The 56,233-nt window shown below is 70.1% G+C and carries 54 protein-coding genes and 1 pseudogene (1 of these 55 cut by a window edge); 30 read left to right on the top strand and 25 right to left on the bottom strand.

Translation table 11 applies throughout. The features are described 5' to 3' along the window. Together E1288_RS18110 and E1288_RS18105 are read right to left on the bottom strand one after the other, a co-directional pair. Positions 1-201 carry the start of a macrolide 2'-phosphotransferase gene (locus E1288_RS18110; RefSeq protein ID WP_165968163.1) on the bottom strand. The gene continues 675 nt to the left of window position 1, outside the view, so 201 of the gene's 876 nt are visible here — the first part of the coding sequence; the start codon lies at positions 199-201; its stop codon lies beyond the left edge, outside the window. A gap of 44 nt (positions 202-245) precedes the next feature. Then, positions 246-1,106 carry an alpha/beta hydrolase gene (locus E1288_RS18105; protein ID WP_132486559.1) on the bottom strand — a complete coding sequence of 287 codons (861 nt, stop codon included), beginning with the start codon at positions 1,104-1,106 and terminating at the stop codon, positions 246-248. A 170-nt stretch (positions 1,107-1,276) separates the two neighbouring features. On the opposite strand from E1288_RS18105, the gene E1288_RS18100 reads away from it, so the two are divergent. The 10 genes from E1288_RS18100 to E1288_RS18055 all read left to right on the top strand — a co-directional run bounded on the left by E1288_RS18100 (position 1,277) and on the right by E1288_RS18055 (position 13,983). Then, positions 1,277-2,062 (top strand): AraC family transcriptional regulator, encoded by a 786-nt coding sequence (locus E1288_RS18100; RefSeq protein WP_132486557.1) that lies wholly within the window; start codon positions 1,277-1,279, stop codon positions 2,060-2,062. Between the two features lie 195 nt (positions 2,063-2,257). Next, a complete protein-coding gene (locus E1288_RS18095) occupies positions 2,258-5,398 on the top strand; it encodes a BTAD domain-containing putative transcriptional regulator (RefSeq protein ID WP_132486555.1) in 3,141 nt (1,046 codons plus the stop codon). Positions 5,399-5,466: 68 nt separating this feature from the next. After that, positions 5,467-6,954: an MFS transporter gene (locus E1288_RS18090; protein WP_132486553.1), complete on the top strand. Its 1,488-nt coding sequence runs from the start codon at positions 5,467-5,469 to the stop codon at positions 6,952-6,954. A 30-nt stretch (positions 6,955-6,984) separates the two neighbouring features. Beyond that, positions 6,985-7,185, top strand: a complete 201-nt coding sequence (locus E1288_RS18085) for a ferredoxin (protein WP_132486551.1) — start codon at positions 6,985-6,987, stop codon at positions 7,183-7,185. Beyond that, entirely contained in the window at positions 7,182-8,357 is a 1,176-nt protein-coding gene (locus E1288_RS18080; RefSeq protein ID WP_132486549.1) for an NAD(P)/FAD-dependent oxidoreductase, read from the top strand. The genes E1288_RS18085 and E1288_RS18080 overlap by 4 nt, the downstream gene beginning before the upstream one ends. After that, the gene (locus tag E1288_RS18075; protein ID WP_132486686.1) at positions 8,357-9,556 is read left to right on the top strand and encodes a cytochrome P450; all 1,200 of its coding nucleotides are present in this window, start codon (positions 8,357-8,359) and stop codon (positions 9,554-9,556) included. The genes E1288_RS18080 and E1288_RS18075 overlap by 1 nt, the downstream gene beginning before the upstream one ends. 279 nt (positions 9,557-9,835) lie before the next feature. Next, on the top strand, positions 9,836-10,432 hold the full coding sequence (locus E1288_RS18070) for a TetR/AcrR family transcriptional regulator (protein ID WP_132486547.1): 597 nt from the start codon (positions 9,836-9,838) through the stop codon (positions 10,430-10,432). Next, positions 10,429-12,084, top strand: coding sequence for an MDR family MFS transporter (locus E1288_RS18065; protein WP_235883630.1), 1,656 nt, complete (start codon positions 10,429-10,431; stop codon positions 12,082-12,084). Before E1288_RS18070 ends, E1288_RS18065 begins: the two co-directional genes overlap by 4 nt. 70 nt (positions 12,085-12,154) lie before the next feature. Then, a complete protein-coding gene (locus E1288_RS18060; protein ID WP_132486545.1) occupies positions 12,155-12,730 on the top strand; it encodes a class I SAM-dependent methyltransferase in 576 nt (191 codons plus the stop codon). A 182-nt stretch (positions 12,731-12,912) separates the two neighbouring features. Beyond that, positions 12,913-13,983: a DUF6924 domain-containing protein gene (locus E1288_RS18055; RefSeq protein ID WP_132486543.1), complete on the top strand. Its 1,071-nt coding sequence runs from the start codon at positions 12,913-12,915 to the stop codon at positions 13,981-13,983. A gap of 76 nt (positions 13,984-14,059) precedes the next feature. Here the strand turns inward: E1288_RS18055 and E1288_RS18050 are convergent, their stop codons facing one another. Further along, entirely contained in the window at positions 14,060-14,536 is a 477-nt protein-coding gene (locus tag E1288_RS18050) for a hypothetical protein (RefSeq protein WP_165968162.1), read from the bottom strand. 10 nt (positions 14,537-14,546) lie between these two features. Then, on the bottom strand, positions 14,547-15,803 hold the full coding sequence (locus tag E1288_RS18045; protein WP_132486541.1) for a hypothetical protein: 1,257 nt from the start codon (positions 15,801-15,803) through the stop codon (positions 14,547-14,549). Positions 15,804-16,587: 784 nt separating this feature from the next. Between E1288_RS18045 and E1288_RS18040 the strand changes: the two genes are divergently transcribed. The 5 genes from E1288_RS18040 to E1288_RS18020 all read left to right on the top strand — a co-directional run bounded on the left by E1288_RS18040 (position 16,588) and on the right by E1288_RS18020 (position 22,004). Next, positions 16,588-16,971 (top strand): hypothetical protein, encoded by a 384-nt coding sequence (locus tag E1288_RS18040; RefSeq protein ID WP_132486539.1) that lies wholly within the window; start codon positions 16,588-16,590, stop codon positions 16,969-16,971. Between the two features lie 442 nt (positions 16,972-17,413). Continuing rightward, positions 17,414-18,532, top strand: coding sequence for an adenosylhomocysteinase (locus E1288_RS18035; RefSeq protein WP_132486537.1), 1,119 nt, complete (start codon positions 17,414-17,416; stop codon positions 18,530-18,532). A gap of 4 nt (positions 18,533-18,536) precedes the next feature. Then, positions 18,537-19,076, top strand: coding sequence for an NUDIX hydrolase (locus E1288_RS18030; RefSeq protein WP_132486535.1), 540 nt, complete (start codon positions 18,537-18,539; stop codon positions 19,074-19,076). Positions 19,077-19,364: 288 nt separating this feature from the next. Beyond that, positions 19,365-20,546 (top strand): PucR family transcriptional regulator, encoded by a 1,182-nt coding sequence (locus E1288_RS18025; RefSeq protein ID WP_132486533.1) that lies wholly within the window; start codon positions 19,365-19,367, stop codon positions 20,544-20,546. Positions 20,547-20,729: 183 nt separating this feature from the next. After that, positions 20,730-22,004, top strand: coding sequence for a M20 family metallo-hydrolase (locus tag E1288_RS18020; RefSeq protein ID WP_132486531.1), 1,275 nt, complete (start codon positions 20,730-20,732; stop codon positions 22,002-22,004). 95 nt (positions 22,005-22,099) lie between these two features. Here the strand turns inward: E1288_RS18020 and E1288_RS18015 are convergent. Continuing rightward, positions 22,100-22,300, bottom strand: a pseudogene (locus tag E1288_RS18015) (peroxidase/catalase (catalase-peroxidase)); the annotation flags it as partial. A gap of 110 nt (positions 22,301-22,410) precedes the next feature. Between E1288_RS18015 and E1288_RS18010 the strand changes: the two are divergent. Next, on the top strand, positions 22,411-22,743 hold the full coding sequence (locus tag E1288_RS18010; protein WP_132486529.1) for an alpha/beta fold hydrolase: 333 nt from the start codon (positions 22,411-22,413) through the stop codon (positions 22,741-22,743). A 194-nt stretch (positions 22,744-22,937) separates the two neighbouring features. On the opposite strand, the gene E1288_RS18005 is transcribed toward E1288_RS18010, so the two are convergent. Next, positions 22,938-23,564: a TetR/AcrR family transcriptional regulator gene (locus E1288_RS18005; protein ID WP_132486527.1), complete on the bottom strand. Its 627-nt coding sequence runs from the start codon at positions 23,562-23,564 to the stop codon at positions 22,938-22,940. A gap of 38 nt (positions 23,565-23,602) precedes the next feature. Between E1288_RS18005 and E1288_RS18000 the strand changes: the two genes are divergently transcribed. Further along, positions 23,603-24,286 carry a hypothetical protein gene (locus E1288_RS18000; RefSeq protein WP_207954413.1) on the top strand — a complete coding sequence of 228 codons (684 nt, stop codon included), beginning with the start codon at positions 23,603-23,605 and terminating at the stop codon, positions 24,284-24,286. Between the two features lie 217 nt (positions 24,287-24,503). Here the strand turns inward: E1288_RS18000 and E1288_RS17995 are convergent, their stop codons facing one another. From E1288_RS17995 to E1288_RS17990, 3 genes are all read right to left on the bottom strand, one after another. After that, on the bottom strand, positions 24,504-25,919 hold the full coding sequence (locus E1288_RS17995) for a phytoene desaturase family protein (RefSeq protein ID WP_132486525.1): 1,416 nt from the start codon (positions 25,917-25,919) through the stop codon (positions 24,504-24,506). A 115-nt stretch (positions 25,920-26,034) separates the two neighbouring features. Then, the gene (locus E1288_RS48820) at positions 26,035-26,127 is read right to left on the bottom strand and encodes a DUF3556 domain-containing protein (protein WP_235883629.1); all 93 of its coding nucleotides are present in this window, start codon (positions 26,125-26,127) and stop codon (positions 26,035-26,037) included. A gap of 389 nt (positions 26,128-26,516) precedes the next feature. After that, positions 26,517-27,083, bottom strand: coding sequence for a TetR/AcrR family transcriptional regulator (locus E1288_RS17990; RefSeq protein WP_132486523.1), 567 nt, complete (start codon positions 27,081-27,083; stop codon positions 26,517-26,519). 97 nt (positions 27,084-27,180) lie between these two features. Here E1288_RS17990 and E1288_RS17985 point away from each other — a divergent pair, with 97 nt between their 5' ends. The 3 genes from E1288_RS17985 to E1288_RS17975 all read left to right on the top strand — a co-directional run bounded on the left by E1288_RS17985 (position 27,181) and on the right by E1288_RS17975 (position 29,854). Beyond that, complete coding sequence (locus E1288_RS17985) at positions 27,181-28,104, top strand: NmrA family NAD(P)-binding protein (RefSeq protein ID WP_132486521.1); 924 nt, start codon at positions 27,181-27,183, stop codon at positions 28,102-28,104. Positions 28,105-28,243: 139 nt separating this feature from the next. Further along, on the top strand, positions 28,244-28,510 hold the full coding sequence (locus tag E1288_RS17980; protein WP_132486519.1) for a hypothetical protein: 267 nt from the start codon (positions 28,244-28,246) through the stop codon (positions 28,508-28,510). A 324-nt stretch (positions 28,511-28,834) separates the two neighbouring features. Further along, entirely contained in the window at positions 28,835-29,854 is a 1,020-nt protein-coding gene (locus E1288_RS17975) for a TerC family protein (protein ID WP_132486517.1), read from the top strand. Positions 29,855-29,992: 138 nt separating this feature from the next. Here E1288_RS17975 and E1288_RS17970 read toward each other — a convergent pair whose 3' ends face one another. Further along, positions 29,993-30,754 carry an SDR family oxidoreductase gene (locus E1288_RS17970; protein ID WP_207954412.1) on the bottom strand — a complete coding sequence of 254 codons (762 nt, stop codon included), beginning with the start codon at positions 30,752-30,754 and terminating at the stop codon, positions 29,993-29,995. Between the two features lie 82 nt (positions 30,755-30,836). On the opposite strand from E1288_RS17970, the gene E1288_RS17965 reads away from it, so the two are divergent. From E1288_RS17965 to E1288_RS17950, 4 genes are read left to right on the top strand one after another with little or no spacing between them, the layout of a single operon-like run. Beyond that, a complete protein-coding gene (locus tag E1288_RS17965; protein ID WP_132486515.1) occupies positions 30,837-31,595 on the top strand; it encodes an enoyl-CoA hydratase family protein in 759 nt (252 codons plus the stop codon). After that, positions 31,592-32,482 carry a CoA transferase subunit A gene (locus E1288_RS17960; protein ID WP_132486513.1) on the top strand — a complete coding sequence of 297 codons (891 nt, stop codon included), beginning with the start codon at positions 31,592-31,594 and terminating at the stop codon, positions 32,480-32,482. The genes E1288_RS17965 and E1288_RS17960 overlap by 4 nt, the downstream gene beginning before the upstream one ends. A gap of 2 nt (positions 32,483-32,484) precedes the next feature. After that, the gene (locus E1288_RS17955; protein WP_132486511.1) at positions 32,485-33,252 is read left to right on the top strand and encodes a CoA-transferase subunit beta; all 768 of its coding nucleotides are present in this window, start codon (positions 32,485-32,487) and stop codon (positions 33,250-33,252) included. After that, positions 33,249-34,319, top strand: a complete 1,071-nt coding sequence (locus E1288_RS17950) for an NAD(P)H-dependent flavin oxidoreductase (protein WP_132486509.1) — start codon at positions 33,249-33,251, stop codon at positions 34,317-34,319. The genes E1288_RS17955 and E1288_RS17950 overlap by 4 nt, the downstream gene beginning before the upstream one ends. A gap of 85 nt (positions 34,320-34,404) precedes the next feature. Here the strand turns inward: E1288_RS17950 and E1288_RS17945 are convergent, their stop codons facing one another. From E1288_RS17945 to E1288_RS17930, 4 genes are all read right to left on the bottom strand, one after another. After that, on the bottom strand, positions 34,405-35,043 hold the full coding sequence (locus tag E1288_RS17945) for a LysE family translocator (RefSeq protein ID WP_132486507.1): 639 nt from the start codon (positions 35,041-35,043) through the stop codon (positions 34,405-34,407). 150 nt (positions 35,044-35,193) lie between these two features. Next, positions 35,194-35,922 (bottom strand): SDR family NAD(P)-dependent oxidoreductase, encoded by a 729-nt coding sequence (locus E1288_RS17940; protein WP_207954411.1) that lies wholly within the window; start codon positions 35,920-35,922, stop codon positions 35,194-35,196. 76 nt (positions 35,923-35,998) lie between these two features. Beyond that, entirely contained in the window at positions 35,999-36,685 is a 687-nt protein-coding gene (locus E1288_RS17935; RefSeq protein ID WP_132486503.1) for a TetR/AcrR family transcriptional regulator, read from the bottom strand. A 9-nt stretch (positions 36,686-36,694) separates the two neighbouring features. After that, on the bottom strand, positions 36,695-38,404 hold the full coding sequence (locus tag E1288_RS17930; protein ID WP_132486678.1) for a class I adenylate-forming enzyme family protein: 1,710 nt from the start codon (positions 38,402-38,404) through the stop codon (positions 36,695-36,697). A gap of 151 nt (positions 38,405-38,555) precedes the next feature. Here E1288_RS17930 and E1288_RS17925 point away from each other — a divergent pair, with 151 nt between their 5' ends. From E1288_RS17925 to E1288_RS17915, 3 genes are read left to right on the top strand one after another with little or no spacing between them, the layout of a single operon-like run. Continuing rightward, positions 38,556-39,857, top strand: coding sequence for an acyl-CoA dehydrogenase family protein (locus tag E1288_RS17925; protein WP_132486501.1), 1,302 nt, complete (start codon positions 38,556-38,558; stop codon positions 39,855-39,857). Further along, entirely contained in the window at positions 39,854-40,906 is a 1,053-nt protein-coding gene (locus E1288_RS17920) for a phosphotransferase family protein (RefSeq protein WP_235883628.1), read from the top strand. Before E1288_RS17925 ends, E1288_RS17920 begins: the two co-directional genes overlap by 4 nt. Before the next feature lie 22 nt (positions 40,907-40,928). Continuing rightward, positions 40,929-41,687: an SDR family NAD(P)-dependent oxidoreductase gene (locus E1288_RS17915; protein WP_132486499.1), complete on the top strand. Its 759-nt coding sequence runs from the start codon at positions 40,929-40,931 to the stop codon at positions 41,685-41,687. Positions 41,688-41,988: 301 nt separating this feature from the next. Here the strand turns inward: E1288_RS17915 and E1288_RS17905 are convergent, their stop codons facing one another. Then, a complete protein-coding gene (locus E1288_RS17905) occupies positions 41,989-42,357 on the bottom strand; it encodes a winged helix-turn-helix transcriptional regulator (RefSeq protein WP_132486497.1) in 369 nt (122 codons plus the stop codon). Positions 42,358-42,411: 54 nt separating this feature from the next. Between E1288_RS17905 and E1288_RS17900 the strand changes: the two genes are divergently transcribed. Further along, entirely contained in the window at positions 42,412-43,056 is a 645-nt protein-coding gene (locus E1288_RS17900) for an NAD(P)-dependent oxidoreductase (RefSeq protein ID WP_207954410.1), read from the top strand. 144 nt (positions 43,057-43,200) lie between these two features. On the opposite strand, the gene E1288_RS17895 is transcribed toward E1288_RS17900, so the two are convergent. Continuing rightward, on the bottom strand, positions 43,201-43,695 hold the full coding sequence (locus E1288_RS17895; protein WP_132486495.1) for a MarR family winged helix-turn-helix transcriptional regulator: 495 nt from the start codon (positions 43,693-43,695) through the stop codon (positions 43,201-43,203). Positions 43,696-43,786: 91 nt separating this feature from the next. On the opposite strand from E1288_RS17895, the gene E1288_RS17890 reads away from it, so the two are divergent. Then, complete coding sequence (locus tag E1288_RS17890; RefSeq protein WP_132486493.1) at positions 43,787-44,200, top strand: RidA family protein; 414 nt, start codon at positions 43,787-43,789, stop codon at positions 44,198-44,200. A gap of 59 nt (positions 44,201-44,259) precedes the next feature. Here E1288_RS17890 and E1288_RS17885 read toward each other — a convergent pair whose 3' ends face one another. The 9 genes from E1288_RS17885 to E1288_RS17845 form a co-directional block, all read right to left on the bottom strand. Beyond that, complete coding sequence (locus E1288_RS17885; protein ID WP_132486491.1) at positions 44,260-45,075, bottom strand: MaoC/PaaZ C-terminal domain-containing protein; 816 nt, start codon at positions 45,073-45,075, stop codon at positions 44,260-44,262. After that, entirely contained in the window at positions 45,072-46,262 is a 1,191-nt protein-coding gene (locus E1288_RS17880) for a lipid-transfer protein (protein WP_132486489.1), read from the bottom strand. The genes E1288_RS17885 and E1288_RS17880 overlap by 4 nt, the downstream gene beginning before the upstream one ends. After that, on the bottom strand, positions 46,259-46,699 hold the full coding sequence (locus tag E1288_RS17875) for a MaoC family dehydratase (RefSeq protein WP_132486487.1): 441 nt from the start codon (positions 46,697-46,699) through the stop codon (positions 46,259-46,261). The genes E1288_RS17880 and E1288_RS17875 overlap by 4 nt, the downstream gene beginning before the upstream one ends. Then, entirely contained in the window at positions 46,696-47,808 is a 1,113-nt protein-coding gene (locus E1288_RS17870; protein WP_132486485.1) for an acyl-CoA dehydrogenase family protein, read from the bottom strand. The genes E1288_RS17875 and E1288_RS17870 overlap by 4 nt, the downstream gene beginning before the upstream one ends. Before the next feature lie 24 nt (positions 47,809-47,832). After that, positions 47,833-48,786: a bifunctional MaoC family dehydratase N-terminal/OB-fold nucleic acid binding domain-containing protein gene (locus tag E1288_RS17865; RefSeq protein ID WP_132486483.1), complete on the bottom strand. Its 954-nt coding sequence runs from the start codon at positions 48,784-48,786 to the stop codon at positions 47,833-47,835. Then, positions 48,783-49,949, bottom strand: a complete 1,167-nt coding sequence (locus E1288_RS17860; protein WP_132486481.1) for an acyl-CoA dehydrogenase family protein — start codon at positions 49,947-49,949, stop codon at positions 48,783-48,785. Before E1288_RS17860 ends, E1288_RS17865 begins: the two co-directional genes overlap by 4 nt. Before the next feature lie 60 nt (positions 49,950-50,009). Continuing rightward, complete coding sequence (locus E1288_RS17855; RefSeq protein WP_132486479.1) at positions 50,010-51,671, bottom strand: AMP-binding protein; 1,662 nt, start codon at positions 51,669-51,671, stop codon at positions 50,010-50,012. Positions 51,672-51,685: 14 nt separating this feature from the next. Beyond that, entirely contained in the window at positions 51,686-52,918 is a 1,233-nt protein-coding gene (locus E1288_RS17850; protein WP_132486477.1) for an NADH:flavin oxidoreductase, read from the bottom strand. 86 nt (positions 52,919-53,004) lie between these two features. Beyond that, positions 53,005-53,766 (bottom strand): SDR family NAD(P)-dependent oxidoreductase, encoded by a 762-nt coding sequence (locus E1288_RS17845; RefSeq protein WP_132486475.1) that lies wholly within the window; start codon positions 53,764-53,766, stop codon positions 53,005-53,007. A 206-nt stretch (positions 53,767-53,972) separates the two neighbouring features. Here E1288_RS17845 and E1288_RS17840 point away from each other — a divergent pair, with 206 nt between their 5' ends. After that, positions 53,973-55,607, top strand: a complete 1,635-nt coding sequence (locus E1288_RS17840; RefSeq protein ID WP_132486473.1) for a class I adenylate-forming enzyme family protein — start codon at positions 53,973-53,975, stop codon at positions 55,605-55,607. The last annotated feature ends 626 nt before the right edge of the window (positions 55,608-56,233 follow it).

Raw genomic sequence — 56,233 nt, 5'->3', positions numbered from 1 at the left:
GTCCAACCGCGGACGCAGAAACTCCAGCAGCCGGCGCTCCCCCGCGATCAGCTCGCTGACCTCGGGACGCCGCGGCATGCGGAGCACCCACCGCGCGCCGTCGGCATCCACGGCGTGCCCGACCTGGAAATCCCAGCCCGTCTCATCAACTTCGAGCACGCGAACGTGCAGCCCGTGCTTGCGGGCAAGATCGACGAACACGCCACGAACCGTAGCTGCCGGAGGCCGCTCGGCGCGATTCAATTTCAGGCGCCGCGGACCATGGCCAGCACCGCCTCCCACAGCGGGCCGTCGGTGGCGAGCCGCTCCACGGCATCGAAGTGGTGACCGTCGGCCTGGTCCACCACCTCGCACGGCACCCCGTGCGCCGACCACGCGCGCACGAGGTCCGCCTGCTGGCGCGCGAACTCCGACGACTCGGCGCCCCCGAAGGTCAGGATCAGCGGGGATGCGTGGGCGGGCTGCTGCCGGACCGGGCTGTTGCGCCGCGCGGTCTCGCGCGTCATGCCCAGCTTCTCGTTGAGGTAGGAGGCCTGGATCGGTTCGAGGTCGTAGAGGCCGCTGATCGCGCACGCCCCGGTCACCAGGTCGGCGGGCAGGCCGAAGTCCTCCCAGGGCGTGGCCATGGCCGTGGCCGCGAGGTGGCCGCCGGCGGAGTGCCCGGCGACGAAGATCCGCCCCGGGTCGGCACCGAACTGCGTGGCGCGCCTGGCGATCTCCGCGATACCGGCGCGCACGTCGGCGACGATCTCGTCCATGCCCGCCTCGGGCGCGAGGCGGTAGTCCAGCGAGGCGAAGCAAATGCCGCGGGCCATGTACGGCGCGGCGAGGAAGCCGAACATCTCCTTGTCCAGCGACTGCCAGTACCCGCCGTGCACGAACACCAGCAACGGGTCCGCCCCGGTCGGGTCCGCCGGCAGGTAGACGTCGAACGCCTGATTCGGATGGTCGCCGTAGCCGACCGACCGCACGTCCGCTGTGGAGCGCAGCTGCTCGCTCTCCGCAGTCCACCGGGCGAAGATCTCCTCGTGGTCCGGAATGCCGGCGCGCACGTTGTACTCGGCGTCCAGCCACTCCCGGCTACGCTCGATCCCATCGACGATCATCGGTCAACATCCTCCGCGTAGTCCCTGCACAACGGTCCGGCCCGAGCGCTCCTGCCTCCGACGCCTCGCAGGCACTCGATCACGCCCGTCGTTCGGCCGGACTACAGTCTCCGGCGGACAACCACTGGCTGTCTCGCGCGAACCGGTCATACATCGTCGAAGGGCTGCCAATGTTCGGCAAGAGCGAGGACCGCGAGGACTACCAGCGCACCGCCCGGCCGCTCGCCGCGATGGCCCGCGACCTGCCGGACGGCCACACCATCCCGGAGCACTCGCACCGCCGGGCCCAGCTGATCTACGGGACGTCCGGAGCGATCACCGTCACCACCCCGGATGGCACCTGGGTGGCACCGCCGCAGCGGGCGGTCTGGATCCCCGGTGGGGTTGTGCACGCGATGCGCACCTCCGGCGCGGTCCCGATGCGCACCGTCTACGTCGAGCCCGGTGCACGCCCGCACCTACCGACGTCGTGCACCGTGGTGGCGGTCACGCCGTTGCTGCGCGAACTGCTGCTCGCGGCGACCAAGATCCCGATCGACTACGACCCGCGCGGCCGTGACGGGCTGGTCATGGAGCTGCTGCTGGACGAGTTCGCGCCGCTGACCGTGGTACCCCTGCAACTGCCCCTCCCCCGCCATCCCGCCCTGCTGCAGGTGTGCCGACGCCTCATCGACGAGCCGGAGCTCGCGTGGACCACCGCCGACGCGGCGCACCACGCGCACATGAGCGAGCGGACGCTGGCCCGCCGATTCGTCGCCGAGGTCGGCTGCACGTTCGGCCGCTGGCGCCAGCAGGCGCGGCTGCTGGCGGCCGTCGAGATGCTCGCCAAGGGCGAGTCGGTCACGCGGGTGTCGGCGCAGCTGTCCTACGAGAGCCCAAGCGCGTTCAGCGCGATGTTCCGCCGCTGCCTCGGCAAGCCCCCATCCCAGTACTTCAGCAGCCTCCCAACGGAATGACCGCGCACCCTATTGATCCACTGTGGACCATGCCTGCGCAGGCGCTCCCGCCCACCCCGCTCCCCGGCCAGCCGGACCAGGCCGACTTCCCACACCCGCAAAAGGGACCCGCGGCCGGTCCTACGATGATCTCGTTCGCCCGCGGTGTGGCTCGCCACCCTCGGGGACGACGGGCGATGCGAAGGACTGGGGACCATGCGGGTGACAGTGCTCGGGCCGGTCGGGGCCTGCGCGGAGGACGGGACTCCGATCCGCGTCCCGGGTTCCGGGCCGCGCATGCTGCTGGCGAGGCTCGCGCTGAGCGCGGGCGAGATCGTGCCGACCGGTTCGCTCATCGACGACCTCTGGTACGACGATCCGCCGGCGGACGCGGTCAACGCATTGCACGCAGTGGTGTACCGGCTGCGAAAGGCGTTGGGGGACGCCGGGACGCTGGAGTCGACGCGGACGGGCTACCGACTCGCGGTGCCCGCGGAGAACGTCGACGCGCACCGGTTCGAGGAGATGGCCGCGCGGGGCAGGCGGGAACTAGCAGCGGACGTGCCGCGCGAAGCGGCCGCATCGCTCGGCGCCGCGCTCGCCCTGTGGCAGGGCACCGCCTTCTCCGACGTGCTCGACGCCCCGTTCGCCACCAGGGCCGGCGTGCGCCTGGAGGAACTCCGGATCGGCGCCGTCGAAGACCGTTTCGATGCGGAGCTGCGACTCGGCCACCACGCCGAGATCCTGGCCGACCTGGAGACGCTCTCCGCGGAGCACCCGCTCCGGGAACGGCTGGCCGCGCTGCGCATGCGCGCGCTGCACGCGGCCGGCCGCCAGGCCGACGCCCTGGCCGTGCACGAGGAACTCCGCGGCACGCTCGCCGACGAGCTCGGCGTCGATCCTTCCGCCGAGGTGCGGGAAGCACACCTGGCCGTGCTGCGCGGCGGGACGAACCGCCCGGCGGCACGGCCCGAATCGGCACCGGGCCGCCTGCCCGCGCCGCTGACCACGTTCGTCGGCCGAGACGACGAGTTGGCGCTGCTCGCCGAGTTGATGCAGACCTCCCGGCTGGTCACGGTCCTCGGGCCCGGCGGCGTGGGCAAGACCCGGCTGGCGGTGGAGGCGGCGTCCAGGCATCGGGCCCACCGGCGCGGCCGGTTGTGGCTGGTCCCGCTCGCCGGGGTGAGCGGACCGGGCAGCGTGGCCGACGCGGTGCTCGGCGTGCTCAGCTCCCCGGACGGCAGGATCTCCGGCGGCGGCCCGGGCGACCCGCTGGACCGGGTGGTCGAGCTGCTCGGCGGCGGAGAGGCCGTGCTCGTCCTGGACAACTGCGAGCACGTCGTCGGGGCCGCCGCGGAGTTCGCCCGGCAGCTGCTGGAACGCCAGCCGCAGCTGGCCATCCTCGCCACCAGCCGGGAGTCGCTGGAGGTCATGGGCGAGGCGCTGTGCCGCCTCGGGCCGCTCGACCTGCCGCGGCACCGCGCGGACCCGGCGGATGCGTCCGGGTCCGCCGCGGTGCGGCTTTTCGTCGACCGCGCGGCGGCCGTGCGGCCGGGCTTCGAGCTGAACATGTCCACTGTGGATGCGGTGGTGAACGTGGTGCGCAGGCTGGACGGCCTGCCGCTCGCCCTGGAACTGGCCGCCGCACGGCTGCGGGCGATGAGCCCCGAGCAGATCGAGCGGCGACTCGACGACCGGTTCCGGTTGCTGTCCACGGGAAACCGGGGGGCGCAGCCGCGCCAGCGCACCCTGCACGCGGTGATCGAGTGGAGCTGGGACCTGCTGACCGAGCAGGAAAGGCTGCTGGCACGGCGGATGTCGGTGTTCCCCGCCGCGACCGGTGGCGACGCGGCGGTGGCGGTGTGCTCGGACGCGGCGGACCTGCCTGCCGACGACGTCGGCTACGTGCTCGACGCGCTGGTCGAGAAGTCCATCGTGGAGCAGACCGGGAACGGGTACCGGATGCTGGAGAGCATTCGGGCCCACGCCGCGCACAAACTCCGGCAGGCCGGGGAAGAAGAGCCGGTCCGGGGCAGATTCACGCGCTACTTCGCCGAGTTGGCCGAGGAGCACGAACCGCTGCTGCGCTCCGCCCGGCAGCCGGAGTCCCTGCTGATCTTCGACGCCGAGTACGACAACCTGATGTTCGCACTGCGATCGGCCATCGACGACGAGGATCCGGGCACCGCGGTCCAGATCCTCGGCCCGCTGTACTGGTACTGGAACTCCCTGCGCTACGACGCGCGGTCCGACAACTACGTGGCCAGGGTGGTCGAGTTCGGCGACGCGCTGCCCGAGGACGCCCGCGCCGCGTTCACCGCGATCCACCTGCTGGCCGGAGACAGCGGGCCGAAGGCCGACGCCGAGCGGACTCACGCGCTGATCGAGGACTGCGCGCGCACCGGAGCGCTCCAGCGCTACCCGATGCTGCTGATGGCGACCCTGCCGATGGGGCACTTCCTCGGCCTGGACGAGCTGGTCGCACGCCAGATGCGGGAGGTCCGCGCCCGCTCCGACCGGTGGGCCACCGCCTGCACGTTCATGGTGGAAGCGTTCATCCACCGCGATCAAGGCGACTGGGGCGGCTGCTCGACGGCGCTGGCGCACGCGTTGCGCGGCTTCGAGGAGACCGGTGACCGCCTGTGGACGGCGATGGTGCTGTCCGGCCAGGCGCAGGTGCGCTCCGTCGACGGCGACCACGACGAGGCGATCGCCGCCTTCGAACGGAGCCTCGCGCTGACCCCGCAGGACGCGTTCTCGTACCGGATCGGGCTCGCCACCGAACGGATGCGCAGCGGAGATCTCGACGGCGCCCGGCGTGACATCGACGCCGCCGAGCAGGAGGCCCGGGACCGCGGCCAGCGGTTTCTGGAAGCCGAAACCCTGGTCGCCATCGCCGAGTTCCACCGCCGCTCGGGACATCCGGACCGCGCGGACCGGGTGCTCGACCGGATGGCGCTGCTGGCCCGCGAGACGCCGCTGCCCGCCGAGTCGATCGAGGCCCGGATCGCCTCGGCGAGGATGGCGAACCGGCTCGCAGCGGGCGACGCCGCGGGGGCGCGCGTGCTGCTCCCCAGCGCCGTCACGGCGGCATTCGCCCACCGGGACATCGCGCCGGCCGCCCAGCAGCTCGCGATGCTGCTGCGCCTGGAGGGCGATCCGGTCGGTGCTGCCACCGCGCTGGGTATGAGCCAGACCATCCGCGGTGCGTTCGACCACGGCGACCCGGAACTGCGCGAGCTCGTCACCGAACTCGCGCGGCGCCTCGGCCAGGCCGAATACGACGAGGCGTACCGCCGGGGCGCCGAAATGCCGCGCCATGAAGCGCTCGACCGGCTGACCGCTTACACGACCTGACAGCGGCGCGGCCGGGCTGTCAGGTCGCTGTCAGACGGCTGTCATCGCCGGTCGGCACTGTTGCCGGCGTGTCGAAAACGCAACCCAACCCACGACGCTGGCTCGTCCTGGTCGTGCTGTGCCTGAGCACCCTGGTCCTGACGATCGACAACCAGGTGCTCACGGTCGCGATCCCGGTGCTGGTCCAGGACCTGGGGGCGGACTCCCAGGACATCCAGTGGATCGGCGACGCCTACATCCTGACCACCGCGGGCCTGCTGCTCACCGCGGGCAGCCTGTCGGACCGGTACGGGCGACGGCGGGTGATGATCATCGGCCTGGCCCTGTTCGGGCTGGCCTCGCTGCTGGCCGCCGGCGCGGCGAGCTCGGGCGAGCTGATCGCCTACCGCGCCCTGATGGGCGTGGGCTGCGCGCTGGTGCTGCCGAGCACGCTGTCGATCCTGATCACGGTGTTCGACGACGAGGAGCGGCGCAAGGCCACCTCGGTCTGGTCGTCGGTGCTGATGGTCGGCATGATCGGCGGGCCCATCCTCGGCGGGGTGCTGGTCACCGGCTTCGGCTGGGGATCGGTCTTCCTCATCAACGTCCCGATCGCGGTCCTGGCGATCATCGCCGCGCTCGCCCTGATGCCCGAATCCCGGGCGCCCGCCCGCCGGGCCGACCCGCTCGGCGCGGTCCTGTCGATGGTCGGGCTGACCGTGCTGGTGTGGGCGATCATCGAACTCCCGGTCACCGGCCTGACCCACCCGGCCACCCTGACCCGGCTCGCGGTGGCCGTGGTCGTCCTGATCGCGTTCGCGGTCTGGGAGACCAGGACGGCGTCCCCGATGGTCCCGCTCGCGCTGTACCGGGACCGCGATTTCTCCGGCGGTAGCTTCGCGCTGGTCCTGACTCAGGTCGGATTCGGCGGGCTGGTCCTGGTGTTCACCCAGTACCTGCAGTTCGTCCTCGGCTACACCCCGACGCAGGCGGGCGCGATGATGGTGCCCATCGCGTTGGCCACGATCCTGACCAACGCCCTCGGCGCCACCCTCGGCGACAAGATCGGCAACCGGACCATGACCGCGGTAGGGCTGACCGTGGTGGCCGTCGGATTCGCCTTGCTGGGAAGCCTTTCCCCGGACAGCGGCGTCGTCGCGGTGGCATCGGCGCTGACGGTGTTCGGCGTCGGGGCCGGTCTCGCGCAGCCAGCCGCCGTCGCGGCGCTCATGAACGCCGTTCCGCCGGAGCACGCGGGCGTCGGATCCGCGGTGAACGACACGATGCAGCAGGCCGGCGGAGCCCTCGGGATCGCCATCCTCGGCAGCGTCCTGGCCGCGAACTACACCTCCGCGATGCCCGCGACCGCACCAGAACCGGCCCGCACCTCGATCGGCGATGCGCTCGCGCTGGGCGATGCCGGGCTCGCGCACGCCGCTCGCGAGGCGTTCAGCTCGGGCATGGCGATCACCTGCTGGGCCACCGCCGCGCTCGTGCTCGCCGCCGCCGTGCTCGCCCGCCTCGTCATGAAGGGCCGCACCACTCCCACCCCTCAGCGGGTCACCGCAGAAGTCTGACGTACGAACCCGAACCCATTGGAGCTCAACATGAAGATCACCGTGGACGAAGTGAAGTGCACCGGCGGCGGCCAGTGCGTGCTCGCCGCCGAGGAGGTGTTCGACCAGCGCGACGAGGACGGTGTCGTGGTGCTGCTCGACCCGGCACCGCGGGCCGACCTGCACGATGCGGTGCGGGAAGCCGCGATGCTGTGCCCCGCCGCTGCGATCCGCATCGAGGAAACGCCGTGACCATCCCCGACGACGTGCTGATCGTCGGCGCGTCCGTGGGCGGCCTGACCGTGGCGGAGGCCTTGCGCCGCAAGGGATTCACCGGCCGGATCAGGATCGTCGGCGAAGAACCTCGCCCGCCCTACGACCGGCCGCCGCTGTCCAAGGAGGTCCTCATCGGACGGTGGTCCGCGGAGGCGGTCCACCTGCGTCCCGCCGGCGGGCTGGACGAACTGCAGGTGGACTGGCTGCTCGGCCACCGCGCCGAGCGGCTCCGGCTCGACACCCGCACGGTCGTGCTGGACCGGGGCAAGGCCCTGTCGTACGGGGCGCTGGTGATCGCGACCGGCCTGGTGCCGTGCCGACCGGCCGGCTTCGCCGACGCGCGCACCCTCCGGACGCTGGACGACGCGCTCCGCCTCAAGCAGGACCTCCAGGCCGCACGGCGAGTCGCAGTGATCGGCGCGGGAGTCCTCGGCTGCGAGGTAGCGGCCGCCTGCTGCGCTCTCGGCAAGCAGGTGACGCTCATCGATCCGGGACCGGTGCCGATGGCGTTGCAGCTCGGGGCCGAGCTCGGCGGTCACGTCGCCGCACTGCACGAATCGCGCGGCGTGCGGCTGCGCACCGGCGTCGGCGCCGCCCGGCTCATCGGTGCCGACGGCAAGACCTCCGGGGTGGAACTGACCTCGGGCGAGGTCGTCGAGGCCGATCTCGCGGTGCTGGCCGCCGGGTCCGCGCCCGCCACCGGATGGCTGGCGGACAGCGGCCTGCACCTGGACGACGGGGTGGGCTGCGACGCCTCGCTGCGAGCCGCCGACGACGTGTACGCGGTCGGCGACGTCGCTCGCTGGCACGACCCCGGCACCGGCACCACCGCGCGGCTGGAAACCCGCACCAACGCCACGGAACAGGCCCTGGTCGTCGCCGAAAACATCCTCGGCGGCGACCGCCGGTACAGCCCGATCCCGTACTTCTGGTCGGACCAGTACGACACCAAGATCCAGGTGCACGGCGTCATCGCGCCGCAAGCGCGGATCCGGATCGCCGAAGGAAATCCCCGCGAGGGCCGCTTCCTCGCGCTGGCCGAAGGCGACGACGGGGTCACCGCCGCCATCGGCTGGAACCACCCCCGCGGCGTCCGAACCGCACGCCGCATGCTGCGAAATCCCTTACCAGTAGGAGGAATTCGATGATGGCAGAACCTTTCACCAAGCTGGAGCTGCTGTTCCAGCGGTCTCCCGAGCACCCGTTCCACCTGCCACCGGAGCTCGCTCGCCTGCGCGAGGAACAGCCGCTCGTGCAGATGACCTACCCGGACGGGCACGAGGGCTGGCTGGCGACCGGCTACGACCAGGCCCGCGCCGTGCTCGCGCATCCCGGGTTCAGCAACCGGTACGAGCTGCTGCACATGCCGATGCCCGGTATCACCGAGCCGGCGCCTCCCGCATCGCCGGGGGACTTCCTCGGGTTGGACGCGCCGGAGCACACCCGCTACCGCAGGCTGCTGGCCGGGAAGTTCACCCCGCGCCGCATCCGCCTGCTGGCGGATCGGGTGGCGGAGTTCACCACCGAGCGCCTGGACGCGATGCAGCGGCAGGGGTCTCCGGCCGACCTCATGGAGTTGTACGCGCGACCGATTCCGGCGCTGGTGATCTGCGAGCTGCTGGGCGTCCCCTACACCGATCGCGAGAAGTTCCAGCACCTCGCGGACGGCGTGGTGCTGCGGGACGGGACCACCCCGGAGGACCAGATCGCCGCGCTGAAGGGGCTGCAGGACTACATCAGCGAGCTCGTCCTGGCCAAGCGCGCCAACCCCACCGACGACGTCCTCAGCGAACTGACCACCAGTGACCTGACCGACGAGGAGCTGTTCGGACTCGGCGCCTTCCTCCTGTTCGCGGGCCTGCACACCACGGCGAGCGTGATCGGGATGGCCACCTTCGCCCTCCTGATAAACCCCGACCAGCTCGCCGCTCTGCGCAACGACCCGGACCTCGCCGACGGAGCGGTCGAGGAATTGCTGCGCTACACCGGAATCGGCCCCTGCACGGTTCGGGCCGCACTGGAAGACGCCGAAATCGACGGCCGCCTGATCAAGGCGGGAGAAAGCGTCACCGTCTCCATGGACGCGGCCAACCGGGACCCGGGCAAGTTCCCCAACCCGGACGCCCTGGACCTGCGCCGCAACGCGACCGGACACCTCACCTTCGTCCACGGCGTCCACCAGTGCCTCGGCCAGCACCTCGCACGAATAGAGCTGCGAACGGCACTCCCGGCACTCGTCACCCGGTTCCCGGACCTGAGCCTGGCGATACCCGCGGAAGAAGTGCCGATGCACACCAACTCGAACATCTACGAAGTGGAGAAGCTCCCCCTGACCTGGAACGCCTGACACCCACCGGCCCAGCGACCCCCCTCGCTGGGCCGAGTCACGCATGCCGTCGCCGCCACTCATCGCCGCAGAGAAGGCGTGATTCCATGCGCACCTCGAAGCCCGTCACGAACTCCGCGTCGCGGAAGTGCTCCCGACCAGGGCGCTGGAACGCGGACGTGTCAGCCGCCGCCCGGTTGGGTGCGGCCGGGAGCACAGTGGGTATTGATGCACTGTGCAACCGAGGGTGCAATACTGCACTATGAGATGAATCGTGCAACTAACATTCGCGAGCGGCGCATGGCCGCGACCGCTGCTCAGGTGACCTCCGTCGCTCTCCGGTTGACCGCCGAACGCGGGCTGTCCGGGTTCACCGTCGAGGAAGTCTGCGAGCAGGTCGACATCTCCCGCCGCACCTTCTTCAACTACTTCGCTTCCAAGGACGACGCTGTCCTGGGAATCACCGCACGCAAGGATGACGACGCGCTCACGGACCAGTTCCTGGCGCGCGGCTCCGCGAGCCCCGGCCTCTCGCCGACCCTGCTCGACGAGCTCGCCGAGTTGGCGGTGCAGCGCTGGGAACGCGCGGACATCACGGCCGAGAGCATCCGCGACGTCCTCGCCGTGTTCGAGCGCGAGCCCCGGCTGCTCACCCGGTTCGTCGAGAAGATGCAGCGCGACGAGCAGTCCGACGTGGAGCTCGTCGAACAGCGCGAGGGCCTCGCTCCCGGTGATCTGCGCGCCGCCGCCGCCGTGCAGGTCATCCGCGCCCTGATCTCGGCCGCCGTGCGGGAATTCCTCACCCTGTCGAACTCCGACTCCTTCGCGGAGATCCTCGCCCGCCGGCTGGCCGCCGCCCGCGAGCTCTTCGCGCCGAACCTCGAACGGAAGTCATGACCACCACCGCGCCCGCCCCGCTGCTGCTGACGCAGCGACGGATCTGGATCATCTTCAGCGCGCTCATCGCGGGCATGCTGCTGTCCAGCCTCGACCAGACGATCGTAGCGACCGCCATGCCGACCATCGTCGGCGATCTCGGCGGCGTCGAGCACCAGGTGTGGATCACCACCGCCTACCTCCTCGCGACCACGATCGTCATGCCGATCTACGGCAAGTTCGGCGACGTCCTCGGCCGGCGCCGGCTGTTCCTCATCGCGATCGCGCTGTTCACGCTCGCCTCGGTGGGCTGCGCGTTCGCCACGGACTTCTGGGCGTTCGTGGTGTTCCGGGCCATGCAGGGCCTCGGCGGCGGCGGGCTCATGATCCTGTCGCAGGCGATCATCGCCGACATCGTGCCCGCCAACGAGCGCGGCAAGTACCTCGGCCCGCTCGGCGGCATCTTCGGCCTGTCGGCCGTCGGCGGCCCCCTGCTCGGCGGGTTCTTCGTGGACCACCTGACCTGGCAGTGGGCGTTCTACATCAACATCCCGGTCGGCATCGCCGCCTTCATCATCGCGCTCGTCGCGCTGACCCTGCCGGACAAGAAGGCGACCCAGCCGATCGACGTCCTCGGCGTCGTGTTCCTCTCCACCGCCACGACGTGCCTCATCTTCTTCACCGACTTCGGCGGCGACAAGGCGCACGGCTGGACCGCGGTCGAGACGTGGGCCTGGGGCCTCGGCCTGCTCGCCGCGACGGTCGCGTTCGTCATCACCGAGGCGCGCGCCGCGGACCCGATCATCCCGCTGAGCCTGTTCCGCAACCCGATCTTCGTGAACGCCACCGCGATCGGCCTCGCGCTGGGCCTCGGCATGTTCGCCGCCATCGGCTTCGTGCCGACGTTCCTGCAGATGTCGTCGGGGACCTCGGCGGCCGCCTCCGGGCTGCTGCTCCTGCCGATGATGGTGGGTCTGCTCGGCACGTCGATCGCCTCGGGCACCGCGATCACCAAGACCGGCCGCTACCGGATCTTCCCGATCGTCGGCACCATCATCACCGCCGTCGCCATGGTCCTGATGACGACGCTCGCCGCCGACACCCCGATCTGGCTGATCTGCGTCTACCTGTTCATCTTCGGCGCCGGCCTCGGGCTCATCATGCAGGTGGTCGTGCTGGTCGTGCAGAACGCGGTCCCGCCCGCCATGATCGGCACCGCGACGAGCACCAACAACTACTTCCGCGAGGTCGGTGCCGCGCTCGGCACCGCGGTGTTCGGCACGATCTTCACCACCCGCCTCACCGAGAACCTCAACGGGGTCTTCACCGCCTCCGGCGCCTCGGCGTCGGACGCCTCGACCGCGACCGCGACGCTCGACCCCAAGACGCTGAGCCAGCTCCCCGAGCAGCTCCGCGACGGCGTGGTCACGGCCTACGCCGACGCCCTCGCGCCCGTGTTCTGGTACCTGCTGCCGTTCATCGGCATCGCCTTCCTGCTCGCCCTGGTCCTCAAGCAGATCCCGCTCTCGGACGTCGCCGGGCTCGTCGCCCGCGGCGAAGCGATCGGCGGCGAGGAGGCGGAGCGGCTGGAAGCCGAGCAGCGCACGCAGAACGGGCCGGAGGCCGCGAGCACCGGCGCACGCCGGGAAGGATCCGAAGATCCGGTTTCCTGACCACCACCTGCGAGTACTGCCGGCCTGCCGGTAGTACTCGCAGGTCTCCGGGGAATGCGAAGATCGAGCCATGCCTGAAGGACGCGACACCGCCACCACCGCACCCGCCGGGTGGGACGGCGAGGACTACCAGCGGCGGTTCGACGCATTGGCGGCTTCCGGGGCGGATGTCCACGGCGAAGCGGGCTTCGTCCGCTCCTTCTCCCCCGCGAGCGTCCTCGACGCCGGTTGCGGGACGGGCCGCGTGGCGATCGAACTGGCCCGGCACGACATCGAGGTCGTCGGGGCCGATGTCGACGGCTCGATGCTGACCACCGCCCGCCGCCTGGCCCCGGAGATCACCTGGGTCCGAGCCGACCTGGCCGGGCTCGACCTCGGGCGGACCTTCGACGTGGTCGTCATGGCCGGCAACGTCCCGCTGTTCACGCCGCCCGGCACGCAAGCGGCGCTCGTGGCCGGCGTGGCCCGCCACGTGCGCCCCGCGGGACTGCTCATCGCCGGTTTCAGCCTCCACCGCGGTTACCGGATCGCCGACTACGACGCGCACGCGGCGGCGGCCGGGCTCACGCTGACCGACCGGTTCGCCACCTGGGACCGGGCTCCCTTCACCGACGGCGACTACGCGGTTTCGGTCCACACCCGCTGAGCACCGGAGTCCACAAGAGACAGTCGAGCATTCCGCTGCCCTTTCAGGCTTCGCAACATGCCCGCAGGGACAGTCCTCGCTGGATGTGGCGCTGCCTGTCATGGGGCGTGGCTACGTTGGGTCTCGCTCGTGAGGTGCCGCCGGGCCGGGTGTCCCGGCGCCGTGGTTTCGAGGAGACTTCTGTGCAGTCGGCTTCGGGCGACGCTTCGGTGTTCGTCTTTCGCATGTGGCGGCGTGATCTGGCGGCCGTGGAGTGGGAGCCAGGCCCTCGGCTGCTGGTGCACCTCGCCGAAGACGGGAGCGCGGTGCCGGAGCAGCTGTCCTGGGTCACGCGGGACGGCGCGGAGTCCGCGCTCGCATTCGCGCCGGACATGAGCAGTTGTTTCGGCCACCGGCGAGCAGCCAGCGCCCATCTGGTCCAGGTTCGCGGCGAGCTCGAAGGCCACGAGGTCTTCGAGGACGCCGATGGTGTCCACGGGTTCGAGTTCACCACCGAAACCCTGGGCAAGGGGTGGCACCCGGCGGGACGGCTGCGGTTCCTCATCGATGACGGCGAGGAGTCGCCGCTGCAGTGGGCGGCGTGGCGCGACCGGTCGGGCAACGCGTACTCGGTCGGGCTGTGGAAGCCCGGCTGGTCCGGCGAGTCCGAGGAGTTCGTGGTCAGCGGCCTGACCCTCAAGCGATCCAGCGCCAACTTCATCGGCTACCGCCAACCGGCGGGCCAAGCCCCGGTCGCCTACCGGGGCACGCTCGTGGAACCCCCGGAAGCGCCGCTGTTCGAGGAGGCGCGCGAACCGGTGGCGCCAGCGGAGGTTCCGGCCGGCACGCCGCAGTTGCCGCTGATCGGGTCGGTGCCCCTGGTGCGCACCGATTTCTCCGACGACGAGGCGTGGGCCGCTGCGAGCAGCCAGGTGACCGCACCGCGCCAGGTGTTCGACGACGACGTCTTCACCGCGGACGTGGAACCCGTCGACGACATCAGGTTCGAAGGCCTGACCGCCGCACAACTCGTCCAGCTGGTGCCGCCGGACGCCGACTGGGCGTTGCTGGTCGTCGCCGACAAGGCGACCATGGAATCCCCCGAACGCCACGTGCTGGTCGTCGATCTCGACGAGGAAAACCTCGGCCAGACCTTCCGCGCCACTCCACCGGCGATCCAGGAGATCGAGAACAACCTCTCGATAGCGAACATGGACTGGGAGGAATTCGCCGGCAACGTGGACGAGAACGGCATCGTGCAGCCGATGCTCTAGCAGCGCGGACCGGAACCCAGACTCATTCGGTGCTCGCCTGCGGGGAATTGCAACTGGCCACCAACATGCAGCGAGGCTAGTCGCGCTCGGCTCCATCCGGCCAGATGACGGTGACCGGGAGATCACGCTCACGAGCGGCATCCACAACATCAGCCGTGCCCCCGTAGCCCCGAGCAGGCTTGCCATCCCACACCGCAACGAGGCGATCTGCCAGCTCGATCATCTTGACGCTGGCCGTCATGTGGGACTCGGAGGTCGAATCGGGGAAGTCGAGCCGGATGATCTCCGAGGCCCGGCTGAACAGTTCGTCGTAGTCGGCGTGGTGCTCTTCCGGAAGTTTCTCGCGGTAGTTGGCTGCCGGAACGATGACGATCAGCGACCCGCCTTGATCGAGGACCGCTCGTGCGAAGAGCGTATCCGCGCCGTCCGCGATGCAGCTCAGCCCGATCAGGGAGTCGCCATACTTCCCCAACTCGACACGGAGCGCATGCTGCACCAGTTCTGTGGTCTGCTGTGGCAGCCCTCGGTGTCCCGTCACAGCAAGTCGCGTCACAGTCGCTCCTTCAGTCGTAGAGGTCGATCAACATACGATCAAGCAACTTGGCGTCGCGGCACATCGTGCCCATCCGGGAACGCAGATCACGCACGCGCTCGACGATCTTTTCCGAGCCGTACTGCTTACCGACCTGAAGCGCCTCCACTGCGAGACGACACGCTTCATCCTCCTGGCGCATGGACACCATGAGATCCGCGAACTCGACCTTTGCAAGCGCCAGTGGCTTTGGCGCGGTGATCGTGGGGATCGCGGCTGTATAGGCAGCACGGGAGCCCGAGTAGTCGCCCAGCGCGGCAAGCGCGGTTGACTGGTATCGAGCCGCCTTGGCGGAAGTAAACGCGAACACCCACGGCCATTGAGCGTCGCTGGTCTGGCGATCGGTGTTGCGCTGAGCTGTTCGGAGCGCGTCCAACGTTTGCGCTCGATCTCCCATCGCGCCGAACGCGACGGCACGCAGGGAAGCCAGCCAGGCGCGTGCAGCAGCAGGAGTGTGACCGTCCTGGTACTGCGCAGCGCGATCGAGCAGATGCAATCCTTGGCGGGGATCACCCATCTCAACGGCGTAGTGCCCCAAGCTGGCCGTCATGTAGGAGACCAGCAGCGAATTTCGAGACGATTCCGCGTAGCGGATGCTCTCCTTGTAGCGAGCGCGAGCCGTCGCGGAGTCACCTCGATCTGCCGCAAGCCACGCTGCGAGGCCCGCGATCTCGCTCAACGTTGAAAAGCCCTTGCTGCTGCGAACTTTCTCATGCACTACCTGCTTGGCCAGTCGCAGGTGCCCTTCTGCGGCTGGAGCGAGGTACTGAGACGAGACGCTGGATTCCATGCGCCGGTAATCCTGGGTCGGGCCTGCGACTGCTGACACGAGATCGTCTTGCCCGCCTGCCAGTGCGGCGACGGCTGGTGTGGCGCGTGCCAGCGCAGCACCCGCTCCGAGACCGAGGGTGCTTCGTAAGAATGTTTTGCGGTCCACGTCCTCAGTGGTACACCCGCTGCCGCCTCTTCTAAACCCAAGGTCGGCGTCGGTTGCAACGTCAAGGACCGCTCGGATTGCTGCGCGATAGTGCGCAGCCGGCCACCTGATTACGCCTCGCTCCCACTTCCCAATGTGGTTGGCATCGATAGCCGTGACCTTCCCGGTCGAGCGGAAGACCTGCGCATTCACCGCCTCAGCCAGCTCCTCGCGGGTTAAGGGCTGCCCTGGTGACGACGGCGATTCGACGCTTTCGCGAGCGGCGCGCAGCGCGTCGTTCGGCTCAGACAAGTCGACTCCTTGGGACCAGGGTGTCGCTCAGTGTAATGGACTGATCGCGCAGCGGGGGGTGCAACTCTCCCCGAAGTCTCCCCTTGCGCTCCCTGTAATTCTCCCTCTTGCGACCCCCTCCCAGCGAGCACGCTCGTAATCAGGTGCTCGATCAACGGGGAGTGATGTCATCGTGTCGATGACCAAGCGCGCCACTTTCGGCGAGCTGACAGCTGGTACGAACGAGGAACTCGTGCGCTGGGTACTCCCAGTCGGCTCGGTGGTCATCCATGGCACAACGCGATGCCTGGCCGAGAGCTCCCAGGGCGGGCTCCTGGGCGGACTATGCGGGGAGCAGATGCAACTGCCACCAGAACCGCCCGCGCAACTGGACGCAAGCAGACACGATTTCTGCGGGGAATGCGTGCGTCAATTCATTGCGAATCTATTTGCCCATTGGGAATCAGTGGGATCGAGGTACCCAGATTGGATTCTGAACACTGGCGCAGTGCTGAATGCAATGTTGCCAGACAGCGCAGGCGAATGCTCCTCGAAAAAACAGAAGGAGGAAGAGGAATAAAGATCCTCTCCCCGGCCCCCGCACAAGTCACGACATGGACCGTCGATCAGGCAGTGTCATTTCGCGATCTTCTTAGCTGCCTCATTGAGGAATGCAGACACGATTCGGCCGGGTCAAAACCAGGAGGCACGTCTTGATGGTTCCGTTCACCGTTGTCTTGGCGATCATCGTGTTGGCGCTGAGCTGGCTCGCCTGGCGAGCTGGCGACGACACGGGGTGGCGACCGTGAGTCAGCGCGCTTGGGTCGCGAGCGCCCGCGAAGCTCGTTGGCACGTCTGCGATGTCACCGACTCCGGCGGATCGTTCGTTGTTGCCTGCGGCCACCGGCTCTATGGGCCTGTGCACCGCAGGATCAGAGAGGGCCCTCCCGTCGATCGCCGGTCGGTGTGCCAGGTCTGCGCGAACATCGTCAACTGGTTGCCAGCGCTGCCCTCCAAGGGCGACGAAATCATGTGGCCGTTCGACGACCCCGACGACCCACCGCAGACCGATCGGGCGCGGATCTTGGCCGAAGCGCTAGAGGTAGATCGTTCAGAAGTGGTTCCTGCCAGTCCTTACCTGGCAGGAACCACTTCCGCGAAGGCTACCGAGGTTTCTCGCATCGCCTGACTACAGATTCCCTGCCGGTGCTCGCAGCTCTCACACCGGACACCGAGCAGGGCCACCAATCCGACGAGTTGAGAAGGGAGGCAGTCCCAGCGTGGAGTGTATCGCCTGCGGCAACCCGAACCATCCGCCGCACGAACCAGGAAAACCCCGCCAGAGGTAACCCGATGCCCTCGTGCTGGCGCTGATCAGCACGAGGCAGCATCGGGTGATGCTGCCCAGTTGTGCACGCCCCCTGACACGACGGCGCAGCATTTTTCTCTTCCGGGATGAAGTGCCCAGCGCTGGAGCCGCCTACCTGATCGGAGAAATCGCGGCACAAGGCTGCCGAGCGACCCGCCGTCGCAACCGGCTTCATCCAGCGCTGGGCGCTTCCCTCTCCAGCTACCGAACCACGCACGACCGCTGAGAAGTAGTACCGACACGAAAGGGACAGGTTTCGCAGATGGAAGCTTTCGAGCGAGCGAACCTCGATGCCTACTTCGGCCGGATCGTTGCTCAAGTTCCCGCAGACGAGCGGCCAAGCTCATTCTTGATCACCCACGTGCTGCCCGAGCGCCCTGCGTTCGTTCGGGCCGTGGGCCACCTGACCGATCTGCGCGCTGTGCTGCCCAAGCCGAAGTCGATCGACAACGTCGCGGCACGTCAGGTCGAGGCGGACGGCTACGTGTGCGATCGACTCTCGCGTGATCTCTTCAGTGACGCAGACCGTGCCGTCGACTACCTGGAAGCGCGAGCCGCTGGGAGGCCGGTGGTCTTACTGGACGTCGGCGGGTACTTCGCGCCGGTCCTCACCGAGTTGTGTGACCGCTTCTCGGGGGAAGTTCTCGGCGTGGTGGAGGACACCGAGAACGGACACCAGCGATACCAAGATCTGAAGCTGCCGTGCCCGGTGGTCTCGGTGGCGCGGTCACCGCTCAAGGACCCTGAAGACTACCTGGTCGGACAGTCAGTCGTATTCAGCGCCGAAGCCCTCATGCGCAGCCGGGGCGACATCCTGCACGGGCGAAACGCGCTGGTGATCGGCTTTGGCAAGCTGGGGAGCTCCATCGCCCGGCTGCTCCACGTAAAGGGGGTCCGCGTCACCGTGTACGACATCGACCCCGTACGCCGAACGCAGGGCCTCTCGCAGGGGTTCACGGTGGCCCGAGATTGCCGGTCCGCACTCGTGGACGCGGGGCTCGTGCTCTGCGCCACCGGCCGCTTGTCATTGCACGGCGAAGACTTCCCGCAGCTCAGGAACGGCGCATACGTAGCCACCGTCACGAGCAGCGAGGACGAACTGGAAATGGACGGACTCACGGAGGTGTACGACCGGACTCCGATCACCGATGACATCACCCGATACATGACGACCGGCCACTACTTCTATCTCCTGAACAAGGGCAACGCAGTGAACTTTCTCCACGGCGCGAGCGTGGGGCCGTTCATCTTCCTGGTTCAGGCCGAGATCCTTGCCGCCGTTGCCAGGCTTTCCCAACGCAACCTGGAGCCCGGCATGCACGAAGTGGCCGACTGCCGACCCATGATCGCCGCAACATGGCTGAACTACTTCAACAGGTGAACAGATGCCGATCACACATGAAAACCTCTCCCAGACGGTCAAGACCTATCTGACGGTCCGGCCCGAGTACGTTGACGAACTCAAGATGATCACGGATCTACTCGACGCGGGCGTGGACATCACGCCTCGCACCGAGTTCCGTGGACACGCAACGGCTGGCGCTGTCCTCGTCAACGACGAGGGACTAGTTCTGCACATCCGTCACAAGGGGCTCGGCCGCTGGCTCCTGCCTGGTGGTCACCTCGAACCCGATGACGAGTCGCTGCTCGGCGCTGCGCTGCGAGAACTGCGCGAGGAGACCGGCTTCGACCTGGAGCTGGTATCGGTGGATGGGGAAGATCCGATCCACGTCGACGTTCACCCGATCCCCGCCAACCCAGCGAAGGGCGAACCCGACCACCACCACTTCGACTTCCGGTTCCTGTTCCGCACCAGCGGCGACGTTGGTGCGTTGCAGACCGAAGAAGTGACCGGAGCCGACTGGCTCAGCGTCGATGCCCTGCCGAACCCGCTCCGCGACCACGTGCGTGCGGCCATCGCCTAGGGCCAGACACAAAGAGAGCCCCGCATCGACCGGGATGTACCCGTATCGGTGCGTGGGCTCTCGCATGTCCAAGTGGGAACCCGGTGATCCTGTGCGGACAGCGTGCTCGCACCGACACCCGGGCACAATGACGAAATGCCGCTACTTCCCCGGAGCGGCTCGGGCAAATGCACACGAGCAGCGGCCGGTGATCGCCCCGAATCGTCACGCAGGCGCCGATGCGCACTCCCCCGCCCCGCACAATGAGGCGGACGACCTGGAAGATCGCGACGGAATGGGCGCATACACATGGCGGACGTCGATATCGCGCCGGGCGGCCCGCTGCGCGGCCTGGTGCATGCGTGCTTGGACGACCTGGACGAGCTGGTCGACGACTTCATCGCGGAGCTGAGCGCGATCGAGCCCTACGCCAGCGGCGCGGTGCCGAACGAGGAGCTGCGCGAGGACGCCGAAGCCAGCATCGAACTGCTCCTGCGCACCGCCGCGGGCCTGCCCGTGCCGCAGCGGCTCGGCGACACCTGCGAACGGATCGGGCGCAGGCGCGCGCACCTCGGCGTCCCGCTGGAAGTCCTGCTCCGCGCGGTGCGACTGGACTTCCGGGTGATGTGGTCGGCTTTTCTGCGCCGGGTGGACCGGTCCGAACTCCCGCTCCTCGTGCACAACACCGTTCGCGTCTGGGACGTGGTCGAGGAGTACAGCGCCCGGGTGCACCTGGCCTACGAGAACGAGGCCGCCGTGCTGGCCAGGGAACGCGACGACGAACGAAACCGCCTGGTGGATTCGCTGCTGGCCACCGGGGGACGTGATCCGCAGGTCGTCGAGCAGGTCGCGCAGGCGCTCGGCATGAACACGAAGGGCGACTTCCTGGTCGCGGCCGCCCCCGTCGACGCGCCGCGCCCGCTGCGCCAGGCGGCCGACCGGTTGCGGGCCACGCCCGTTCCGGCCCATCTGCAGGACGTCGACCGGCGCCAGGTGCTCATCGCCGAGTTGCCGAACCGGGCGCCGGGGACACCGGGGCCGTGGCTCGACTCCGTGCCGTGCGGCGTCGGGCCGATCGCGAACGGGCTCGCCGACGTGCCCCGGGCGCTGCGGATCAGCGTGGAAGTGGCCGCGACGATCAGCGGCGAGGACGGCCGGCCGCACCACCTCGTCGAACGGTGGCCGCATGTCGTCGGCGCCCGCCTGGGCGAGGTCGCGGCAGCCCTGCGGGACGAGGTGCTCCCCGCACCGGCCGCCGGCACGCCGCATGAGCGGGCTCGCATGCTGGAGACCGTGCGGGCATATCTCCGGTCCGGTTCGATCAACGCGGTCGCGAACGAGGTCTTCTGCCATCGCAACACCGTGCTCAACCGGCTGCACCGGTTCGCCGAGCTCACCGGGCACGACGTGACCCGGCCGGAGCACGCCGCCGCGGTCCTGGTCGCCCTGGCCTGCCGAGAACGCGCGGACGGCGCGGTCGCCCCCGGTTGATCGGCTGCACCGCGACTTGTGCATACGCCCAAGGAAATCGCCGATTCCGGCGGCGGGCAGCAATTCCCCACGGACCCGGGTTCGGGTCGAATGGACGGCACGACGATCACGACAACAGCGACGACTGGGATCCGGCCGACCGGAGGATCCGAGGAGCCGCGAACCCGCCAGAAGGACCTGATCATGAGAAGCGCCTCCGCCTCGCCGGCCCCGGACGAGCAGAACACCGCACTGCTGAAGGACTTCGCGACGCTCTCCGCATTCGGAGCGACACCCGGCGGCGGAGTCGATCGCCAGGCCGCCACCGCTGCCGACGGCGAACAGCGCGCCTGGCTGCACCGGTGGCTGACCGGCCACGGCTTCGAAGTGCACTACGACGGCGTGGGCAACCAGTTCGGCCTGTTCACCTTCACGCCGGGCGCGCCGTACGTCCTCAGCGGTTCGCACCTGGACAGCCAGCCGCTCGGGGGCCGCTACGACGGTGCCTACGGTGTTCTGGCGGCAGCCCACGCCGCGCACCGAGCCGTCGAGCGCTGGAGGGCCTCCGGCGCTTCCCCGCGCTACAACGTCGCCGTCGTCAACTGGTTCAACGAGGAAGGTTCCCGGTTCAAGCCGAGCATGATGGGCAGCGCGGTCTTCGCCGGGAAGCTGCCCGCCGAGACCGCGCTCGCCACGACCGACCCGGCGGGGACCTCGGTGCGGGCCGCGCTCCGCGAGATCGGGACGATCGGCGACTACGCCGGGCCGGATTTGGCCGCATACGCGGAAATCCACATCGAACAGGGGCGAGAACTCGAGAACGCGGGCACCACGATCGGCCTCGTCGGCTCGACCTGGGCGGCACGCAAGTACCAGGTGATCGTCCGCGGCGAGCAGTCGCACACCGGATCGACGATCATGACGGACCGGCGCGACGCGCTGTTCGGCGCTTCCCTCCTGGTCGTGGCCGTGCGCGAACTGGCGGAGAGGTCCGCGGCCGTCCCGCTGCACACCTCGGTGAGCGAGATGTACATCGAGCCCAACTCGCCGGTGGTGGTGGCGCGCGAGGTGCGGATGCACGTCGACCTGCGGTCCCCCGACGAGGCATTCCTCGAAGACGCGGCCAAAGAGCTCGCCGAGTCCATCCCCGGCATCGAGGAGCGCGCGGCGGTCGACATCGAGGTGGTGCAGACGCATGGATGGGGCGTAGCACCCTTCCCACGTGCGGGGGTGGACCTCGCCGCCGAGGTGGCCGACGAGCTGGGGCTCCGGCACCGGACCATGATGACCATCGCCGGTCATGATTCGGTGAACATGAAGGACGTCACGCCCGCGGTCATGCTCTTCGTCCCCAGCGCCGACGGCATTTCCCACAACGAAGGCGAATTCACCCCCGATCACGACATCTGCGCGGGCACCGACCTGCTGACCGAGGTGATCCACCGCCTCATGTCGGGCGCCCTGGAATCCCAGCGGTAGCGCCGGAAACGGCGAGACCCCGTCCTGGTGGACGGGGTCTCGCTGTCCTCTTCGGACCGGTTCAGCTCGCCGGAGACGGGCTGAACCGGTCAGGATCAGGCGAGGTCGAACCGGTCGAGGTTCATCGCCTTGTCCCACGCGGCGACGAAGTCGCGCACGAACTTCTCCTTCGCGTCATCACTCGCGTAGACCTCCGCGAGCGCGCGCAGCTCGGAGTTCGAGCCGAAGACGAGGTCGGCGCGGCTGCCGGTCCACTTGACCTCGCCGGAGTCGTCGCGAGCCTCGAAGGACTGGGCGCGGACGCTCCGGTTCTTCTTCCGCCGCGACACCGGCGCCGGCACCACCCTCTCGCGCACCGGCCGGCACGACGCGGAGTCGATGGGCTACAGCCACCTGGCCCGGCGAGGTGCTGGTCGGCGACGAGGAGCCCGACCACTACGCCGACGCCTTCGCGCGCACGGGGTTCGGCGGACCGCTGGGCTGGTACCGCAGCATCCCGGGGAACTGGCGGGTGCAGTCCGAGGTGTTCCCGGACGGCGCCATCGCGAAGCTGACCGTGCCGGCGCTGATGATCGCCGCTCGCCGGGACGCGATCTGCCACCCGGACCTGAGCGACAACCTGCTCCAGCACGTCGAGACCCTCGAGCGCCGCATGCTCGACACCGGCCACTGGACGCAGCAGGAGGATCCGGAGGGCACCAACGAGATCCTCCTGGAGTGGCTCACCCGCCACTTCTGAACCGGCACCCCAGGGGTGAGCGCGCGGCGCCGGACGGCGCCGTGTGCCAGGTCTCCCGTGAGCTCGAGCGGCGCTGCAGCAGCGCGTCACGCCCCGCACACCACGCCACGACGAAAAGTGGTGCGCTACAACAGAACGACGACCCGCACCGTCACCGAGAACGCCCGCGTCACCAACGTCGCGACCCCATGCGGCTAGGCCAGGAGCTCCCTGGCCAGCACTCCACCCCACCACTGCTCGACTTGATCGGGCGACCAGCCGCGTTCCGCGGTGAGCGTGATGTAGACGTCGACGTTGCACAGGGCCCCGTACACGTCCACGGCGGACTGCACGTCCAGGCCCTGCCGAAGGGTGCCGTCCGGCCAGGCGGAGAACGCCTGGATGCGGGTCTCGTCTCCGCGCCGGCGCCCCTCTCCGTAGGCCTCCGCCAGCTCGGGTTCGGTGCGTCCCGCCTCGCGCAGCAGCACGATGACGTCGCCCGCGCGCTCGAACAGCCGCCTGTCGTACGCCGCCATCGCCGCGAGCTGCCGTGCGGAATCCTCCCCGGCGGCTTCGAGCTCGGCGACCATCTGCCCCACGTCGGCCGACATGTCCGCCGCATCCGCCAGGGCCCGGGTCAGCCCGGACTTGTTCCCGTACGCCGAATAGACCGTCGGCGCTGAGACTCCCGCCTCGCGCGCCACGTCCCGCACGGTGGTCGCCGCCCAGCCGCGGGCGACGAACAGCCTGCGTGCGGCGCGCGCGATCTCGGCCCGCGTCTCGTGCGCTTGCGCGGTGCGGCGCAACGAGTCGTACCGGCGCCGGCCTGGTTCTGCATCCATGGTGGCCCTCGTCGTTTGTCGCTGTCTATATTGATTATATGTTGCGTAAAACCAATTCGTTCGCACGGGTCGGCGGCGTCGCAGGCATCGGCTTCGCTGCCACCATCGTTGGCAGCAATGCGATCGCCGCGCCCGCCGGCCTGCCGCTGACCGGCGCCGACATCGGCGAGGTCAACGCGTTCTTCGGCACGAAGACCGGCATCGTCGGGATCTCGTCCGCGCTCACGCCCACCGCTTGGGTCTTGGCCACGTTGTTCGGCGCGAGCGTGGTCGCTGCACTGCGTCGGTCCGAGCACGACCGGGGCGAAGCCTGGTCACTGGTCGGACTGGCCGGCCTGATCCTGCAGAACGCCACGTTCGCCGGCGTTATAGCGATACGCCTCGCGCTCGGAGCGACAACCGCGCAGGACAGCACGGCCAACTCGGGGCTTTGGGCGTTGCACGACGCGTTGTTCACCCTCAACGGCACCTTCCTGGCGCTTGGGCTGGTCGGCCTGTCCATCGCCGGGCTGCGCGCCGGCCTCGTCCGGCCTTGGCACGGGGCGCTGGGCCTGTTGTCCGCCGCACTGCTGTTCAGCTCCGCGAGCCTCACGCCGGTGATCATGACCCAAGGCGGCCCGCTCGCCCTGCTCGGCCTGGCCGGGTGGCTGATGTGGGTCGGCTGGATCGTCCTCTACGGCGTCACGCTCATCCGCCTCGCGCCGGCGCGCGTGCCCGCCTGACTTTCCCTGCGGACGACTTCTCCAGACAAGGCGAGACGACCCTCGCACTGTGCTCGGAGCATGACGTGCTCCCGAGGTCGCCCCCGCTCACTGCGGCGGGCCCGCACCAACACCCACCGCATCCCCTGAGCCCCCCAGGGTGCGGTCCTCCCGCAATTTCCATTGAAATTGGACCTTCAATTTCAATGGAAATTGCGGGAGAAGTGCGGGCGGAGGGTCAGCGGCGGAGGTGGCGCAGTGCGCGGGCGGCCGCGTGCGCGCCGCACATGCCGTGGGCGCCCGGACCCGGCGGGGTCGCCGCCGAGCACTGGAAGTGGCCCGGCAGCCCGACGTCGTAGGGCTGCAGGGTGGTGCGGGGACCGAAGGTCAGCTGCCGGACGTCCATCGCGCCCGTCAGGATGTTGCCGCCGACGAAATTGGCGTTCTCCCGGGCTAATCCGGCCGGGGTGCGGACCGCGGTGCCGACGATCCGGTCGCGGAACCCGGGGGCGAACCGCTCGATCTGCGCGATGATCGCTTCGGTCGCGTCGCCGGTGTACCCGTGCGGGACGTGCGCATACGTCCACAGTGGATGCACATCGCCCACCGAGCGCGTCGGGTCGGCGAGGTACTGCTGGCCGGTCAGCACGAACGGCCGGTCGGGCAGCCGCCCGGCGTGCACCGCCCGCTCGGCCGCGGCCACCTCGGCCGCGGTGCCGCAGACGTGCACCGAACCGGCCCGCCGGGCCTGCTCGGCGGTCCAGGGCACGCCGCCCGCGACCGCGAAGTCGACCTTGAAAGCGGCGGGCCCGTACCGGAACCGGCGGTAGGCGTGGGAGATCCTCGCGGGCAGCCGGTCGCCCAGCGCGTCGGCCACCGTGGTCGGCGCGACGTCCCACACCACGACGTCCGACGGCGGGAGCTGCGCCGCAGAGCGGACCGCGACCCCGGTCTCGATCTTCCCGCCGTGGTCGCGCAGCAGTGCGGCCAGCGCGTCCGAGATGGCGCGCGAACCGCCCTCGGCGACCGCCCAGCCGTTGCGGTGACCGGCGGTCAGGATGCCGAGCCCGATCGCCGAGGACAGCGGCAGCTCCAGCGGCCGGAACGCGTGCGCGGCCAAGCCGAGCCACAAGGCCCGTGCCTTCTCGGTGCGGAACAGCCTCGCCAGCGCCGTGGCCGGCAAGAACGTCGAGATGCCGAACCGGGCGAGCCGCAGCGGATGTCGCGGCAGGCGCAGGAGCGGACGCAGGATGTCCTCGCTCAGCGCGTCGTAGCCGCGGGCGGGTCGCTCGAACAGCGCGCGCCAGCGGCGGCCGTCGGGCCCCAGTCCGCGGGCCGTCTCGGCCACCGAGCGGTGCAGGACGCCGGCGGTGCCGTCGTCGAGCGGGTGCACGCAGTCGATCTCCGGCAGGCGCCAGCGCAGGCCGTAGCGGTCGAGTCCCAGATCGCGCAGGACGTGCGAGCCGACGGCCATCGGGTGGATCGCCGAGCAGTGGTCGTGCAGCAGGCCGGGCACGATCGCCTCGGCTGTGCGGGTGCCGCCGCCGATCTCGTCGGCCGCCTCCAGCACGGTGACCTCAACGCCCGCCCGGGCCAGGACTGCGGCTGCGGTGAGCCCGTTGGGGCCGCTGCCGATCACGATCGCGGTGCTCATCGGGGTTCCCTCCCGGGGTCGGTGTCGTGCGCTTCCTGGGCGGGGCGGAGGGCGGGCCGGTTTCGCCCTCCGCCCCGGAGTCTTCCAGCCGGAAGACCGATCGGCCCGGCTGCGGTCAGGCGGTCGTGCGGACCGCCGGGCCGGGCTCGCGGGTCCACGTGACGTCCAGCGGGATCGGCCCGTCCGGCAGCCACGGCTGGGCGGCCACCGCGCCGGAGACCTTCCAGGCGGCACGCGCCCTCGGCGCGAGCCGGTCGACGCTCTACGACCGGATGCGGGCGCTGCACATCCGCCGACCCGGGTCGCGGCGACCGGAAAACCCTTCCCCACAACGCCTTCGCCCGGAGTGTTCAACTTCTTGGACACGCCGATTCCGGAGATCCCCCTGCTGTCGCCGGGGACGCGGCAGAAACGACCGACGGGGGATGAACGGCTCACCCTTCCCGGCCCTTGCCAACACGATGCCCGCTGGAGACCGCAGTCCAGTGATCGCGAGCGATCCCCGACGCTCGCGACGTGCCGTGGTGGGTCGTCCGACGGCCACCGCCTGACGACGACCCCGGGCTCTTTCCCGAATCCCTTTGAGCAGCAACCAGTTCACGCCTGTGGGATCAGTCCCGCCATGGCGAGGCGGAACAGCCGGTCCGCTTGGGCCGCAGGATCCGGATAGTGCTCGGTGGCCAGGGCGATGCCGACGATCAGCGTGATCAGGTCTGCGACGGTGACGTCGGTCGCCACCGCGCCGTCCTGCACGGCGCGGCTCAGCAGCGGACCTGCCGCCTCTTCCAGCGCCGCCGAGCAGCTGTTCTCGTGCGCCGGGTCGGCCCCGGCACCGTCGTAGGCCAGCGCGGCCGCCAGCCCCCGGGCGGAGACGCAGTAGGCGACGACCTCACCCAGCCATTCCAGCAGCGCGTCACGGCTGTCGCCCTCGCCGGTCAGTTCCTGGGCGCGGACGCGCAGGGCCTCGATCCGTTCCCGGGAGACCGCCTCCAGCAGTGCGCGGCGGGTCGGGAAGTGCCGGCGCACGGTCGCCGAGCCGACCCCCGCGGTGCGGGCGATCTGTTCCAGGGAGGCGCCGGCACCCTGGGCGGCGACCTCTTCCCCGGCCACGGCGAGGATGCGCGCGTAGTTGCGCCGAGCGTCCGCGCGCTGGCGCTCGGACATGGCGTCACCTCCATGTTTGCTAAGTGGCGGGCCCCGCCGTATCGTACCCGAGCGAAAACGGCGGACCCCGCCGTTTAAGTTCCGAACGAGGAGCACCATGTCCGCAGCTTCCGCACCCGTCCTGGTCACCGGCGCCACCGGCAGGCAGGGCGGCGCCACCACCCGCACCCTGCTGGCGGCAGGCGTTCCCGTCCGCGCCCTGGTGCGCGACCCGGCAACCGACCGGGCCAAGGCCGTCGAAGCGCTCGGCGCCGAACTGGCCACCGGCGATCTCCACGACCGCGATTCCGTGGCCCGGGCAGCCGAGGGCGCCCGCGCCGTCTTCTCCGTCCAGATGCCCGGCATCACCGCGGAAGGCTTCGACTACGACGGGGAGATAGCCCAAGGCGTCAACCTCATCGAAGGCGCGAAGGCCGCCGGAGTGCCGCAGTTCGTGCACACGTCCGTCACCGGCGCAGGCCAGCACACCGGAACTCCCGGCTGGGCCGAAGGCCGCTGGGCGTCGATGGAACCCGTCCTGGGCGCCAAGAGCGCGATCCAGGACCATCTCCGCGCGGCCGGTTTCCCCCGCTGGACACTGCTCAAGCCGGGCTTCTTCATGGAGAACTTCCTCCCGTCCGCGGCATTCCTGTTCCCGCGCGGCATCGAGGGCGGCCTGGTGAGCGTCCTCAACCCCGACACCCGGCTGTCCCTGGTCGCGGTGGACGACATCGGCGCGGCGGCCGCCGCAGCCATCGCAGCACCGGAGCGGTTCCACGAGGTCGAGCTGGAACTGGCCGGCGACCACCTGTCGATGGCGGAGATCGCCGAGGCCCTCTCCCGCGCGCTGGGCAAGCCGCTGTCCGCGCCGGACATGACCGAACAGGAGGCACTCGCCGCCGGAATGCCGGCGATGGGCGCCTCGCACGAGTGGCTCAACGTGGCCGGTCAGCCGGGCCGACCCGAGTACGCGAGGGACCTCGGCATCCCGCTCACCGGCTTCGAACGGTGGGCGCACGAGCACATGCGAGCCGATGCCTGACGCGGTCGAGTGTCCAACTTCTTGGACAGTCGGGAATCCCGATCTCCCCTAGCGTCCACGACATGCCGCAGACGACCAACGAGGAACTCGCCCAGGGCTGGATCCGCGCGCTGTCGAACGCCGACGACTTCTACGAGCTGTGCGCGGCAGGCTCCCCGAGTCCGACAACTCCCCCTACACGTCGACGGAGAAGGGCTTCTTCGTGCAGACCTCGGCGACTCTGGAAGCCGCGGGCGTGTGGGTGCACGTCGTCCAGGTGGTGGCGACGAAGGACGGAAAAGCGATCTCCGGCACTCGTCGCGGCAACCGCCTGGGCCTGCCGCGCCCACCGCCTGCACGACGCCTCGGGGGCATGAGCGGGCGGCGGATCGCCCCGCGGCCGGTCCGGAGGCCAATGTCGCGATAGGACTTCTCGGCACCGTGCCGATCTTCTGGTCCACAAGAGACGGTGATCGCGGTCCATGCGCATCGGATTCCGCGCTGCACAGTGGACGGTCGGATCGGTGCGAGTCCGGCGCGTGTCGAGCGGGCGATGCGCGGGGAGTCCGATTACCCTGACCGGCGACCGATCAACAACACGCACCTGGCACGAGGCCGTTGCGATCCCGCCCGTCCGGGATCGGGTGTGCGGCGGCGCCGCGTTCCGAAGGTGACGGATCCACCGTCCGCCGCGACCGCCCGCACAGCACCAGCACGCCGGCGCCGCACGACGATTCCAAGCGGAGGGAACGTGCTCGAGATATCCACGCTGACCTGGGTGCTCACCATCGCGGTGATCGTCGGGCTGCTGGCGATCGACCTGATCATGGCGGCCGCGCGCCCGCACCGGGTCGGCTTCGCCGAGGCGAGCGCGTGGTCGGTTGCCTACGTCCTGGCGGCGGTCGTCTTCGGCGTCTGGTTCGCGATGCAGTACGGCGGCCAGGCCGGCACCGAGTACTTCGCCGGCTACATCGTCGAGAAGAGCCTCTCGGTCGACAACCTGTTCGTCTTCGTGATCATCATGACGACGTTCGCGGTCCCCGAGGAGCACCAGCACAAGGTGCTGACCTTCGGCATCGTGCTGGCGTTGATCATGCGCGGCATCTTCATCGCGGTCGGCGCGGCGCTGCTGTCGCTGTTCTCCTTCATGTTCCTGGTCTTCGGGCTGCTGCTGATCTACACCGCGGTGCAGCTGTTCCGGCACCGCGACGAGGATCCCGACGTCGAGGACAACGCCGTGGTCAAGGCGGCCCGCCGGGTGCTGCCGGTCTCGGACGAGTACGTGGGCGGCAAGCTCGTGGCGCGCGTCGGCGGGCGCTGGGTGGTCACGCCGATGATCATCGTGCTGATCGCGATCGGCAGCGTCGACCTGCTGTTCGCCCTCGACTCCATCCCGGCGGTCTTCGGCATCACCGCGGAGCCCTACATCGTCTTCACCGCCAACGCCTTCGCCCTCCTCGGCCTGCGCGCGCTGTTCTTCCTGGTGAAGGGCTTGCTGGAGCGCCTGGTCTACCTCTCGGCGGGGCTGTCGCTGATCCTCGCGTTCATCGGCGTCAAGCTGATCCTGCACTGGTTGCACGTGGACATCGACGAGCGCGTCCCCGAGATCCCGACGCCCCTCAGCCTCGGCGTGATCATCGCGGTGCTGCTGGTCGTGACCGTGGCGAGCCTGATCAAGACCCGGCGGGACCCGTCGGCGAAGGCCCACCCCGGTTCCCTCCGGGCACACCGCACCAAGGCATCAGACCCGGACACCCCGACCGACCAGTGAACCGTCGCATCGGTGCCTTGCGCCGCTGCGCTTTCGGCTCCTCCGACGCGGGCCGGGCCGCCGCGACCTCCTTCGCCGAGTACGGCCCCTCCTTGCCAGGAATCCGGCGCGACCGCTGCGGGTTGCGCGCCCCGCTCGTCAGAGGGTCTGGGTGGCGAAGAGGAAGGCGGGCGGCTCTCCCCCGCCGTGGCATTCGACCGAGGCGCCGCTGACGTACGAGGCGAGGTCCGAGGCCAGGAATAGCGCGACGTTGGCTACCTCCTCCGGCCGCGCCATCCGCCCCAGCGGGATGGTGCGCTCGATGGCCTCGACGCTCCCGTCGTCGCCGTAGTGACCGCCGGTCAGCTCGGTGCGGCACAGGCCGACGTTGATGGAGTTCAGCCGCACCTTCGGCGCCCACTCCACGGCCAGCGAGCGGGTCAGCGAGTCCAGTCCGGCCTTCGCCGCGCCGTAGGCCGCCGTGCCGGGCGAAGGCCGGAGGGCACTGACCGAGGAGATGTTCACGATCGAACCGCCGGCGTCCTGCTGCTGCATGGCGGCGTTCGCGACCTGGGCGACCAGCAGCGGCCCGAAGAAGTTGAGGTCCATGATCTTGCCGTGGAAGCGCGGCGACGCGTCCGCCGCCAGGGCGTACGGCGCGCCGCCGGCGTTGTTCACCGCCACGTCGATCCGGCCGTGCCGCGCGAGCAAGTCGGCCATCATCGCCCGGACCGACTCCTCGTCCCGCACATCGCACCGCAGGTGCGTCGTGCCCGCGGCCGGCTCGTCCGCTTCGGACCGCGCGCACGTCACCACCTGCGCGCCGGCCGCGACGAAGGCCGCCGCGATGGCCCGGCCGATGCCCTTGGTGCCCCCGGTCACCAGGACCACCTGTCCCGTCATGTCCAGCTGAACCGCCACGCGTCTCTCCGATGGGTCGAGAACCAAGCAGATGTTAGGGTACCAAGCAAATGATAGGTCAAGTAGCCCCGGAAGGTGGCACATGGGCATCACCTCGGACTTGCGTGACGACGGCATCCGCGTCGTCACCGTCGACTACCCGCCTGTCAACGCGCTCCCCGTTCGGGGCTGGTTCGACCTCGCCGCGGCGCTCGACGAAGCGGGCGCGGACCTGAACACCCACGTCGTCGTGCTGCGCGCGGAGGGCAAGGGCTTCAACGCGGGCGTCGACATCAAGGAAATGCAGCACACCGAAGGATTCGACGCCCTGATCGGCGCGAACCGGGGCTGCCACGCCGCGTTCAAGGCGGTCTACGAGTGCGCCGTGCCGGTCATCGCCGCCGTCAACGGGTTCTGCCTCGGTGGCGGCGTCGGCCTGGTCGGCAACGCCGACACGATCGTCGCCGCCGAAGACGCCTACTTCGGGGTGCCGGAGGTGGACCGCGGTGCCCTCGGCGCCGCGACCCACCTCGCCCGCCTCGTCCCGCCGCACCTGCAGCGCACCCTCTACTTCACCGGCCGCAACATCCCCGCCACCGACCTCGTCGGGCACGGCTCCGTCCTCGAAGTCGTCCCGCGCGACCGCCTCGACGAGGCGGCCCTCGCCGTCGCGGCCGAGATCGCCGCGAAGGACACCCGGGTCATCCGGATGGCCAAGGAGGCCATCAACGGCATCGACCCCGTCGACGTCAACCGCAGCTACCGGTTCGAGCAGGGCTTCACCATGGAGCTCAACCTCGCCGGGGTGGCGGACGAGCACCGGGACCGGTTCGCCGGCACCGAGAAGGCGAGGAGCGAATGAGCAAGCCCCGCGACAAGCGCATGACCGCGGACGACGTGGTCGCCCGGCTCGAGGACGGCATGACCATCGGCATCGGCGGCTGGGGCCCGCGGCGCAAGCCGATGGCGCTGGTCCGCGCGATCCTGCGCTCGAACCTGACCGACCTCACCCTGGTCTCCTGGGGCGGCGCCGACGTCGGGCTCCTCGCCCGCGCGGGCCGGATCCGCAAGCTGGTGTACGCGTTCGTCTCGCTCGACTCCGTGCCGCTCGAACCGAACTTCCAGCAGGCGCGGCAGAACCGGACGATCCCCGAGGTCGTCGAGCTCGACGAGGGCATGTTCCAGGCCGGACTGCGCGCCGCCGCCCAGCGCCTGCCGTTCCTGCCCATGCGCGCCGGGCTCGGCTCCGACGTCATGGTGAACAACCCCGGCCTGCGCACCGTGACCAGCCCGTACCCCGCCGCGGACGGCGTCTTCGAGGAACTCGTCGCCGTTCCGGCGCTGCACCTCGACGCCGCGCTGGTGCACATGAACCGCGCGGACCCGCACGGCAACGCCACCTACCTCGGCCCGGATCCCTACTTCGACGACCTGTTCTGCATGGCGGCCGACAAGGCGTTCGTGACCTGCGAGCGCATCGTCGACACCGCGGAGCTCACCCGCGAAGCCGCCGTCCAGCGCCTGCTGATCAGCCGGATGATGGTCGACGGCGTCGTCGAAACGCCCAACGGGGCCCACTTCACCACGTGCACCCCGGACTACGAGCGGGACGAGAAGTTCCAGTGCGCCTACGCCGCCGCGGCCGCCGACCCGTCGGCCTGGGAAGCCTTCGAACGGCGCTTCCTGCGCGGCACCGAGGACGACTACCAGGCCGCCGTGAAGGCGTTCCACGAAGAACAGGAGGCGTGAGGATGTCCGACGTGACGCGTGCCGAGATCTGCGCGGCGGCCATCGCCGACGCGTTCGCCGACGACGGCGAGATCTTCGGCAGCCCGATGGGACTGCTGCCCACCCTGGGCGTGCGGCTGGCCAAGCTGACGAGCAATCCCGATCTGGTGATCTCCGACGGCGAATCCCGCTTCCTCGCCGAGGTTCCCGCGCTCGGGGCCGGATCCGATGCGGTGGAGGGCTGGATCCCGTTCCGGAAGGTCTTCGACGTGGTCGCCTACGGCAAGCGGCACGTCATGATGGGCGCCACCCAGATCGACCGGTACGGCAACCAGAACATCTCCGCGATCGGCGACTTCGCGCAGCCGAAGCGCCAGCTGCTCGGTTCCCGCGGCGCCCCCGGCAACACCGCGAACAACCGCACCTCGTACTGGGTTCCGAAGCACGCCACCCGGGTCTTCGTGGAACGGGTGGACATCGTCTCCGGCATCGGCCCGAAGCTGGCCGAGCAGGCCGGACCGGCCGCGGCCCGGTACAACGACATCCACCGCATCGTCTCGAACCTCGCGGTCCTCGACCTGGGCGGCCCCGACCGCACGTTGCGGCTGCGCTCGGTGCACCCGGGCGTGACCGTCGACGACGTGCGGGCGGCCAGCGGGTGCGAGATCCACGCCGACGACGACGTTCCGGAGACCCGCACGCCCACCGACGCGGAGCTGACCCTCATCCGCGAGGTGATCGACCCGAAGAACCTGCGCGACCGCGAGGTCAAGCCGGAGGCCGCCCGATGAGCACCGAGCAGCTCCTGCGCACCCCGCTCAACGACCTGGTCGGCATCCGGCATCCGATCGTGCAGACCGGCATGGGCTGGGTGGCCGGGCCGAGCCTGGTCGGCGGCACGGCGAACGCCGGTGGCCTGGGCATCCTGGCCAGCGCGACGATGAGCCTGGCAGAGCTGGAGCGGGCGATCATCGCGGTCAAGCGCCGCACCGACCAGCCCTTCGGCGTCAACCTCCGGGCCGACGCCGGCGACGCGCCGCAGCGCGTCGACCTGCTGATCCAGCACGGGGTGAAGGTCGCATCGTTCGCGCTGGCGCCGAAGAAAGAGCTGATCGCCAAGCTCAAGGACCACGGCATCGTCGTGATGCCCTCGGTCGGCGCGCCCCGCCACGCCGAGAAGGTGGCGGCGTGGGGCGCCGACGCGGTCATGGTCCAGGGCGGCGAGGGTGGCGGTCACACCGGCTCGGTGCCCACCACGCTGCTCCTGCCGAGCGTGCTCGACGCCGTCGACATCCCCGTCGTCGCGGCGGGCGGCTTCTTCGACGGCCGCGGCCTCGCGGCGGCTTTGTCCTACGGCGCGGCGGGAATCGGCATGGGCACCCGCTTCCTGCTCACCAAGGACAGCGCCGTTCCCGATGCCGTGAAGCGGCTGTACCTCTCCCACGACGTCAACGGGACCGTCGTCACCGACAAGGTCGACGGCATGCCGCACCGCATGCTGCGCACCCGGTTCGTGGAGGAACTGCAGGAGACGAGCGTCCTGAAGCGGCTGGGGCCGACCATCCGGCGGACCCTGAAGTTCAAGAAGCTGAGCGGGATGACCTGGCGCGGGCTCGCCGCCGACGGCCGGTCGATGAAGCACGGCAGCGGCCGCTCCTGGTCGCAGATGGTGCTCGCGGCCAACACTCCGATGATGCTCAAGGCCGGCCTGGTCGACGGCGACACGAACGCCGGCGTGCTCGCCGCCGGTCAGGTGGTCGGCGTCCTGGACGACCTGCCGACCTGCGAGGAGTTGATCGACCGGGTGGTCACCGAGGCGGCCGAATGCCTGCGGAGGACCCAGAAATACGCGCTCTGAAAACCGGAGGCGGTGCCCACTGCGCAGTGGGCACCGCCTCTTTCAGCAGCTCCGGGATTCCGACCTGCTGACATGACAGGGCAGTTCAGTTGGGCCGGCTGGTGGCCATCTTGACGGCGAAGAAGCCCAGCAGGGTGCCGGATGCGAAACGCTGTGCCCGGAGCACGCGGGGGTGGCGGGCCAGATACCCGGCGAGCGCAGCGGCGGTGAGAACGATGAGGCCATTGATGGTCACGCCGACCACGATCTGCGCGGTTCCGAGCTGGAGGAACTGCCACCACGTCGCACCCAGCGCGGGATCGACGAACTGAGGGATCAGCGCGGCGTACAGGAGCGCGATCTTGGGATTCAAGAGGTTCGTCAGCAGCCCCATGCCGAACAGGCGGGCCGCCGAGTGCGGGACCAGTTCGCGCGGTTCGAACGGCGACCCGCCACCGGGGCGCAGGATCTGCCAAGCCATCCACGCGAGGTACGCCGCACCAAGGAGTTTCACCACGTGGTAGGCCTCGGGTACGGCCACGAAGAGGGCGGACAGACCGGCGGCTGCCGCGACGAGGTAGACGACGAATCCGAGGGCAACCCCGGCGAGCGACACGAGTCCGGCACGCCGCCCCTGCGAGATGGCTCGCGATGCCAGGTAGACCATGTTGGGCCCGGGGGTCAGCACCATGCCCAACTCCACCACCACGACGCCGAGCAACGAGGCGAGCGGTACGAGTTCCATGCAGCGAACGTATCGGGCGGTCAGTCGCCTTCCCCAGCCGGGCGTCTCGCCGCTCTTCGAGCGCCCAGCTCGCAGTTTCAATTGAAACTGCGACCTTGACCGCGCGGAATTCGCCGGTCCAGGCGGAAGATCCTCCGCAATCCGCCTGGATCAGGCGTTGCGGACGGTCAGGCCGCCGTCGACCGCGAGCACCGCGCCGGTGACAAACGAGGCGGCGGGCAGTAGCAGGGATACCGTGACGTGGGCGACCTCCTCCGGCTCTCCGTACCGCCGCAGCGCTGTGCGCCGCCGCGCGAAGACGGCCTTGTCCTCGTCCTGGATTCGCGCGGTCATGCCGGTGTTGATCGGGCCGGGGCAGACGCAGTTCACCGTGACTCCACTGGGCCCCAGCTCCACGGCGAGCGAGCGCGTCAGGCCGATCACGCCGTGCTTGGAAGCGGTGTAGGCCGTGATCCCGGCCGTCGCGCCGAGCCCCTCGGTGGAGGCGATGTTCACGACCCGGCCCGCACTGTTGCGGCGCAGGTCCGGAAGGGCCGCCCGGACGAACCCGGGATATGCGGTCAGGTTGATCGCGAGCGTGGTCGCCCACGCATCGTCGAAGCCCTCATCCGCCAAGCCGGCGTGGATGCTGACTCCGGCGTTGTTGACCAGGGCGTCGATCGGGCCGAGCGCCTCGCGGACCTCCGACACCGCGGCCGCAGGCGCGCTGGGATCTGCGACGTCCGCGACCACGGCGTGCACCTCGGCGCCCGCGCCGCGGATCTCTTCAGCAACCGCCGCCAGCCCGTCGGCGTCGCGGTCGACGATGCCGACGGCGGCGCCCTCGTCGGCGAGCAGGTGGGCCGTCGCCCGCCCCATCCCGCTCGCCGCTCCGGTCACGAGGGCAACGCTGCCGGCGACGGAACGGCTCAATCTGGTCAGTCGGGACATCGATGTCCTTCCGGTCGGGCGGGCGTCAGGATCGCTGCCGCGTGGCGAGCACCCGCTTCGTCTCGTCGGAGACCGGTGCGGCGAGCACCGCGGCCACCAGGTCGGTGAGGTAGTGGGTGAACAGGGTTTGTTCGCTGCGCGGGTCGTCCTTGGCGCGGCGGCTCAGTTCGAGGTGCGCGAAGTGGATGGCCGCGAATCGGCGGTGCAGCGGCGGGCCGACCGCCTCGGGCGGCAGCATCGGTGCCACCAGTCCGAGCCAGCGGGCCAGGCTGCCCCCGGGGTCGTCGAGCACGATCGCGGCAGGTTCCCCCGGCTCCACCATCCGGTTGGTCCGGCCGAGCAGTTCCGCGGTGATCTGCAGGTACTCGCGGCCGCCTGCGGGATCCGACAGCTTCGCGATCAGGGGCAGGACCAGTGCGGACGCCAGCGTGCGCAGGTCGTCGCGGCCGGTCAGCTCGTACTGGTCGAGCAGCGTGTTGCGGCGTGCCCCGACGTCCCGCCCGTGCTCGATCAGCACCTCCCGGAGCAGGCCTTCCCGGTTGGTGAAGTGGTACTGCAGCGCGGTGGTGTTGCGCTGCCCGGCGGCGCGGGTGATCTCCCGCAGCGACACCGCGTAGATCCCGCGTTCGGCGAAGAGCCGGGTGGCCGCTCGGATCAGCGCCGAACGCGCGTCCGTCGCGGGTTCGGCATCGCGCGTCGAGGTGTGGGTCATGGCGAGAACCTATCCGTGCCGCGATTCGCCGGCCGTGACCGCGCGGATCAGCTCGGTGCGGATCTGCCGCTTGAGGATCTTCCCGGAGGCGTTGCGGGGCAGCTCGTCCTCCTGCAGCCAGACGTGCGCGGGGATCTTGAACCGCGCTATCCGACCGTCCAGGAACGCGCGCAGTGCCTCGGCGGTCAGGGTGGTGCCGGCGAGGGCCTGGACCAGCACCCCCACCTCTTCGCCAAGGATGTCGTGCGGGATGCCGATCACGGCGCAGTCGGCCACTGCGGGATGCTCGTGGATCGCGGCCTCGACCTCGGCGCAGTAGACGTTCTCCCCGCCGCGGATCAGCATGTCCTTGGCCCGGTCGACGATGTAGACGAACCCCTCTTCGTCGATCCGGGCGAGGTCGCCGGAGCGCAGCCAGCCGTCGGTGATCGCGTCGGCCGTGGCGTCCGGCCGGTTCCAGTAGCCCTTGACCACGTTCGCGCCCTTGATCCGCAGCTCGCCGATCTCGTCCGCGGGCAACCGCTGCTCGGTGACCGGGTCCACCACCTCGACGTCGCAGATCGCGACCGCGAGCCCGATGCTGTCGGGCTTGGTCAGGTAGTCGAGTCCGCGGTTGGCCGTGGTCATCGAGGACGTCTCGGTGAGGCCGTAGCCGTTGGCCGGCGCCGCGCCGGGCAGGAGCGCGGCGGAGCGCTGCACGAGCGCCGGTGGCGCAGCCGCTCCTCCGGTTCCGACCGCGGTCAGGCTGGTCAGGTCGCGCCGCGCGAACTCGGGGTGCGCATAGAGTTGCGCGAGCATCGCCGGCACGCCGGTGAATTGCGTGACGCGCTCCCGTTCGATGAGTTCGAGCGCGGTGGCGGCGTCCCACTTGTGCATGAGGACCAAAGTGGCACCTCGGTGGAAGGCACCGAGCAGCACCGAGTGGCAGCCGGTGCCGTGGAAGAACGGAACCGCCACCAGGGCCGTCCCCGGCACCGCCTGCGCCGCGGCCAGATCGGCGAGCGACCCGCCCTGCCGGAGCAGAGCCCGGGCCGCCGCGTATCCCACGCTGGTCACGTTGCCGCAGATGTTGCGGTGCGTGCCGAACGCGCCTTTGGGAGTGCCGGTGGTCCCGGACGTGTAGAAGATCGTGGCGTCGTCCTCGGGGCCGAGGTCGACATCGGGAAGCTCCGCGGCGGCGGCCACATCGCGGATGTCGCGGCTGCCGGCGGGCAGCGGCCCGGTCGGCCGCGCCACGATCGCGGCGATCCCGAGGCCCGGTAGCACGTCCCGCAGCCGGTCCATCCGCTCCTGGTCCGCGATCAGCACCTTCGCCCCGGAGTCGCGCAGTCCGAACTCCAGCTCGCTCGCCGACCACCAAGCGTTCAACGGCACCACGACAGCACCTGCGCACGCGGCGGCGAAGAAGGCGACCGGCCATTCGGGGAAGTTGCGCATGGCGATGGCGACCCGGTCGCCCTTCCGGATGCCGTGCTCGTCGACGAGCTGCCCCGCCAACCCGGCCACCTGCTGGAAGTGCTCGCGGTAGGTGACCCGCTCATCGCCGTGGACGAGGAAATCCCGCTCGCCGAAGGCCCGCGAGCTCTCGACCATGGCCCGCAAGCTGGCAGGCGCGTTCCGCCAGGCACGCACTCGCACACCGCGGATGTCGACCTCGACGGTCTCGAAAGGCGCGCCCGGAGCGGTCAGCTCTGCACGGATGTCCTCGTGGTTCCTCATCGTTTCCACGTCCCCACCCTCGCCGGCTCGAACATTCCGTGAGACGGCTCGAATCTGCCTCGCCCGCAACGGAAAATCAAGTGCTTGTGCATCTAAGGCAGTCGCATTACGTTGACGCCCGGCACCGAAACCCGCACCGGAGGAGACCGCCGTGGCCTGGGAATTCGAGACCGACCCCGAGTTCCAGCGGGAACTCGACTGGATCGAGGAGTTCGTCCGCGAGGAGATCGAACCGCTCGACCACATCATCGACCACCCCTACGACCTCGACGACCCGATCCGCGCGGAGCTGATCCCGCCGTTGCAGGAAACGGTCCGCGAACGCGGCCTGTGGTCCTGCCACCTCGGCCCGGACCTGGGCGGACCCGGGTACGGGCAGGTCAAGCTCGCCCTGATGAACGAGATCCTCGGCCGGGCGCGCTGCGCCCCGATCGTCTTCGGCGCCCAAGCCCCCGACAGCGGCAACAGCGAGATCCTCGCCCACTTCGGCACGCCGGCGCAGAAGGAGCGCTGGCTGCAGCCGCTGCTCGCCAACGAGATCGTCTCGGCGTTCTCGATGACCGAGCCGCAAGGTGGCGCCGACCCGAAGGTGTTCACCACCAGCGCGGTTCGCGATGGCGACGAATGGGTGATCAACGGGGAGAAGTGGTTCTCCTCCAACGCCCGCTACGCGGCGTTCCTCATCGTCATGGCGGTCACCGACCCGGGCAACCCGCCCTACCGGCAGCAGTCGATGCTGATCGTTCCGGCCGACGCACCGGGCGTGGAGATCATCCGCAACGTCGGGCTCGGTGGTGACCCCGAAGGCGCGGGCTCGCACGCCTACATCCGCTACAGCAACGTCCGCGTTCCGGCCGACGCGCTGCTCGGCCCGCGCGGCGAGGCGTTCATGGTGGCGCAGACCCGCCTCGGCGGTGGGCGCATCCACCACGCCATGCGCACCGTCGGGCTGATCAGGCGGAGCCTCGACATGATGGCCGAGCGAGCGCTCTCCCGCACCACCCAGGGCGAGCAGCTCGCGCGCAAGCAGATGGTGCAGGAGATGATCGCGGATTCCTGGCTGGACCTGGAGACCTACCGGCTCCTGGTGCTGCGCACCGCGTGGCGCATCGACAAGTACCAGGACTACCGCAAGGTGCGCGCCGACATCTCCGCGGTCAAGGCGATGATGCCGCGCGTCTTGCGCGATGTGGCGTCCCGCGCGCTGCAGGTCCACGGCTCGCTCGGCGTCTCCAACGAGATGCCGTTCGCCGGGTACGTCACCCAGTCCTTTCACATGGGGCTCGCCGACGGCCCGACCGAGGTCCACAAGGCCACCCTGGCCCGGCAGGTGCTGCACGACTACGAGCCGTCCGACGACCTGTTCCCCACCCGCCACGAGCCGAAGTTGCGCGAGCAAGCCCGCCAGAAGTACGCCGACGTGCTCAAGCGACACGGGCGGCTCCCGGCGTGAGCACATCCCGACAATCCACAGTGGATCCCGCGCTGGTCGATTTCACCGCGCTAGCACGGTGGATGGACGACCAGGGCCTGCCGCCGGGCGACTTCACCGAAGTCACCGAACTGACCGGCGGCACGCAGAACGTCATGCTGCGGCTGCGCAGAGGCGACCAGGTCTACGTGTTGCGCCGCCCGCCACGACATCTGCGCAAGCGCAGCAACGACGCGCTGATCCGCGAGATGAGGGTGCTCGCGGCGCTCGCACCGACACCGGTCCGCGCCCCTGCGATCGTCGCCGGCTGCCCCGACCCGGAAGTCCTCGGCGGAGCGGTGTTCTACCTGATGGAGCACGTGGACGGGTTCAACGCAACGGTATCGCTGCCGTCCCGCCACGCCGCTGATGCGGCCATCCGGCACGAGATGGGACTGGGTGCCGCCAGGGCCATCGCCGCGCTCGGCGAAGTCGACCACGTCGCGGTCGGCCTGGGCGACGTCGGGAACCCCACCGGGTTCCTCGACCGCCAGGTCGGCCGCTGGCTGGGCGAGCTCGACTCCTACGCGGCGTTCGACGGCTACCCCGGCCCGGACCTCCCGGGCGTCGCCGAAGTCGCCGACTGGCTGGACCGCAACCGCCCGTCGACCTGGCGCCCCGGTCTCATGCACGGCGACTACCACCTGGCCAACATCATGTACTCCCGCGCGGGACCGCAGGTGGCGGCGATCGTCGACTGGGAGATGGTGACGGTCGGCGACCCGCTGCTCGACCTCGGGTGGCTGCTGGCCACCTGGCCGGAAACCGACGGCGGCCTGATCCGCCCCTCCGCGATCGCGGACGCGGGGGGCCTGCCCAGCCGCGCCGAACTCATCGCCTGCTACGCCGAGCACACCAGCCGCGACCTGGCCGCCATCATCTGGTACCGCGTCCTGGCCTGCTTCAAGCTCGGCATCGTCCTGGAAGGAACCCACGCCCGCGCCTGCGCGGGCAAGGCACCGGCCGGCATCGGCGACCGCCTGCACGCGCACGCCATCGGCCTGCTCACCCAAGCCCGATCGCTGATATGAACCCCGGTTGGAGCGCGATCCCATGACCGACACGACCTTCGACCTGACCGGCAAGATCGCCCTCGTCACCGGTGGCAGCCGAGGCATGGGCCGCGCGATGGCCCACGCCTTCGCGGCCAAGGGGGCAGACGTGATCATCGCCAGCCGCAAACTGGAAGCCTGCGAGAGCACGGCACGTGAGATCGAGGAGGAGCACAGCGTCCGCGCACTCCCCGTGGCCTGCAACGTCAGCCACTGGGACCAGTGCGATGCCCTGGTCGAACGCGCCTACGCCGAGTTCGGCCGGGTCGACGTGCTGGTCAACAACGCCGGCCTCTCGCCCCTGTACCCCAGCCTCGACCAGGTCGGCGAAGCCCTGTGGGACAAGGTGCTCGCCGTCAACCTCAAGGGCCCGTTCCGGCTCACCGCACTGATCGGCACCCGGATGGCCGAGGCCGACGGCGGCTCGGTCATCAACATCTCGTCGATAGCCGCGATCCGACCGGCACCGATCGAACTCCCCTACGCCGCGGCGAAAACCGGCCTGAACACCCTCACCGAAGGCTTCGCCCGCGCCTTCGGACCCAAGGTCCGGGTCAACGCCATCCAAGCCGGGCCGTTCCTCACCGACATCTCCCACGCCTGGGACCTCGACGCCTTCGCCGAACGGGCCAGAACCTCGATCGCGCTGGGCCGCGGAGGCGAGCCCGACGAGGTCGTGGGAGCAGCTCTCTACTTCGCCAGCGCCGCGTCTTCCTTCTGCACCGGAGCAATCCTCCGCCTCGACGGCGGCGTCCACTGATTTCGGTCGGCTGTCCCGCAATCACAGGTCCGAACCCGCGATTGCGGGACAACCTTCAGGCCAGGTCGGCCGGTCGCACCCGCAGCTTGGCCACGATGCCGGCCAACGCCTGCTGGTCGGTAGCGGTGAGCGGGAGGCGGTGCCCACCACACAGTGGGCACCGCTTCTTCCTGGGCCGCCTCAGAATTCGGCGTCAGCACAAGTCGGGGATCCCGGAGTCCGGACCGCAATTCCTGCGGGAGTCCACCACCCGTACCCCGGATTCATTGTTCTCGTGCGACAAGCGGGTCGAGGCGGCCGGTTAATGCTTGCTCGGGTAGCGGGTGGCACCGGACTCCCGCGCATCGACGATCTCGTCCCAGTGTTCCGCCGTCCAGGCGTAGACATCGAGAAGCAGTGCGAGCAGGCTCCGCCCGAGGGGCGTGAGTCTGTAGCTGATCGAACCGCCGCTTGGGTCGCGGGTGATGAACCCATCGCGTTCCAGCGATCGAAGTGCGCGGGTGAGCTCCTTGGGGCCGAGGCGCGGTAGTGCCCGCCGAATGTGGCTGAACGGTTGGGCCCCGTCGTCGAGCAGTCGCAACACGAGCGGTCCCCACTTGTGCTGCATCCGAACCGGAAGCATCGAGGACGGGCACAACTCATCGAAGGTGATGGGCGACGGCGGGCGCATACGACAAGCGTAGGTACCCGATCGGGAACCGGACGTTGTCCTACCGTCACGCGCATGTTGAAGATCGCGATCTTTGGGGCTGGCGGCCAGGCTGGTACCGCTGCCGTTATCGAGGCATCTGCGCGCGGACACCACGTGACCGCGTTGAGAAGGGCTGACGCGGACATCACCAACCCGCAGGCCGTGGCCAGGGCAGCTTTCGGTCAGGATGTCGCAATCGGTGCTGTGGCACCGGCTGACGGCGACCCGGCGGGGTTCTACCGTGCCGCTGCAAGCAGCCTGGCGGCCGGCCTGGTCGAAGCGGGCGTTGATCGTCTGGTGTGGGTGAGTATCGCGTCATTGCTTCCGAACGCCGCTGGAGTTGCTCCGGTTGACGCCGAAGGCTTTCCGGCGGAGTACCGTCCGTTCTCACTCGGACACCGTGCGGCGTTGGAGGTGTTCACGGGATCGGACCTGATATGGACCGCCGTGAGCCCAGCGGGAGATTTCGACCCCCACAGGTCGCCTCAGGGCGGCTACACCATGACGGCTGTCGGTGACCTCAGTGCACGTATCACCTATGCCGACCACGCTCGCGCGATCGTCGACCTTGCCGAGCAGCCGGGGGTGCGAGGTGGGCATGTTGGTGTTCTGCCGCCGTCACCGGGCGCACCCGCGGAACCGGGTGAGGGCGGTGCTGCCCGGGCAGATCGACAGTGACACAACCTCAGAGCAGCAACGCTCGAACGCCCTCTGCGTGTGGAACGCGCACTATAACCATCACCGCCCGCACGGCGCAGCAGGCGGACAACCGCCCGCCGCCATGCTGGATCAGCGTGTCACCAACGTCGTGGCGTCCTACCTCTAGGCCAGATCGACCGGTCGCACCCGCAGCTTGGCTGCGATGCGGGCCAGCGCCTGCTGGTCGGCGTCGGTGAGCGGGTCGAGGACGAGCCGCCGCACCGCGCGCACGTGCGTGGGCGCGGCGGCGACGACCACCTCGTAGCCGGCGTCGGTGAGCGCGGCGACGGTGTACCGGCCGTCGTCGGGATCGGGCGAACGCGCCACCCAGCCCCGCTGCTCGAACCGCTTCACGACGTTGGACAGGCGCGAGAGGGAACCGTTGGCCAGGTAGGCCAGCTCGCTCATCCGCAGGCGGCGCTCCGGGGCCTCCGAGATGTGGCTGAGGGCCAGGTACTCGAAGAGGGTCAGGCCGGCCTCGTGCTGCAGCGGCGACTCCAGCCGCCCCGGCAGCAGCAGGACCAGCGAGACCAGCCCGGTCCAGGCCTCCTTCTCGTCCGCGTTCAGCCACGGCGTCTCGTCCGGGGCGTCCGCGCCTGGGGTTGCGGTGGTGGCCATGGCGGCACCCTACCCAGCGGCCATGACTTCACGCGTGAAGTAAAACCGTGCTACGTTGACTTCACGCGTGAAGTGATCACGAAAGGACCCCATGAGCGAGCCGGAATTCTTCGCCACGCCCGGGTACGGCGCGCGGCAGCTGACCGACATGCACTACAACCAGGCGGTTCGAATCGGCGACCGCGTCGAGACCTCGGGCCAAGGAGGCTGGGACGACGACTGGAACTTCCCCGAATCCCTCGAGGACGAGATCGTGCAGGCCTTCGAGAACGTCGAGCGAACCCTCGCCACGGCCGGCGCCACGTGGCGCGACGTCATCTCCGTGAACTCCTACCACGTCCCCGAATCCGCCGAGTTCATCGGAGAGGTCCACAACCGCGTCATGGTGGAGCAGTTCCGCGAGCGCATGGGCGACCGCGCGCCCATCTGGACCGAGCTCGGCGTTCCGGCCCTCGGCGCCCCGGGGATGCGCGTCGAGATCCGCGTGACGGCCATCGTCGGCTGACCGCCCGCCACCTCCGATGCGCCTGCCGACCGGACGCCCCCGGTCGGCAGGCGCCGGCGCTAGCCGAACGAGACCGTCCCACCGGTCAGCACGGCGCGCTCCGCGACCGCGGCGCCGAAGGCGACCGCGCTCGCGTCGGCTCCCCAGCACTCGACCGAGAGCCGGTCGCCGGGGAAGACGGGAGCGGCGAAGCGACCCTCCAACCGGCGCAGGTCGGCCGGATGGGCGCCGTAGCGCCGCGCCACCGCCAGGGTCGTGCCCGCCAGGGCGCACAGGCCGTGCAGGAACGGCCGCGGCTGCCCCGCCGCCTCGGCAGCTGCGGGATCGATGTGCATGTGGTGGCGATCCCCCAGCAACCGGTACAGCGCCGCCTGGTTCGGCGCGGTGGCGACGTCGAGCCGGTGGTCGGCCGCGGCTTCCGGTCGCCTCGGGCTCGACGGGCCGCGCTCGCCGCCGAACCCGCCGCAGCCGGGGGCGAACAGCGCCCAGGTGGCGACGAAGTAGTCGCTCTCCACCGCCACCTCGAAGATCGCCGCGGAGCCCTTGTCCCACACCTCCGCCACGGACGCGGTCATCGCCAGCGAACCCGAGCGGGGCAGCGGGGCGAGCACTTCGAGCCGCTGGGAGCCGTGCACGGCGGTGCGGGTGTCGAAAGCGCCCCGGGTGCCCAGTGCGTCGGGAGCCCACTGCGCGAGCGTCAGCGCGAAGGTCGGCAGGACCCGCAGCCGCTCCTCGAAGACCAGGTCCAGGTCCGCTGCGGCGGCGCCGACCGCCAGCGCGTAGAGGATCGCGTCCCGCTCGGTGTAGTCGACCACGCGGCTGCCGAGCTCGACGCCGCGCCATTCGCCCGCCGGGCGGGCCGTTTCCGCCGTCATCGCGCCGCTCCCACGATCAGGCCGCTGGTCGGCACCCCGGTTCCCGCCGTGACCACCACGTTCCGCACTCCCGTCGGCTGGTTGACCGAGGTGCCCCGGACCAGCCGGACGGCCTCGGCGATGCCGTTCATCCCGTGCAGGTACGCCTCGCCGAGCTGGCCGCCGTGGGTGTTGGTGGGCAGCCTGCCGTCCAGTTCGAGGTGGCCGTCCCGGATGAAGTCCTTCGCCTCGCCCCGGGCGCAGAAGCCGAGCTCCTCCAGCTGCGGGAGCACCAGCGGGGTGAAGTGGTCGTAGAGGATCGCGGCCTGCACGTCGTCGGGGCGCAGCCCGCTCTGCGACCACAGCTGGTCGCCGACCAGTCCCAGCTCCGGGATGCCCGAGATCGACGGCCGGTAGTAGCTCGTCATCATGTGCTGGTCGGCACCGGAACCCTGCGCCGCGGCGAGCGCGTGGACCGGGGCGTGCGGCAGGTCCCGGGCGCGCTCCGCGGAGACCAGCACCAGCGCCTGGCCCCCGTCCGTTTCCTGGCAGCAGTCCAGCAGGTGCAGCGGCTCGGCGATCCACCGCGACGCCTGGTGATCGGCCAGCGTGATCGGGCGCCCGTAGAACCAGGCGTTGGGGTTGGTGGCGGCGTGCTTGCGGTCCAGCACGGCGACCCGCCCGAAATCCTCCGAGGTGGCGCCGTATTCGTGCAGGTAGCGGCGGGCGAACATGGCCACCCACTGGGCGGGGGTGTTCAGGCCGTACGGCGTCATCCACGAGTACGCGGCCCGGTCGGCGCTGGTGTCCATCGCGCGATCGGCCTGGCCCAGCCCGTAGCGCTCCCCCGACCGCTCGTTGAAGGCCCGCCAGCAGACCACGACCGACGCCAGCCCGGTGGCGATGGCGGCCGCGGCGTGCGCGACCGTGCCGCACGCCGCCCCGCCGCCGTAGCCGACGCGGGAGAAGAAGGTGAGATCGCCGATCCCCGTGTTGCGGGCGACGTGGATGTCGGAGCTCGACTCCGCGGTGTAGGTCACCATGCCGTCGACGTCGGCGGGCGTCAGCCCGGCATCTGCCACGGCGGCGAGCACCGCCTCGGTGGCAAGCTGCAGTTCGCTGCGGCCGGACTTCTTGGAGAACTCCGTCGCGCCGATGCCGACGATCGCGGCCGAACGGGACAGCGCGGTGCCGCTGGCCGGGCTCATGCGGACTCCTTGCGGGTGCCGGGAAGCTGGACGTCGACCGTGCCGGTGACGTGCGCGCCGAGGCCGTTCTCGCCCCGGATCGAGACCTGGACGCGCCGGTGCGGCTCGTCCTTGCCGGTCACCGCGCCGCTGAGGACCATCGTGTCGCCCGGGTAGTTGGGCACCCCGAGCCGGATCCGGATGGCCTTGACCACCGCGGCCGGGCCGGCCCAGGAGGTGACGAACCGGTCCACGAGGCCGTTGGTCGTGAGGATGTTCATGAACACGTCCTGGGAGCCGCGCTCGGCCGCCAGCCCCGGATCGTGGTGCACGTCCTGGAAGTCCCGGCTCGCGATCGCGGTGGCCACGACGAGGGTGCGGGTCAGCGGGATCTCCAGCTCCGGGAGGACTTCCCCGACGCGCACCGCGTCGAAGGTCCGCGTCGGCGGGATCGTCACGAGGCCACCTCCTCGACGGCCAGGTGCTCGCCCAGGTCGGCGAGGGCGGCCTCGGCTCCGCCGAACGTGCCGGAGATCTGCTTGCCCCACAGGAAGAACCGGTGGGCCGGGTAGTCGACGTCGACGCCGATGCCACCGTGCACGTGCTGCGTGCGGTGCACGACGTCCAGCCCGGCCTGATCCGCCCACCACTTGGCCACCAGCACGGCGGCGCCGGCGTCGGGCGCCTCGTCGGCGAGCGAGGTGATCGCCTGCCACAGCGTCACCCGCATGGCCTCGATGTCGATGTAGCAGTCGGCCAACTGGTGCTGGACCGCCTGGAAGGTGGCCAGGGGGCGGCCGAACTGGTGCCGCTCGCCGAGGTAGCCGGCGGCGAGCGCCAGGGCTCCTTGCGCGACCCCGGCCTGGATCGCCGCCAGGGCGGCGGTGGCGCGACGCAGGGTCTGGCGGAGCGCGTCGCCGCCCGGATCGCCGACCGCGTGCCCGACGGTGCGGTCGAGGTGGAGGTGCCCGCTGAGGTCCCAGGTCGTGGTCTCGGCCTGTTCCCACCGCGCGCCTTCGGCGTCCGCTCGCACCAGGAACAACCCCGGTCCCCGGTCCGTGGTCGCGGACACGACCACCGCGTCGGCGCCCTGCGGGGACGGCACGACCGCCTTGGTTCCCGTTAGCCGCCAGGCATTTCCGTCGACGGTCGCGGTGCACTCCGGTGCGCCGGGCTCGGCGGGGGCGAACTCCTCCAGCGCCAGGGCCAGCCGCAGGCTCCCGTCGGCTGCCGCCGGCAGGATCCGGCCGCGCTGCTCCTCGTCGCCGTGGGTGGCGACCGCCAGCGCCGCCACCCCGGACGTCCACAGTGGAACGGGCGCGACGAACCGGCCCTGCTCCTCCAGCAGCACGCACAGGCCGGCGAGGCCGAGGCCCGCTCCGCCGTGTTCCTCGGGCAGCGCGATGCCCACCAGCCCAGCCCCGGCCAGGTCCGCCCAGAGGCGCTCGTCGACGCGCGTCTCCGACGCCTCCACCTCCCGGATCCGGTCGGTGGCGGCCCGGTCGGCGAAGATGCTGCGGGACAGGTCCTGGACCGCGACCAGCTCGTCGCTGAGGTGGAAGTCCATTCGGGGTTCTCCTTCTCCTGCCGGTCAGGGCCGGTCGGTCGCGGGGCGGAACACGGGCAGCGTCAGCTGCGGGTCCGCTTCGAGCCAGTCGAGGCGGACCAGCATGCCGATGGCGACATCGTCCGGCGCCACGCCCACCAGGTTGGTGATCAGCCGGGTGCCCTCCGCCAGTTCGACGACCGCGATCAGCAGCGGGTACTCGAACGCCGGGTGCGGCGGGTGGTGCGCGACCACGTAGCTGTAGACGGTGCCGCGCCCGGATGCCGTCACGGTGTCCCAGTCGAAGGACTGGCAGTGCGGGCAGCACGGGCCGGGCGGGTGGCGCAGGGTCTCGCAGGACCGGCACCGCTGGACGACCAGCCGCTTCTCCTTCGCCGCGGCGAACCAGAACTCGTTGTCCTGGTTCACGGCGGGCCGGGGCCGCAGCGCCTTCTTCGCCGCGGGCCGGAACCGCAGGGTGCGCCACTTCTGGGTCGCCACCGCGGTTCCGCTCGCGTCGCGGTAGGTGCGCACCGTGGTGACGAACCGCCCCGCGCCGAGCCCGGTGCGCTTCTCCGGGGAGATCGACTCCACGACCTCCTCAGTGCTGATCTCGTCGCCGGGCACGAGCTCGCGGTGGAACTCGAACTCGGAGTCGGTGGCCACCACCGAGGTGTAGCCGCCCTCCGCGAGCAGGGCGACGAGTTCGTCGAAGGGAGTCGGATCGCTCGCCTCCGGTGCCGTGGTGGCGGCGTAGCCCCGCATGGTCCACGCCTGCACCATCGAGGCCGGGGCGACGACGCCGTCGCGGCCCGTGGCCCGCGCGGCCTCGGCCGAGAGGTAGACCGGGTTGGCGTCGCCCATCGCCTCGACCCAGTGACGGATCATCGGCACGTTGACCGGGTCCTGGCCCGGCCTGCCCGGCACGAGGACGCGCCCCTCGTAGGCCTGGAGGCGCTGCTCGTACGCCGCCTCCGGGGTCATCTGCTCGTCGCTCATGCGCCCCTCTTCGCCCGGGGCAGGCCGAGGCCCTGGGTGGCGACCATGTCGCGCAGCACCTCGTTCACGCCGCCACCGAAGGTGTTGACGATGCCCTGCCTGGAAAGTTGCTCGATCTGCCCGCCGAGCACGGCCGCCGGCGAATCCGGGCGGATCCGGCCGGCCGCGCCGAGCACCTGGGTCAGCGTCCGCTGGACGTCGATGTGGGTCTCGGTGCCGTACGCCTTCACGGCACCGGCGGTCGCGCCGGTCAGCGCGCCTTCCGCGACGGCCGTGGTCATCTTCCAGTTCATCAGGCGCATCGCTTCGAGCTTGGCGTAGGTCCGGGCCATTTCCCGCCGCACCCAGGGCTTTTCGGCGACCCCGGTGCGCTTCGCCCAGGCCAGCACCTGCTCCCAGAGCTGGATCATCCGCCCGCCGAGCGCGGCCAGGCCGATGCGCTCGTGGTTGAGCTGGGCGGTGATCAGCCGCCATCCGCCGTCGACCGCGCTGACGACGTCGCCGGCCGGGACGCGGATGTCGCTGTAGTAGGTGGCGGTGACCACCATGCCGCCGACGGCCTGGATCGGGCTCCAGGAGAAGCCCGGGGCGCTGGTCGGCACGATCAGGATCGAGATTCCCTTGTGCTTGGGCGCTTCCGCATTGGTGCGGGCCGCGAGCCAGACGTAGTCCGCGGTGTTCGCGCCCGAGGTGAAGATCTTCTGACCGTTGACCACGTACTCGTCGCCGTCGCGCACCGCCCGGGTCTTCAGCGAGGCGAGGTCGGTGCCCGCGTCGGGTTCGGTGTAGCCGATGGCGAAGACGACGTCGCCGCTGAGGATTCCGGGCAGGTACGCCTTCTTCTGCTCCTCCGTGCCGTACTCCATCAGCGTCGGGCCGACGGTGTTCACCGTGACGAACGGGAACGGCAGCCCGGCGCGCTGCACCTCGTCGAAGAAGACGTACTGCTCCTCGACCGACCGGCCCTGGCCGCCGTACTCGCGCGGCCACCCGATGCCCAGCCAGCCGTCGCGGCCGAGCATCTTGACGACCTTCCGGAACCTGTCCCCGCCGACGCCCTCCTCCCCCACTCGTCTGCGTTGGTCCGCGGGCAGCAGCCCTGCGAAGTAGCCGCGCAGCTCCTGCCGGAGCCGGCGCTGCTCGGGTGTCTCGCGCAAATCCATCGGGAGTCCTCGTTCCTGGGCTCTGTGCGGCCGGTGGTGCAGCGGCGGAAGTCCTTGCGGTCAAGGCAGGAAGCGCAGCCGGCCGTTCGCGGTGAACTGCTCGCGGAGGGATTCCTTGTCCGCCGCGGTCATCAGCTCGTACGACGGCTCGCCGCGACCGGCCCACCAGTACACGTCGTCGGTGGTCCGCCAGCCGTCGGCCTGCATCTCCTTCTTGCGGAGCTTGTTAGAGCCGGTCGTGGGCAGCTGGTGCGACACGCGGATGTAGCGCGGCGCGCCCTTGGCGCCCAGATCTTCTTGCCCCGCGAGGAAATCCGGCAGTCCGAGGCCCTCGAAGCTCATCCGCTCGGGGATCTCGACGGCCGCCATCACCTGGTCGCCCGAGCGCGGGTCGGGCACCGCGAAGACGCCGGCGGCGACGACATCGGGGTGGCGGCGCAGGATCCGCTCGGTCAGCAGCGCGGAGATGTTCTCGCCGTCCACCCGGATCCAGTCGCCCGAGCGGCCGGCGAAGTAGAAGTAGCCCGCCGGATCGACGTACCCGAGGTCGCCGGTCCAGTACCAGCCGTGGCGCACCCGCTCGGCGTTGGCCGCCGGATTCTTGTAGTAGCCCTCGAACTTCGCGGCGCCCTCGGTGTTGACGATCTCGCCGATGGCGAGCTCGGCGTTGAGCACCCTGCCGTGCTCGTCCAGATTCGCGGGCGGACAGGTCTCGCGGGTCTCCGGGTTGACGACGCGGACTCCCGCGTGCGCGGGCACCCCGAGCGCCGCGGGCGGCCCGTCCGGGGCCTGGTTGATCATCCCGGCGCCTTCGCTGGACCCGTAGCCCTCGTACAGCGTCGCCGCGAAGCGGCGCTTGAACTCGGCCTGGTCCTCCGGCGACGCCTCGGTGCCGAAGCCGTGCGTCAGCGTGTTGTCGGCGTCGTCCGGTCGTTCCGGCTGGCCGAGGATGTAGCCCAGCGCCTTGCCGACGTAGGTGAAGTACGTTGCGCCGTAATGGCGAACGTCGTCCAGGAACCCCGACGCGGTGAACTTCGGCGTGAGCACGACGCACGCCCCCGCGAGCAGGGCGGGCGCCCAGAGGGCCATCAGCGCGTTGCCGTGGAACAGCGGCATGCAGCAGTAGCAGACGTCGTCGCGGCCGATGCGGTACTTCGCGGTGTTCTGGTACGCCAGCCCGACGAGCCGCCCCTGGGAGCAGATCGCGGCCTTCGACGCGCCGGTGGTCCCGGAGGTGAACAGCAGCAGCATCCGGGTCGCGGCCGTGACCGACGGGTCCTTGGCCGGTTCGGGCCGGCTCGGGAGCTGCTCGGCGTACTCCGCCGAATCCACGAGCAGGAAGCGGTCCCGCGCCACGCCGATGTCGAGGCCGTCGAGGATCTCCAGCCCCGCCGCGTCGGACACCACCAGCTGGAGATCGGTGTTGCGCACCTCCTCCTCCAGGTAGGCGCCGCGGCGGGTGGGGTTGATGCCCACCACCGTCGCCCCGCTGAGCGCCGCGGCGCCCAGCCAGAGGATGAACTCCGGGACGTTGTCCAGGAGGATCCCGACGTGGAACGGCCGGTCCTCGTCGCGCAGCCGCCGCAACAGGTCGGCGCGGACGGCGCTGTCCCGCACGACCTCGTCCCAGGTCCAGGTCCGCTCCCGGGAGCGAAGCCCCGGACGGTGGTCGCCGATCCGGTCGAGCAGCAGGTCGGCGATGGTCTCTCGTCGCTCGGTCATCGGTCCTCGCCGCTTCAGGAGACGTAACCGGCCTCGGTGCCCCAGGTCGCGGAGCGCGTGGTGCTCCGGTCGACCAGGACGCAGCGTGTGCCGGTGAAGTTCGTTGGCATGCAACGGTTGTTGTGGTTGCACAGCGACCGGACGCCGGCGTCGGCCTCGATCCGGTTCACCAGGTCGGGCTCGCGGAGCAGGGCGCGGGCCATCGCGACGAACTCGAAGCCCTCGGCCATCGCCTGGTCCATGATCCCCCGGTTCGTGATGCCGCCGAGCAGGATCATCGGCAGCTCGACGGCGGCCCGGATCTGGCGGGCGTCCTCGAGCAGGTAACCGTCCCGGTAGGGGTACTCCCGCAGCACCTTGTTCCCGACGAGCTTCACGCCGAGCTTGATGGGCTGGGGCATGACGTCGGCGAACGCCTCCAGCGGCGCGTCGCCCTTGAACAGGTACATGGGGTTGCTCAGCGAGCTGCCCGCGGTCATCTCCAGGGCGTCGACCGTGCCGTCGGACTCCAGCCAGCGGGTCACCGCGATCGCCTCGTCGAGCCAGAAGCCGCCCGGCACGCCGTCTTCCATGTTCATCTTGGCGATGATCGCGATCCGGTCGCCGACGGCCTCGCGGACTGCCGTCATGATCTCCCGCGCGAACCGCGCCCGGTTCTCCAGGCTCCCGCCGTAGGAATCGGTGCGGTGGTTGAGCTTCGGGCTCAGGAAGGAGCTGGCCAGGTAGTTGTGGCCCAGGTGCACCTCGACCGCGTCGAAGCCCGCCTCGATGGCCATGCGCGCCGCCCGGGCGTGATCCCGCACGATGCGGCGCAGATCGTCCCGCGTGGCCTCCTTGGCGAAGCTGAGCGTGGTCTTGTGGAAGTGCCGGCTCGGCGACAGCGCGGGCGCGCCGTTGCCCTTGGGGTTTGCGACCGGGCCGCCGTGCCCGATCTGCGCCGACGCGGCGGCGCCCTCGGCGTGGACCGCGGCGGTGAGCTTCTGCAGGCCCGGCAGCGATTCCGGGGTCCACAGGATCTGGTGCCGGTCGGTACGCCCTTCGGGAGACACCGCGCAGTAGGCGACCGTGGTCATGCCCACGCCGCCGGCCGCGTGCCGGACGTGGAAGTCGACGAGATCCCGGGTGACCCTGCCCTTGTGGCTGAGACCTTCGTAGGTGGCGGCCTTGATGGTCCGGTTCCGGAGGGTCAGGGGGCCGATCCTGCCGGGACTGAAGACGTCCGGAACGGTCCTGTCGGTGGTGGTCACGAAAGCTCCTGTTCGGTTTCTGCGCGGACGGTAGGTCGCCGGGGAGGTCCCGCACCCCGGCTGTCCCGCTCATCGGGAGGGCCTGGTCACCCGAAGAAGGCCTGGCCGCCGTCGAGGGGCACGGTGGCACCGGTCAGGTAGCGCATGTCCGGGCCGACCAGGGCGACGACCGCGCGCCCGATGTCCGCCTCGCACTCGCCGATGCGGCCGAGCGGGATGGACTTGACGAATTCGGCGGCCTCCTCCGGGTTCCTCGCCACCCACGCCTCCAGCCCCGGGGACAGGGCGTGGGGCGCGATGGAGTTCGCGCGGATCCCGTCGCGCCCCCACTCCGCCGCCGCGGTCCGGGTGAGCGAGCGGAGGGCCTGCTTCGCCGCGGCGTACGCGCCGTAGGTCGTGGGATCCCAGCGCACCATCGCGGAGGTGACGAGGTTGACGATGGAGCCGCCGCCGCGGGCCTTCATGTGCGGGTGGCACGCCTTCATGAAGGCGAAGGCGGCGAACGGCGCGGTCCGGAAACCCCGCTGGAAGTCGTCGTCGCTCATCGACAGCAGCGGCCCGAAGTGTCCGGTGTAGGCGTTGTTGACGAGCACGTCGACGCCGCCCAGCGTGCGGACGACCTGCTCCACCAGCGGCGGGATGGCGGCGGTGTCCGCCACGTCGACCGTGAACGGCGTGGCCTCGGCGCCGCGTTCGCGGATCAGCTCGCAGGTGGCGCTCAGCTTCGCCTCGGTGCGGCCGACCACCGCCACGGACGCGCCCTCCCCGGCCAGTGCGAGCGCGATGCCCTGCCCGACGCCTTGCCCTGCCCCGGTGACCAGTGCGACCTTGCCGTGCAAGATGCCCATGCGGCGACTCCCAGATCGACGTGTGCTGCGCCTGCCCCGCACACAGTGGGGCGGATCGCGGCGGAGCCGAGCGGACCGTCCCGCTCAGCGGGAGGACGGGCAAGCGAGGGTCCCGATGAACGGAAACCTGCGCCTGTTGTCCGCACCGGGCGCCGCACGATTTGATGCGCTCAACGTCCCGGTCAGCAGCTGGAGGAACGCCACACATGAGCACGACCGAACCTGCTGCCGTCATGACCGCCCTGACCGGGCCTGGCGGCGCTTTCGAACTCGCCGAAGAAGACGTGCTCGGCGCGCGGCTGCCGGTGTTCAAGAACCGGGCCGGGTCGCTCGCCGAGATCCTCGCCGGCTCCGCCGCGCACGGCGACCGCGACTACATCGTCACCGCCGACCGGCGGATCTCCTTCCGCGAGCACGCCGAGCAGGTCGCCGCGCTGGCCGCCGCCTTGCGCGAGGAGTACGGCGTCGGCAAGGGCGACCGGGTCGCGATCGCCGCCGCCAACACGCCGGAATGGATCCTCGCGTTCTGGGCCACGATGGCCGTGGGCGGCATCGCCGTCGGGTTCAACGCCTGGTGGTCGGCCCGCGAGCTGGACCACGGCGTCGGCCTCGTCGAGCCGCGCGTGATCGTCGCCGACGCCAAGCGCGCCGCCCTGTTGGAGAGCGGCTCCGTGCCGCTGCTCCGCATGGAGCGGCAGGTCGGCGACCTGGTCCAGCGGTACGCGGGCGCGCCGCTGCCCGCCGTGGAAGTGGCCGAGGACGACCCCGCGATCGTCCTGTTCACCAGCGGGACGTCCGGCCGCCCCAAGGGAGCCGTCCACTCGCACCGCAACGTGTGCTCGGTCGTCGAGTACCACCGCATGAACGACGCCCTCGCCGCGGCGCTCCGCGACCCGGTCGCCCCGCAGGACCGGCGATACCTGCTGGCGCTGCCCCTGTTCCACATCGCCGGCCTGCACAACCTGGCGGTGCCGAGACTCGCGACCGGCAGCACCGTCGTCATGCACCAGGGCGCTTTCGACGTGGACGCGGTGCTCGGCCTGGTGGCGCGGGAGCGGGTGACCAACTGGGGCGCGGTGCCGACCCAGGCCCACCGGTTGCTGGAGCACGGCGACGTGTCGAAGTACGACCTCTCGGCCCTCACCGCGTTCTCCCTCGCCTCCGCGCCGTCGTCCACGGCGTTCAAGCAACGCCTGCGGGAGAAGCTCCCCTTCGCGGAGAAGTCCCTTGTGGACAGCTACGGGATGACCGAGACCTGCACGGCGCTCACCGCCGCGAGCCCGGCGGACCTCGCCGAGGCGCCGGGCACCCTCGGCCGGCCGATCGTCGGCGTCCAGCTCGAGATCCGAGACCCGCTCGGAATCCCCTTGCCGGACGGCGAAGAGGGCGAGGTGTGCGTCCGCAGCGCCTACAACATGCTCGGCTACTGGAACGACCCGAAGGCGACGAGCAACACCATCCGGGAAGACCGGTGGCTGCACACCGGCGACATCGGGGTGGTCGAGCGGGGCAGGCTCCGGCTCAGCAGCCGGCGCTCGGACCTGATCATCCGCGGCGGGGAGAACGTCTACCCGGCGGAGATCGAGGGCGTCCTCGCCGAGCACCCGCAGGTCCAGGAGTGCGCTGTGCTGGGCGTCCCGCACGCCGACCTCGGCCAAGAGGTGTTCGCGGTGGTGGTCACGGATCCCGGCTGCGGGCTCACCGAGGAGGAGCTGCGCGACTACGCCCGGGACCAGCTGGCCTACTTCAAGGTGCCCTCGCGGTGGCGGATCACCCACGACCGGCTGCCGCGCAACGCCACGGGCAAGGTAATCCGAACCGCGGTCCGCAAGGACGTCTAGTGCCCCACCGAGGCACGTCGGCGTCGTCCCGAGGTTCAGTTCGGCTGGCTGGCGCGAGCGTCGCCGGCGAAAGTACTGGTGAGGAGCTCGGACAGCATGCGTGCGTCCGCGCTGAACGCGATGTGCCTGGCCCGGAGTACACCTCGCTCCCCGACGCAACATTGGGGACCACCGTTTTTTTCGCTGGACACAGCACCAGCCAGCGACTTGATCGGTCAAGTTCACCCTTGAACCCGGCTTGAATGCACGTCGGAACACGTCTAGAAACGACGGCACGCCATGGCGATTTTCCCACCCTTTCCGGTCGCCTGCTCGGGATCATCGCCGATGTTGCCGCAATTTCCATTGAAATCGAACCTTCGATTTCAATGAGCGTTTTCCATGCTCTGTGCGGGATGCCTGTGCCTCCGGGTCGTGAGTGCCTGTGGCTGCTATGACGACCATAGGCACTCACGACCGAGGGGCATCGGGTCGTGAGTGGTCATGGCTGCTATGACGGCCTGTCCTCGCTCAGGACCTCGTGAACAGTTTGTGTCTCAGGACCTCGTGAACACTGGCTGGCCTGCTTTCTGTGATCATCAGTGGTGGGCGGAACAGGGTTTTCGATGGATCCAGACCTGGTCGCG

Origin of the sequence: Saccharopolyspora elongata, assembly GCF_004348985.1 — a bacterium.
Lineage (GTDB): Bacteria > Actinomycetota > Actinomycetes > Mycobacteriales > Pseudonocardiaceae > Saccharopolyspora > Saccharopolyspora elongata.
Note: the sequence above shows the minus strand (reverse complement) of the source record. Positions and strands in the feature narration are given on the sequence as shown.

What these genes read in the sequence shown, in the direction of transcription:
- E1288_RS17865 (WP_132486483.1), bottom strand. Translation starts at nt 48,786, where the DNA reads ATGAGCGACGAGCAGATGACCCCGGAGGCGGCGTACGAGCAGCGCCTC.
- E1288_RS18065 (WP_235883630.1), top strand. Translation starts at nt 10,429, where the DNA reads ATGACCACCACCGCGCCCGCCCCGCTGCTGCTGACGCAGCGACGGATC.
- E1288_RS17935 (WP_132486503.1), bottom strand. Translation starts at nt 36,685, where the DNA reads ATGACCCACACCTCGACGCGCGATGCCGAACCCGCGACGGACGCGCGT.
- E1288_RS18035 (WP_132486537.1), top strand. Translation starts at nt 17,414, where the DNA reads ATGGAAGCTTTCGAGCGAGCGAACCTCGATGCCTACTTCGGCCGGATC.
- E1288_RS17855 (WP_132486479.1), bottom strand. Translation starts at nt 51,671, where the DNA reads ATGACCGAGCGACGAGAGACCATCGCCGACCTGCTGCTCGACCGGATC.
- E1288_RS17885 (WP_132486491.1), bottom strand. Translation starts at nt 45,075, where the DNA reads ATGACGGCGGAAACGGCCCGCCCGGCGGGCGAATGGCGCGGCGTCGAG.
- E1288_RS17930 (WP_132486678.1), bottom strand. Translation starts at nt 38,404, where the DNA reads ATGAGGAACCACGAGGACATCCGTGCAGAGCTGACCGCTCCGGGCGCG.
- E1288_RS18070 (WP_132486547.1), top strand. Translation starts at nt 9,836, where the DNA reads ATGGCCGCGACCGCTGCTCAGGTGACCTCCGTCGCTCTCCGGTTGACC.
- E1288_RS18100 (WP_132486557.1), top strand. Translation starts at nt 1,277, where the DNA reads ATGTTCGGCAAGAGCGAGGACCGCGAGGACTACCAGCGCACCGCCCGG.
- E1288_RS17860 (WP_132486481.1), bottom strand. Translation starts at nt 49,949, where the DNA reads ATGGATTTGCGCGAGACACCCGAGCAGCGCCGGCTCCGGCAGGAGCTG.
- E1288_RS17840 (WP_132486473.1), top strand. Translation starts at nt 53,973, where the DNA reads ATGAGCACGACCGAACCTGCTGCCGTCATGACCGCCCTGACCGGGCCT.
- E1288_RS18095 (WP_132486555.1), top strand. Translation starts at nt 2,258, where the DNA reads ATGCGGGTGACAGTGCTCGGGCCGGTCGGGGCCTGCGCGGAGGACGGG.
- E1288_RS17845 (WP_132486475.1), bottom strand. Translation starts at nt 53,766, where the DNA reads ATGGGCATCTTGCACGGCAAGGTCGCACTGGTCACCGGGGCAGGGCAA.
- E1288_RS17915 (WP_132486499.1), top strand. Translation starts at nt 40,929, where the DNA reads ATGACCGACACGACCTTCGACCTGACCGGCAAGATCGCCCTCGTCACC.
- E1288_RS18025 (WP_132486533.1), top strand. Translation starts at nt 19,365, where the DNA reads ATGGCGGACGTCGATATCGCGCCGGGCGGCCCGCTGCGCGGCCTGGTG.
- E1288_RS17950 (WP_132486509.1), top strand. Translation starts at nt 33,249, where the DNA reads ATGAGCACCGAGCAGCTCCTGCGCACCCCGCTCAACGACCTGGTCGGC.
- E1288_RS17870 (WP_132486485.1), bottom strand. Translation starts at nt 47,808, where the DNA reads ATGGACTTCCACCTCAGCGACGAGCTGGTCGCGGTCCAGGACCTGTCC.
- E1288_RS18030 (WP_132486535.1), top strand. Translation starts at nt 18,537, where the DNA reads ATGCCGATCACACATGAAAACCTCTCCCAGACGGTCAAGACCTATCTG.
- E1288_RS17985 (WP_132486521.1), top strand. Translation starts at nt 27,181, where the DNA reads ATGTCCGCAGCTTCCGCACCCGTCCTGGTCACCGGCGCCACCGGCAGG.
- E1288_RS17990 (WP_132486523.1), bottom strand. Translation starts at nt 27,083, where the DNA reads ATGTCCGAGCGCCAGCGCGCGGACGCTCGGCGCAACTACGCGCGCATC.
- E1288_RS18005 (WP_132486527.1), bottom strand. Translation starts at nt 23,564, where the DNA reads ATGGATGCAGAACCAGGCCGGCGCCGGTACGACTCGTTGCGCCGCACC.
- E1288_RS17945 (WP_132486507.1), bottom strand. Translation starts at nt 35,043, where the DNA reads ATGGAACTCGTACCGCTCGCCTCGTTGCTCGGCGTCGTGGTGGTGGAG.
- E1288_RS17905 (WP_132486497.1), bottom strand. Translation starts at nt 42,357, where the DNA reads ATGCGCCCGCCGTCGCCCATCACCTTCGATGAGTTGTGCCCGTCCTCG.
- E1288_RS17895 (WP_132486495.1), bottom strand. Translation starts at nt 43,695, where the DNA reads ATGGCCACCACCGCAACCCCAGGCGCGGACGCCCCGGACGAGACGCCG.
- E1288_RS17900 (WP_207954410.1), top strand. Translation starts at nt 42,412, where the DNA reads ATGTTGAAGATCGCGATCTTTGGGGCTGGCGGCCAGGCTGGTACCGCT.
- E1288_RS17995 (WP_132486525.1), bottom strand. Translation starts at nt 25,919, where the DNA reads ATGAGCACCGCGATCGTGATCGGCAGCGGCCCCAACGGGCTCACCGCA.
- E1288_RS18060 (WP_132486545.1), top strand. Translation starts at nt 12,155, where the DNA reads ATGCCTGAAGGACGCGACACCGCCACCACCGCACCCGCCGGGTGGGAC.
- E1288_RS17880 (WP_132486489.1), bottom strand. Translation starts at nt 46,262, where the DNA reads ATGAGCCCGGCCAGCGGCACCGCGCTGTCCCGTTCGGCCGCGATCGTC.
- E1288_RS18105 (WP_132486559.1), bottom strand. Translation starts at nt 1,106, where the DNA reads ATGATCGTCGATGGGATCGAGCGTAGCCGGGAGTGGCTGGACGCCGAG.
- E1288_RS17960 (WP_132486513.1), top strand. Translation starts at nt 31,592, where the DNA reads ATGAGCAAGCCCCGCGACAAGCGCATGACCGCGGACGACGTGGTCGCC.
- E1288_RS18085 (WP_132486551.1), top strand. Translation starts at nt 6,985, where the DNA reads ATGAAGATCACCGTGGACGAAGTGAAGTGCACCGGCGGCGGCCAGTGC.
- E1288_RS18020 (WP_132486531.1), top strand. Translation starts at nt 20,730, where the DNA reads ATGAGAAGCGCCTCCGCCTCGCCGGCCCCGGACGAGCAGAACACCGCA.
- E1288_RS17890 (WP_132486493.1), top strand. Translation starts at nt 43,787, where the DNA reads ATGAGCGAGCCGGAATTCTTCGCCACGCCCGGGTACGGCGCGCGGCAG.
- E1288_RS18000 (WP_207954413.1), top strand. Translation starts at nt 23,603, where the DNA reads ATGTTGCGTAAAACCAATTCGTTCGCACGGGTCGGCGGCGTCGCAGGC.
- E1288_RS17965 (WP_132486515.1), top strand. Translation starts at nt 30,837, where the DNA reads ATGGGCATCACCTCGGACTTGCGTGACGACGGCATCCGCGTCGTCACC.
- E1288_RS18075 (WP_132486686.1), top strand. Translation starts at nt 8,357, where the DNA reads ATGGCAGAACCTTTCACCAAGCTGGAGCTGCTGTTCCAGCGGTCTCCC.
- E1288_RS17955 (WP_132486511.1), top strand. Translation starts at nt 32,485, where the DNA reads ATGTCCGACGTGACGCGTGCCGAGATCTGCGCGGCGGCCATCGCCGAC.